The 55,607-nt window shown below is 66.3% G+C and carries 62 protein-coding genes (1 of these 62 running past the window's edge); 53 read left to right on the top strand and 9 right to left on the bottom strand.

What is annotated here, in order from left to right; translation table 11 throughout:
- Positions 1-1,552, top strand: the 3' portion of a protein-coding gene (gene ffh, locus AB0I43_RS33510; protein ID WP_356980168.1) for a signal recognition particle protein. It extends 17 nt beyond the left edge of the window; only the last 1,552 of its 1,569 coding nucleotides appear in the window; its start codon lies beyond the left edge, outside the window; it ends in the stop codon at positions 1,550-1,552.
- Between the two features lie 42 nt (positions 1,553-1,594).
- Here ffh and AB0I43_RS33505 read toward each other — a convergent pair whose 3' ends face one another.
- Complete coding sequence (locus AB0I43_RS33505; protein ID WP_357433337.1) at positions 1,595-1,798, bottom strand: hypothetical protein; 204 nt, start codon at positions 1,796-1,798, stop codon at positions 1,595-1,597.
- A gap of 72 nt (positions 1,799-1,870) precedes the next feature.
- On the opposite strand from AB0I43_RS33505, the gene AB0I43_RS33500 reads away from it, so the two are divergent.
- The 4 genes from AB0I43_RS33500 to AB0I43_RS33485 all read left to right on the top strand — a co-directional run bounded on the left by AB0I43_RS33500 (position 1,871) and on the right by AB0I43_RS33485 (position 5,766).
- Positions 1,871-2,794: a LysR family transcriptional regulator gene (locus AB0I43_RS33500; protein ID WP_356980170.1), complete on the top strand. Its 924-nt coding sequence runs from the start codon at positions 1,871-1,873 to the stop codon at positions 2,792-2,794.
- Between the two features lie 59 nt (positions 2,795-2,853).
- Positions 2,854-3,954: an amidohydrolase family protein gene (locus tag AB0I43_RS33495; RefSeq protein WP_357433335.1), complete on the top strand. Its 1,101-nt coding sequence runs from the start codon at positions 2,854-2,856 to the stop codon at positions 3,952-3,954.
- A gap of 61 nt (positions 3,955-4,015) precedes the next feature.
- Positions 4,016-4,999 carry an LLM class F420-dependent oxidoreductase gene (locus tag AB0I43_RS33490; RefSeq protein ID WP_357433333.1) on the top strand — a complete coding sequence of 328 codons (984 nt, stop codon included), beginning with the start codon at positions 4,016-4,018 and terminating at the stop codon, positions 4,997-4,999.
- A gap of 212 nt (positions 5,000-5,211) precedes the next feature.
- Positions 5,212-5,766 carry a dihydrofolate reductase family protein gene (locus tag AB0I43_RS33485; RefSeq protein ID WP_357433331.1) on the top strand — a complete coding sequence of 185 codons (555 nt, stop codon included), beginning with the start codon at positions 5,212-5,214 and terminating at the stop codon, positions 5,764-5,766.
- Here the strand turns inward: AB0I43_RS33485 and AB0I43_RS33480 are convergent, their stop codons facing one another.
- The gene (locus AB0I43_RS33480; RefSeq protein WP_357433329.1) at positions 5,767-5,925 is read right to left on the bottom strand and encodes a hypothetical protein; all 159 of its coding nucleotides are present in this window, start codon (positions 5,923-5,925) and stop codon (positions 5,767-5,769) included.
- A 261-nt stretch (positions 5,926-6,186) separates the two neighbouring features.
- Between AB0I43_RS33480 and rpsP the strand changes: the two genes are divergently transcribed.
- The 31 genes from rpsP (at position 6,187) to AB0I43_RS33325 (ending at position 33,150) form a co-directional block, all read left to right on the top strand.
- Complete coding sequence (rpsP, locus tag AB0I43_RS33475; protein WP_356980176.1) at positions 6,187-6,624, top strand: 30S ribosomal protein S16; 438 nt, start codon at positions 6,187-6,189, stop codon at positions 6,622-6,624.
- Positions 6,624-6,866, top strand: a complete 243-nt coding sequence (locus AB0I43_RS33470) for an RNA-binding protein (protein WP_163822793.1) — start codon at positions 6,624-6,626, stop codon at positions 6,864-6,866. Before rpsP ends, AB0I43_RS33470 begins: the two co-directional genes overlap by 1 nt.
- Positions 6,867-7,391, top strand: coding sequence for a ribosome maturation factor RimM (rimM, locus tag AB0I43_RS33465; RefSeq protein WP_357433327.1), 525 nt, complete (start codon positions 6,867-6,869; stop codon positions 7,389-7,391).
- Between the two features lie 22 nt (positions 7,392-7,413).
- On the top strand, positions 7,414-8,097 hold the full coding sequence (gene trmD, locus AB0I43_RS33460) for a tRNA (guanosine(37)-N1)-methyltransferase TrmD (protein WP_356980180.1): 684 nt from the start codon (positions 7,414-7,416) through the stop codon (positions 8,095-8,097).
- 95 nt (positions 8,098-8,192) lie between these two features.
- Positions 8,193-9,836, top strand: a complete 1,644-nt coding sequence (locus AB0I43_RS33455; RefSeq protein ID WP_357433325.1) for an AMP-binding protein — start codon at positions 8,193-8,195, stop codon at positions 9,834-9,836.
- A 132-nt stretch (positions 9,837-9,968) separates the two neighbouring features.
- On the top strand, positions 9,969-12,302 hold the full coding sequence (locus AB0I43_RS33450) for a Tex family protein (protein WP_357433357.1): 2,334 nt from the start codon (positions 9,969-9,971) through the stop codon (positions 12,300-12,302).
- Between the two features lie 32 nt (positions 12,303-12,334).
- Positions 12,335-13,222, top strand: a complete 888-nt coding sequence (locus AB0I43_RS33445) for a hypothetical protein (RefSeq protein WP_356980184.1) — start codon at positions 12,335-12,337, stop codon at positions 13,220-13,222.
- 175 nt (positions 13,223-13,397) lie between these two features.
- Entirely contained in the window at positions 13,398-13,739 is a 342-nt protein-coding gene (rplS, locus tag AB0I43_RS33440) for a 50S ribosomal protein L19 (RefSeq protein ID WP_356980186.1), read from the top strand.
- Positions 13,740-13,822: 83 nt separating this feature from the next.
- Complete coding sequence (gene lepB / locus AB0I43_RS33435; RefSeq protein WP_356980188.1) at positions 13,823-14,614, top strand: signal peptidase I; 792 nt, start codon at positions 13,823-13,825, stop codon at positions 14,612-14,614.
- Positions 14,615-14,655: 41 nt separating this feature from the next.
- Positions 14,656-15,420 (top strand): ribonuclease HII, encoded by a 765-nt coding sequence (locus AB0I43_RS33430; RefSeq protein ID WP_356980189.1) that lies wholly within the window; start codon positions 14,656-14,658, stop codon positions 15,418-15,420.
- A gap of 67 nt (positions 15,421-15,487) precedes the next feature.
- Positions 15,488-15,793, top strand: a complete 306-nt coding sequence (locus AB0I43_RS33425) for a DUF2469 domain-containing protein (RefSeq protein ID WP_011210678.1) — start codon at positions 15,488-15,490, stop codon at positions 15,791-15,793.
- A 99-nt stretch (positions 15,794-15,892) separates the two neighbouring features.
- Complete coding sequence (locus AB0I43_RS33420; RefSeq protein WP_356980191.1) at positions 15,893-16,249, top strand: YraN family protein; 357 nt, start codon at positions 15,893-15,895, stop codon at positions 16,247-16,249.
- Entirely contained in the window at positions 16,249-17,679 is a 1,431-nt protein-coding gene (locus tag AB0I43_RS33415) for a YifB family Mg chelatase-like AAA ATPase (RefSeq protein WP_357433323.1), read from the top strand. Before AB0I43_RS33420 ends, AB0I43_RS33415 begins: the two co-directional genes overlap by 1 nt.
- 542 nt (positions 17,680-18,221) lie before the next feature.
- Positions 18,222-19,184 (top strand): HNH endonuclease, encoded by a 963-nt coding sequence (locus AB0I43_RS33410; RefSeq protein ID WP_357433321.1) that lies wholly within the window; start codon positions 18,222-18,224, stop codon positions 19,182-19,184.
- A gap of 222 nt (positions 19,185-19,406) precedes the next feature.
- Positions 19,407-20,837 (top strand): recombinase family protein, encoded by a 1,431-nt coding sequence (locus AB0I43_RS33405; protein ID WP_357433319.1) that lies wholly within the window; start codon positions 19,407-19,409, stop codon positions 20,835-20,837.
- Between the two features lie 811 nt (positions 20,838-21,648).
- Positions 21,649-21,849, top strand: a complete 201-nt coding sequence (locus AB0I43_RS33400; protein WP_357433317.1) for a hypothetical protein — start codon at positions 21,649-21,651, stop codon at positions 21,847-21,849.
- 113 nt (positions 21,850-21,962) lie between these two features.
- Positions 21,963-22,634: a GntR family transcriptional regulator gene (locus AB0I43_RS33395; protein ID WP_357433315.1), complete on the top strand. Its 672-nt coding sequence runs from the start codon at positions 21,963-21,965 to the stop codon at positions 22,632-22,634.
- 179 nt (positions 22,635-22,813) lie between these two features.
- A complete protein-coding gene (locus tag AB0I43_RS33390; RefSeq protein WP_357433313.1) occupies positions 22,814-23,029 on the top strand; it encodes a helix-turn-helix domain-containing protein in 216 nt (71 codons plus the stop codon).
- A gap of 285 nt (positions 23,030-23,314) precedes the next feature.
- The gene (locus tag AB0I43_RS33385; protein ID WP_357433311.1) at positions 23,315-23,605 is read left to right on the top strand and encodes a hypothetical protein; all 291 of its coding nucleotides are present in this window, start codon (positions 23,315-23,317) and stop codon (positions 23,603-23,605) included.
- Positions 23,602-24,012, top strand: a complete 411-nt coding sequence (locus AB0I43_RS33380; RefSeq protein ID WP_357433309.1) for an RRQRL motif-containing zinc-binding protein — start codon at positions 23,602-23,604, stop codon at positions 24,010-24,012. The genes AB0I43_RS33385 and AB0I43_RS33380 overlap by 4 nt, the downstream gene beginning before the upstream one ends.
- On the top strand, positions 24,009-24,821 hold the full coding sequence (locus AB0I43_RS33375) for a hypothetical protein (RefSeq protein WP_357433307.1): 813 nt from the start codon (positions 24,009-24,011) through the stop codon (positions 24,819-24,821). Before AB0I43_RS33380 ends, AB0I43_RS33375 begins: the two co-directional genes overlap by 4 nt.
- Positions 24,818-26,941: a hypothetical protein gene (locus AB0I43_RS33370; RefSeq protein ID WP_357433305.1), complete on the top strand. Its 2,124-nt coding sequence runs from the start codon at positions 24,818-24,820 to the stop codon at positions 26,939-26,941. The genes AB0I43_RS33375 and AB0I43_RS33370 overlap by 4 nt, the downstream gene beginning before the upstream one ends.
- A gap of 21 nt (positions 26,942-26,962) precedes the next feature.
- On the top strand, positions 26,963-27,475 hold the full coding sequence (locus AB0I43_RS33365; RefSeq protein ID WP_357433303.1) for a hypothetical protein: 513 nt from the start codon (positions 26,963-26,965) through the stop codon (positions 27,473-27,475).
- 28 nt (positions 27,476-27,503) lie between these two features.
- Positions 27,504-28,037: a hypothetical protein gene (locus AB0I43_RS33360; protein WP_357433301.1), complete on the top strand. Its 534-nt coding sequence runs from the start codon at positions 27,504-27,506 to the stop codon at positions 28,035-28,037.
- Between the two features lie 58 nt (positions 28,038-28,095).
- Positions 28,096-29,658, top strand: coding sequence for a hypothetical protein (locus AB0I43_RS33355; RefSeq protein ID WP_357433299.1), 1,563 nt, complete (start codon positions 28,096-28,098; stop codon positions 29,656-29,658).
- Positions 29,655-30,143 (top strand): hypothetical protein, encoded by a 489-nt coding sequence (locus tag AB0I43_RS33350; protein WP_357433297.1) that lies wholly within the window; start codon positions 29,655-29,657, stop codon positions 30,141-30,143. Before AB0I43_RS33355 ends, AB0I43_RS33350 begins: the two co-directional genes overlap by 4 nt.
- On the top strand, positions 30,140-30,709 hold the full coding sequence (locus AB0I43_RS33345) for a hypothetical protein (RefSeq protein WP_357433295.1): 570 nt from the start codon (positions 30,140-30,142) through the stop codon (positions 30,707-30,709). The genes AB0I43_RS33350 and AB0I43_RS33345 overlap by 4 nt, the downstream gene beginning before the upstream one ends.
- Entirely contained in the window at positions 30,706-31,362 is a 657-nt protein-coding gene (locus AB0I43_RS33340; protein WP_357433294.1) for a hypothetical protein, read from the top strand. The genes AB0I43_RS33345 and AB0I43_RS33340 overlap by 4 nt, the downstream gene beginning before the upstream one ends.
- Positions 31,359-31,871 carry a hypothetical protein gene (locus tag AB0I43_RS33335; RefSeq protein WP_357433292.1) on the top strand — a complete coding sequence of 171 codons (513 nt, stop codon included), beginning with the start codon at positions 31,359-31,361 and terminating at the stop codon, positions 31,869-31,871. Before AB0I43_RS33340 ends, AB0I43_RS33335 begins: the two co-directional genes overlap by 4 nt.
- Positions 31,868-32,698, top strand: a complete 831-nt coding sequence (locus AB0I43_RS33330) for a DUF2637 domain-containing protein (protein WP_357433290.1) — start codon at positions 31,868-31,870, stop codon at positions 32,696-32,698. Before AB0I43_RS33335 ends, AB0I43_RS33330 begins: the two co-directional genes overlap by 4 nt.
- Before the next feature lie 5 nt (positions 32,699-32,703).
- Positions 32,704-33,150, top strand: a complete 447-nt coding sequence (locus AB0I43_RS33325; RefSeq protein WP_357433288.1) for a hypothetical protein — start codon at positions 32,704-32,706, stop codon at positions 33,148-33,150.
- A 1,504-nt stretch (positions 33,151-34,654) separates the two neighbouring features.
- Here AB0I43_RS33325 and AB0I43_RS33320 read toward each other — a convergent pair.
- On the bottom strand, positions 34,655-34,930 hold the full coding sequence (locus AB0I43_RS33320; protein WP_357433286.1) for a CopG family transcriptional regulator: 276 nt from the start codon (positions 34,928-34,930) through the stop codon (positions 34,655-34,657).
- 399 nt (positions 34,931-35,329) lie between these two features.
- Here AB0I43_RS33320 and AB0I43_RS33315 point away from each other — a divergent pair, with 399 nt between their 5' ends.
- From AB0I43_RS33315 to AB0I43_RS33300, 4 genes are all read left to right on the top strand, one after another.
- Positions 35,330-35,494: a hypothetical protein gene (locus AB0I43_RS33315; protein WP_357433284.1), complete on the top strand. Its 165-nt coding sequence runs from the start codon at positions 35,330-35,332 to the stop codon at positions 35,492-35,494.
- Positions 35,495-35,496: 2 nt separating this feature from the next.
- Entirely contained in the window at positions 35,497-35,844 is a 348-nt protein-coding gene (locus tag AB0I43_RS33310) for a hypothetical protein (protein WP_357433282.1), read from the top strand.
- A gap of 83 nt (positions 35,845-35,927) precedes the next feature.
- Positions 35,928-36,851, top strand: a complete 924-nt coding sequence (locus AB0I43_RS33305; protein ID WP_357433280.1) for a hypothetical protein — start codon at positions 35,928-35,930, stop codon at positions 36,849-36,851.
- Between the two features lie 138 nt (positions 36,852-36,989).
- Positions 36,990-37,136: a hypothetical protein gene (locus AB0I43_RS33300; protein WP_357433278.1), complete on the top strand. Its 147-nt coding sequence runs from the start codon at positions 36,990-36,992 to the stop codon at positions 37,134-37,136.
- Positions 37,137-38,027: 891 nt separating this feature from the next.
- Here the strand turns inward: AB0I43_RS33300 and AB0I43_RS33295 are convergent.
- A complete protein-coding gene (locus AB0I43_RS33295) occupies positions 38,028-40,220 on the bottom strand; it encodes a hypothetical protein (RefSeq protein WP_357433276.1) in 2,193 nt (730 codons plus the stop codon).
- Positions 40,221-40,844: 624 nt separating this feature from the next.
- Between AB0I43_RS33295 and AB0I43_RS33290 the strand changes: the two genes are divergently transcribed.
- From AB0I43_RS33290 to dprA, 4 genes are all read left to right on the top strand, one after another.
- Positions 40,845-41,519: a hypothetical protein gene (locus AB0I43_RS33290; RefSeq protein WP_357433274.1), complete on the top strand. Its 675-nt coding sequence runs from the start codon at positions 40,845-40,847 to the stop codon at positions 41,517-41,519.
- A gap of 129 nt (positions 41,520-41,648) precedes the next feature.
- A complete protein-coding gene (locus AB0I43_RS33285) occupies positions 41,649-42,797 on the top strand; it encodes a hypothetical protein (protein ID WP_357433272.1) in 1,149 nt (382 codons plus the stop codon).
- A gap of 65 nt (positions 42,798-42,862) precedes the next feature.
- Positions 42,863-43,048 carry a hypothetical protein gene (locus AB0I43_RS33280; RefSeq protein WP_357433270.1) on the top strand — a complete coding sequence of 62 codons (186 nt, stop codon included), beginning with the start codon at positions 42,863-42,865 and terminating at the stop codon, positions 43,046-43,048.
- A gap of 606 nt (positions 43,049-43,654) precedes the next feature.
- The gene (dprA, locus tag AB0I43_RS33275; RefSeq protein WP_356980194.1) at positions 43,655-44,848 is read left to right on the top strand and encodes a DNA-processing protein DprA; all 1,194 of its coding nucleotides are present in this window, start codon (positions 43,655-43,657) and stop codon (positions 44,846-44,848) included.
- A 20-nt stretch (positions 44,849-44,868) separates the two neighbouring features.
- Here dprA and AB0I43_RS33270 read toward each other — a convergent pair whose 3' ends face one another.
- Positions 44,869-45,246 carry a nuclear transport factor 2 family protein gene (locus AB0I43_RS33270; RefSeq protein WP_356980196.1) on the bottom strand — a complete coding sequence of 126 codons (378 nt, stop codon included), beginning with the start codon at positions 45,244-45,246 and terminating at the stop codon, positions 44,869-44,871.
- A gap of 226 nt (positions 45,247-45,472) precedes the next feature.
- On the opposite strand from AB0I43_RS33270, the gene AB0I43_RS33265 reads away from it, so the two are divergent.
- From AB0I43_RS33265 to AB0I43_RS33230, 8 genes are all read left to right on the top strand, one after another.
- Positions 45,473-45,964 carry a hypothetical protein gene (locus AB0I43_RS33265; protein ID WP_356980197.1) on the top strand — a complete coding sequence of 164 codons (492 nt, stop codon included), beginning with the start codon at positions 45,473-45,475 and terminating at the stop codon, positions 45,962-45,964.
- A 5-nt stretch (positions 45,965-45,969) separates the two neighbouring features.
- Positions 45,970-46,893 (top strand): tyrosine recombinase XerC, encoded by a 924-nt coding sequence (locus AB0I43_RS33260; RefSeq protein WP_356980199.1) that lies wholly within the window; start codon positions 45,970-45,972, stop codon positions 46,891-46,893.
- A gap of 113 nt (positions 46,894-47,006) precedes the next feature.
- On the top strand, positions 47,007-47,702 hold the full coding sequence (locus AB0I43_RS33255; RefSeq protein WP_356980222.1) for an acetoacetate decarboxylase family protein: 696 nt from the start codon (positions 47,007-47,009) through the stop codon (positions 47,700-47,702).
- 64 nt (positions 47,703-47,766) lie between these two features.
- Positions 47,767-48,114 (top strand): DUF202 domain-containing protein, encoded by a 348-nt coding sequence (locus AB0I43_RS33250; RefSeq protein WP_356980200.1) that lies wholly within the window; start codon positions 47,767-47,769, stop codon positions 48,112-48,114.
- On the top strand, positions 48,111-48,425 hold the full coding sequence (locus tag AB0I43_RS33245) for a DUF202 domain-containing protein (RefSeq protein WP_356980201.1): 315 nt from the start codon (positions 48,111-48,113) through the stop codon (positions 48,423-48,425). The genes AB0I43_RS33250 and AB0I43_RS33245 overlap by 4 nt, the downstream gene beginning before the upstream one ends.
- Before the next feature lie 222 nt (positions 48,426-48,647).
- A complete protein-coding gene (locus tag AB0I43_RS33240) occupies positions 48,648-49,364 on the top strand; it encodes a GAF and ANTAR domain-containing protein (RefSeq protein ID WP_356980203.1) in 717 nt (238 codons plus the stop codon).
- A 107-nt stretch (positions 49,365-49,471) separates the two neighbouring features.
- The gene (locus tag AB0I43_RS33235) at positions 49,472-50,188 is read left to right on the top strand and encodes a GAF and ANTAR domain-containing protein (protein ID WP_356980205.1); all 717 of its coding nucleotides are present in this window, start codon (positions 49,472-49,474) and stop codon (positions 50,186-50,188) included.
- 170 nt (positions 50,189-50,358) lie between these two features.
- Entirely contained in the window at positions 50,359-50,961 is a 603-nt protein-coding gene (locus AB0I43_RS33230; RefSeq protein ID WP_356980206.1) for a sigma-70 family RNA polymerase sigma factor, read from the top strand.
- A 325-nt stretch (positions 50,962-51,286) separates the two neighbouring features.
- Here the strand turns inward: AB0I43_RS33230 and AB0I43_RS33225 are convergent, their stop codons facing one another.
- From AB0I43_RS33225 to AB0I43_RS33210, 4 genes are all read right to left on the bottom strand, one after another.
- On the bottom strand, positions 51,287-51,412 hold the full coding sequence (locus tag AB0I43_RS33225; protein ID WP_356980208.1) for a methyltransferase domain-containing protein: 126 nt from the start codon (positions 51,410-51,412) through the stop codon (positions 51,287-51,289).
- A 268-nt stretch (positions 51,413-51,680) separates the two neighbouring features.
- The gene (locus tag AB0I43_RS33220) at positions 51,681-52,196 is read right to left on the bottom strand and encodes a DUF1990 domain-containing protein (protein ID WP_356980209.1); all 516 of its coding nucleotides are present in this window, start codon (positions 52,194-52,196) and stop codon (positions 51,681-51,683) included.
- 48 nt (positions 52,197-52,244) lie between these two features.
- Positions 52,245-52,727: a M23 family metallopeptidase gene (locus tag AB0I43_RS33215; protein ID WP_356980224.1), complete on the bottom strand. Its 483-nt coding sequence runs from the start codon at positions 52,725-52,727 to the stop codon at positions 52,245-52,247.
- A 371-nt stretch (positions 52,728-53,098) separates the two neighbouring features.
- Entirely contained in the window at positions 53,099-54,316 is a 1,218-nt protein-coding gene (locus AB0I43_RS33210; protein WP_357433268.1) for a hypothetical protein, read from the bottom strand.
- A 326-nt stretch (positions 54,317-54,642) separates the two neighbouring features.
- On the opposite strand from AB0I43_RS33210, the gene rpsB reads away from it, so the two are divergent.
- The gene (gene rpsB, locus AB0I43_RS33205) at positions 54,643-55,482 is read left to right on the top strand and encodes a 30S ribosomal protein S2 (protein WP_357433266.1); all 840 of its coding nucleotides are present in this window, start codon (positions 54,643-54,645) and stop codon (positions 55,480-55,482) included.
- The last annotated feature ends 125 nt before the right edge of the window (positions 55,483-55,607 follow it).

The following is a 55,607-nucleotide window of genomic DNA, read 5'->3' as shown; positions in this document are numbered from 1 at the left end:
CGACCGGCTAACCGGTGCCCTCAAGGATCTGCGCGGTAAGGGGCGTCTGTCACCGGCCGACATCGACGCCACCTGTCGCGAGATCCGGCTCGCACTGCTGGAAGCCGACGTCGCGCTGCCCGTGGTGCGCGGTTTCATCGCCAAGATCAAAGAGCGCGCCAAGGGCGCGGAGGTCTCCGCGGCGCTGAATCCGGCGCAGCAGGTCGTCAAGATCGTCAACGAGGAACTCGTCGGCATCCTCGGCGGCGAAACCAGGCGCATCACCTTCGCCAAGACCCCGCCGACGGTCGTCATGCTGGCCGGTCTGCAGGGTTCCGGTAAGACCACCCTGGCCGGCAAGCTCGCGAAATGGCTGAAGGGCCAGGGGCATACGCCGTTGCTGGTGGCCTGTGACTTGCAGCGCCCGGGCGCGGTCACGCAGCTGCAGGTCGTCGGCGAGCGCGCGGGCGTCACCGTGTTCGCGCCGCATCCCGGCACCTCCGTCGGCGGCGGCGAGAACCCGCTCGGCATCTCCGCGGCCGATCCGGTCGAGGTCGCGCGCGCCGGTGTCGAAGAGGCGCGGGCCAAGCAGTTCGACGTCGTCATCGTCGACACCGCCGGTCGCCTCGGCATCGACGCCGAACTGATGGCGCAGGCCGCGGGCATCCGCGACGCCGTGCAGCCCGACGAGACCTTGTTCGTGCTCGACGCCATGATCGGCCAGGACGCGGTGCACACCGCCGAGGCGTTCCGCGACGGCGTCGGCTTCACCGGCGTGGTGCTCACCAAGCTCGACGGCGACGCCCGCGGTGGCGCCGCGCTGTCGGTGCGCGAGATCACCGGCGCGCCCATCATGTTCGCGTCCTCGGGCGAGAAGCTCGAGGATTTCGACGTCTTCCATCCCGACCGGATGGCGTCCCGCATTCTCGGCATGGGCGACGTGCTGTCGCTGATCGAGCAGGCCGAACAGGTCTACGACGCCCAGCAGGCCGAGGAGGCCGCGCGCAAGATCGGCAGCGGCGAGCTCACCCTCGAGGACTTCCTCGACCAGATGCTGGCCATCCGCAAGATGGGCCCGATCGGCAACCTGCTCGGCATGCTCCCCGGCGCAGGCCAGATGAAAGACGTGCTGGCCCAGGTCGACGACAAGCAGCTCGACCGCGTCCAGGCCATCATTCGTGGCATGACGCCCGCCGAGCGGGATAACCCCAAGATCATCAACGCCTCCCGCCGCCTGCGCATCGCCAACGGCTCCGGCGTCCAGGTCTCCGAGGTCAACCAGCTCGTCGACCGCTTCTTCGAGGCGAAGAAGATGATGACGATGATGGGCCGGCAGATGGGCCTGCCCGGCGGCAACCGGCGCAACAACAAAAAGGGCGGCAAGAAGGGAAAGAAGGGCGGCCGCGGGCCGACCCCGCCCAAGATGCGCGGCGGGTTCCCGGGCATGCCCGGCCTGCCCGGCGGCATGCCCGCGGGGATGCCGGATCTCTCCGACATGCCGCCCGGGCTGGATCAGTTGCCGCCGGGGCTGGAGGGTTTCGATATCTCGAAGCTGAAGTTCCCGAAGAAGTAGGTCTCCCGCGTGCCCGGCCGAGCGGCCGGGCACGCGGTGTTCTCAGCGGTGCAGTACCTCGGCGGGGCCGATCGCGGTCGGCCGCAGCCAGATCTGGGCCATGCCGCAGGTGCAGCGGGAGTAGCGGATCGTGCCTTCGGAAGTGCGGTGGCAGGAGACCGAGGGGTCGGGTTGCTCGACCACGCGGCCGCAGCGGCGGCATCGCGTGGGCGTCGTGTCGGCGGAGCCGTGGTTGAGCGGGGGCATGACTGAAGTATTCGACGTCGGGATATGCGAATCCATCAAAAGATTTCGCACTGAATCGTGTTGAATGACTACATGATCGACCCGCGGCTGCACACCCTGCGGATGCTGCGCGAACACGGCACGGTGACCGCCGCGGCGACGGCCTTGCACCTCACGCCCTCGACGGTGTCGCAGCAATTGCGCCAGCTCGCCCACGATCTCGATGTCGTGCTGCTCGAACAGCTCGGCCGCCGGGTCCAATTGACCCCCGCCGCCCACACTCTGCTGCGCCACGCCGACGAACTCTTCGCGCACGCCGAGCGGGCCCGCGCCGAACTGGCCACCGAGCGCGGTGACCTTACCGGCGTGCTGCGCATCAGCGCGATGCCCACGGCGATGGTGGCCTTGGTCGCGCCCGCCGCGGCCCGCCTGCGCGCCGACCATCCGCGCCTCGCCCTGGAGATCAACGAGGACGAGAGCCGCCACTGCTTCGATCTGCTGCTCGCGGGCGACACCGACATCGGTGTCGTCATCCCCGCCGCGGACGGTCCGTCCCCGGCCGACCCGCGCTTCGAGCAGCATCCCCTGGCCGACGAACCCCAGGACCTGCTCGTTCCCGCCGGCCACCGGCTGGCCGGCCGCACCGGCATCGAACTCCTGGAGGCCGCCGAGGAGGACTGGATCGGCGCGCCCGACCGCGTCGCGCACTGCCAGCTCCAGCTGAGTGCCTGCGCCGCAGCCGGTTTCACGCCGCGCGTCGTTCATCGCGGCATGGACTGGATCGGCATCTCCGCTCTGGTCACCCGCGGCTTCGGCGTCAGCCTGATTCCGCGCCTGGCCTACCTCCCCAGCGAACACGCCGTTGTCCGCATCCCCCTGCACGGCCCCTCCGCCCCCACCCGCCGCCACGTCGCCTTCGTCCGCCGCGGCAGCAGCGCGCACCCCGCCATCACCGCCGGATTGACCGCCATCCGCGCCATCTGCCGCGCCCGCACCGACATCACGGCAATACCCTGACCGCACCTCCGCCGCGCCGCGGGGCCGGTAGGTTGGAGGTCGCCGACGACGTCTTGGAGGTGGCTGTGCATCTGCGTGGTGTGGTTCTTCCCGAAGGCGAGGTGCGTGACCTGTGGGTGCGCGACGGCATCGTGTCGTTCGAACCCGGGGCGGGGGACGAAACCCTGTGCGGCGCAGGCTGGATCGTGCCGGGTCTGGTGGACGCGCACTGCCATGTCGGGATTCGCTACGGCGGCGGTGACGAGGACCGCGACGGCGCGATCGCCCAGGCCGAGACCGAACGGGACGCGGGGGCGCTGCTGCTGCGCGACGCGGGATCGCCGATCGATACGCGCTTCATCGACGAGCACGCGGAACTGCCGAAGATCATCCGCGCGGGCCGCCACATCGCCCGGCCCAAACGCTACATCCGCGAACTCGGCATCGAGTTGGACGACGAACGCGACCTGCCCGACATCGTGGCCGAGCAGGCGCGTTTCGGGGACGGCTGGGTGAAGATCGTCGGCGACTGGATCGACCGTTCGGTCGGCGACCTGCGCCCGCTGTGGAGCGACGCGATCCTGAAGGAGGCGATCGACGCCGCCCACGCCAACGGCGCCCGCGTCACCGCGCACGTCTTCGGCGAGGACGCCCTGCCCGGCCTGATCACCGCGGGCATCGACTGCCTCGAACACGGCACCGGCCTCACCGACGACACCGTCGAGCTCATGGTGCGGCACGGCACCGCCCTGGTCCCCACCTTGATCAATATCGACACCTTCCCCGAGATCGCCGATTCCGCGGGCAAGTTCCCCACCTACGCCGCCCACATGCGCGACCTGCACCGTCGCGTCCGCGGCACCGTCGCCAACGCCCACGACGCGGGCGTCCCGATCTACGCGGGCACCGACGCCGGGGGTTCCATCCGGCACGGCCGCATCGCCGACGAGATCACCGCCCTGGCCGGTGCCGGTCTGTCTCCGCACGACGCCCTCGGCGCGGCTTCCTGGAATGCCCGCACCTGGCTGGGCCGCCCGTCGATCGAAGCCGGCGCGCCCGCCGATTTCGTTGTGTACGAACAAGACCCACGCACCGACCCGGCGATCCTCACCAACCCGCAATGGGTGGTCCTGCGCGGGCGCGTGGTCAAGTCCCCGAACCCGGTCACCGGCCACCGCTGACGCACACTGTTCACAAAAGATCACCCGCGCGGGTGCGCCCACGGCGCGTACCGTCGAGGAGGTGGCTATCCGACTTGGTTATCAGATGCCCAACTTCAGCTATGGGCAGCCGGTTCGTGAGTTGTTCCCGACTGTGGTGGCACAGGCCCGGGAAGCCGAAGCCGCGGGCTTCGACACCGTCTTCGTGATGGATCACTTCTACCAGCTACCGGGTATCGGTACGCCCGATGACCCGATGCTGGAGAGCTACACCACCCTGGGCGGGCTGGCCGCGGCGACGGAGCGTATCCAGCTCTCGGCGTTGGTCACCGGCAACACCTATCGCAACCCCGCCTTGCTGGCCAAGACCGTCACCACTTTGGATGTGGTGAGCGGCGGCCGCGCCGTGCTGGGGATCGGCGCGGGCTGGTTCGAGCTCGAGCACAAGTCCTACGGTTTCGAGTTCGGCACCTTCGGTGACCGCTTCCGGCGCCTGGACGAGGCGTTGCAGATCATCCACCCGATGCTGCGCGGCGAGCACTCCACCTTCTCCGGCGAGTGGTACCACACCGACGACGCGATGAACGAGCCCCGCGTCCGCGACGATCTGCCGATTCTGCTGGGCGGCGGTGGCGAGAAGAAGACCTTCGCCCTGGCGGCCCGCTACGCCGACCACCTCAACATCATCTGCAACGCCACCGATCTGCCGCGCAAGATGGACGCGCTGCACCAGCGCTGCGCGGAGATCGGCCGGGATCCGAAAACGCTGGAGGTCAGCTACCTCGCCTTCCTGATCCTCGACGAGGACGGCGAGCGCGCCCGCAAGCAGCAACAGGATCTGTTCAGCGCCAACGGCGTCGATCTCGCCGCACTCAGCGCCGAGCAGCGCCGGCAATCACCCGCCGATCGCCAATTCGCCGGCGCCCCCGACGAAGTCGTCGACCAGCTGCGCTCCCGCGTGCTCGCGCACGGCGTCCAGGGCTTGATCGTGAACATGGTGACCAACGGCCACGAACCGGGCGCCGTCGATCTCGCCGGCCGCACCCTGGCGCCCCTGGTGCGCTGAGCTACGTTCGTCCGATCATCGACCAGCCGCCCGCTGAGGAACCAGGTGCGCGCCTGATCGAAGATCGATGACGGCCGACCGCCATGACACCGACTTCGGTGATCCGCATGCGACCCCCGCACGGTAAAGCGCTGTCACCAGCGCAACGATGAATTCCGCTGTCCCGCCACGTCATCAATCGAAAGGCAGTTTCCGACTCGAAGGGGAAACCGATGCGAGATCTCGTGGTTACCGAGAACATCACCGTGGACGGCGTGATCGACGCGGCCGCGGGCTGGTTCACCGTCGGCAACGACGCCGCCGCCGACCAATCCGACATCCTGGCCGAGCTCGCCGCGCACACCGCCGCCTGCGACGCGGTGTTGTTCGGACGGGTGACGTTCGAGGAGATGCGCGGCTACTGGCCGCACCAGGACGACGACGAAACCGGTATCACCGACGATCTGAATCAGATCCAGAAGTACGTGGTCTCCGGGTCGATGACCGATCCGCAGTGGCAGAACTCCACGATCCTGCGCGACCTCGACGGCGTGCGCGCGCTCAAGCAACAGCCGGGTGCGGACATCGTGTGCACGGGCAGCATCCAGCTGGTGCACGCGATGATCGCCGCGGGGCTGGTCGACGAGTATCGGCTGTTCGTCTACCCGGTGGTGCTGGGCCGCGGGGCCCGGCTCTTCGCCGACGGCGTGGACCTGCCGAAACTGCGCCTTACCGAAAGCAAGCAGTTCCGGTCGGGTGTGATGCTGCTGCGCTACCGCCTGGCGTAGCTAGTTCAGGGCGTTGAGCAGCCCGCGCACCGCGCCGCCCACCATTCGGAACACCCACGGCAGTGCCTCGCCCGCGGCGAGCGCGGCCTCACCGACGCCGTGATCGATCGCGCTGCCGCGGCCGGAACGGCGCTTGTTCTTGCGACGGAAGATCCCCATGCCTATTTCTACGTTCGCCGCCGCCATCCGGTTTCCGGTATGGCGCAGATCACGGCATGCTGCGCCCGCTCGGCGACCGATTTCCGGCTCGGTGAACCGGTCTGGCAGAATGAACCCTCGTCCTTCGAAGGACAAGTGTCAGCCCGTCTCCGGTTACGTACCGCGCGGCGGTCACACACTCCAAGCGTGAAACCGGGCTCGCAGACCGTGCGGGTCGCTGAATTGCGCCGTGACCAACCTACTGAAAGAGGCAGATCAGCCATGGCTGTGAAGATCAAGCTGACCCGTATGGGCAAGATCCGCAACCCGCAGTACCGCGTCGTCGTCGCCGACGCGCGTACCCGTCGTGACGGCCGCGCCATCGAGTCCATCGGCAAGTACCACCCGAAGGAAGAGCCCTCCTTCATCGAGATCGATTCCGAGCGCGCGCAGTACTGGCTGGGCGTCGGCGCGCAGCCGACCGAGTCGGTGCAGCGTCTGCTGGAGATCACCGGCGACTGGCAGAAGTTCAAGGGCCTTCCGGGCGCCGAGGGCACCCTGAAGGTGAAGGCCCCGAAGCCGTCCAAGCTGGACCTGTTCAACGCCGCCCTGGCCGCCGCCGACAACGAGCCGGTCGCCGAGGCTGTCACCGCCAAGAAGAAGAAGTCCAAGGAGACCGAGGCCGCCGCCGAGGCGCCCGCCACCGAAGCCGCCGAGTAATGTCGGCCGTCGTGGCCGATGCCGTCGAACATCTCGTGCGCGGCATCGTCGCCAACCCCGATGACGTCCGTGTCGAGCTGATCACCGGCCGGCGCGGGCGCACCGTCGAGGTGCACGTGCACCCCGAGGATCTGGGCAAGGTCATCGGCCGCGGTGGCCGCACCGCGACCGCGCTGCGCACCCTCGTCGCCGGTATCGGCGGCCGGGGCATCCGCGTCGACGTGGTCGACACCGACGCCTAGATGGAACTCGTCGTAGGGCGGGTCGCCAAGTCGCACGGTGTGCGCGGCGAACTCGTCGTCGAGGTCCGCACCGACGAGCCGGAGGCCCGGTTCGCCGTCGGCAACACCCTGCGGGGCCGGTTGCCGCGGGACAAGCAGGTTCGCGACTTCACCATCGAGTCGGCCCGGGAGCACTCGGGCCGGCTTCTGGTGTTCGTGGCGGGCGTGAGGGATCGCACCGCCGCCGACGCGCTGCGCGGGCTGCTGTTCTTCGTGAACAGCGAGGACCTGCCGCCGTCGGCGGATCCCGACGAGTACTACGACCACGAGCTGGAGGGCCTGACCGTCCAGCTCACCGACGGCACGCTCGTCGGCACGGTCCGGGAAGTGCTGCATTCCGCGGCGGGGGAACTGCTGTCGGTGCAGGCGGCCGAGGACAAGCGGGAGATCCTGATCCCGTTCGTCACCGCCATCGTGCCGACGGTGTCGATCGCCGACCGGCTGGTGGTCATCGATCCGCCCGAGGGTCTGCTCGATCCCGAGTAGCGGAACTCGAACTGGAGGCCCGATGAAACTCGACGTGGTCACGATCTTCCCGGAGTATCTCGAACCGCTGCGCACCGCGCTGCTCGGCAAGGCGATCGACAAGGGCCTGCTCTCGGTCGACGTGCACGATCTGCGCCGCTGGACCCACGACGTGCACAAGTCGGTCGACGATGCCCCGTACGGCGGCGGCCCGGGCATGGTCATGAAGCCGACCGTCTGGGGCGACGCCCTGGACGAGGTCTGCCCGGACGACGCGCTGCTCGTGGTTCCCACCCCGGCGGGCGTCCCGTTCACCCAGCGCACCGCCGAACGCTGGGCCACCGAATCGCACATCGTCTTCGCGTGCGGCCGCTATGAGGGCATCGATCAGCGCGTCTTCGACGACGCCGCCCGCCGGGTCCGCGTCGAAGAGGTCAGCATCGGGGATTACGTCCTGATCGGCGGGGAGGCGGCCGTGCTGGTGATGACCGAGGCGTTCGTCCGGCTCATTCCCGGCGTGCTGGGCAATCAGCAGTCGCACCAAGAGGATTCGTTCTCCGACGGCCTGCTGGAAGGCCCCAGCTACACCCGCCCGGTGTCCTGGCGCGGCCTGGAGGTGCCGCCCATCCTGTTGTCGGGCGATCACGCGAAGGTCGATGCCTGGCGGCACGAGCAGTCGCTGCACCGCACCCGCGAACGCCGCCCGGATCTGCTCCCGCCGGACTGAGCCCGGCCGCCCACCCCCATTCAGGGGTGGTGCCGCGACGCTGTGACCCACATCATGTTGGGGACACAGCGACAGTCGCGGAGGAGATCGATTTCATGCCAGTCCTACCTGGACTACCCAGCTACGCGTCCGGTACCTCGGACGCGCCCCTGCTCGGCGACACGATCGGCGGCAATCTCGATCGCGCGGTGGCCGCGTATCCGAACCGGGAAGCCCTGATCGACGTGCCCTCCGGCCGGCGCTGGACCTATCGCGAACTCGCCGTCACCGTCGATTCCCTGGCCACCGGCCTGACCGCGCTCGGCATCGACAAGGGCGACCGGGTCGGCATCTGGGCGCCGAACTGCGCGGAATGGTTCCTGGTGCAGTACGCGACCGCGAAGATCGGCGCGATCCTGGTCAACATCAATCCGGCCTACCGCACCAGCGAACTGGAATACGTGCTGCGGCAGGCGGGGGTGCGACTGCTGATCGCCGCGCCCGAATTCAAGACCTCGAACTACGTCACCATGATCGAGCAGGTGCGGCCGCACTGTCCCGGGCTGGAACAGGTGCTGATCCTGGGTACCGTCGCCTGGGATGTGCTGGCGCGCTACGAGATCGACGCCCCCCGACTGGCCGATATCGCCGCGACGCTGTCCGCCGACGATCCGATCAACATCCAATACACCTCCGGCACAACCGGGTTTCCGAAGGGCGCGACGCTCAGCCACCACAACATCCTGAACAACGGCTATTTCGTCGGCGAACTGTGCGGATACACCGAGCAGGACCGAATCTGCCTGCCTGTGCCCTTTTACCACTGCTTCGGGATGGTGATGGGCAATCTCGCCGCCACCAGTCATGGCGCGGCCGTGGTGATTCCGGCCCCCGCCTTCGATCCGGCGGCCACCCTGGCGGCGGTCACCACCGAGCGCTGCACCTCGCTCTACGGCGTGCCGACGATGTTCATCGCCATGCTCGGCGAGCTCGACGTCGGTGCCGCGCCGGACCTTTCGAGCCTGCGCACCGGCATCATGGCGGGCTCGCCGTGTCCGGTCGAGGTGATGAAGCGCGTCATCGACCGGCTCGGCATGACCGAGGTCTGCATCTGCTACGGCATGACCGAGACCTCGCCGGTCTCCACCCAGACCCGCCGTGACGACGGCCTGGACCGCCGCACCGAGACGGTCGGCCGGGTGCTTCCGCATCTCGAGGTCAAGATCGTCGACCCCGCAACGGGTTTGACGGTGCCGCGCGGCGAGCCGGGGGAGCTGTGCACCCGCGGCTATTCGGTCATGCTCGGCTACTGGGACCAGCCGGACAAGACCGCCGAGGCGATCGACGCCGCCCGCTGGATGCACACCGGCGACATCGGCGTGATGGACGAGGCCGGTTATCTGGCGGTCACCGGCCGGATCAAGGACATGGTCATTCGCGGCGGCGAGAACATCTACCCGCGCGAGATCGAGGAGTTCCTCTACACCCACCCCGACATTCTGGACGCTCAGGTCATCGGCGTGCCGGACGCGAAATACGGTGAGGAACTGATGGCTTGGGTGCGGATGCGCGAGGGCGCCGCCCCGGTGGACGCGGACGCGATCCGGGCGTTCTGCGCGGGCAAGCTGGCGCACTTCAAGATTCCGCGCTATGTCCACATCGTGGACGAATTCCCGATGACGGTCACCGGGAAAGTGCGCAAGGCCGAGATGCGGGAACTGGCGAAGGCGCTGGTCCCGGCCCCGGGAGCGGGTGCGTAAGGGCAAGGGTTCACCCAGGGGTCGGCGGCATGTCGGTCGGCGGCGGTAGTGTTGGCGGCCGTGACGACAGCGCCCGAGATCGCCAGTTCAGCGACGAACAGCACCGAGACGACCGCCGCGAGCACCGCCCCCCTGGCCAGCGTGGGCCGCCGCATCGCCGACGAACTAGGGGTGCGCGAGACCCAGGTCCGGGCCGCCGTGGAGCTGCTCGACGCCGGCTCGACCGTGCCGTTCATCGCGCGCTACCGCAAGGAGGTCACCGGCGGTCTCGACGACGCGCAGCTGCGGCAGCTCGACGAGCGCCTGGGCTACCTGCGCGAACTGGACGAGCGCCGCGGCGCGATCATCGAATCCATCAAGGGCCAGGGCAAACTCGACAACGCGCTGCTCGGGCAGTTGATGACGGCCGAGACGAAGGCCCGCCTGGAAGACATCTACCTCCCGTTCAAGCCCAAGCGCCGCACCAAGGCCCAGATCGCCCGCGAGGCGGGCCACGAGCCGGTCGCCGACGCTCTGATCACCGACCCGGAGACCGATCCGGCGCAGTACACCGCCGAGCAGCTCGACGGTGCCCGCGCCATCCTGGTCGAGCGGTTCGCCGAGGACGCCGACCTGGTCGGCGAGTTGCGCGAGCTGATGTGGAACCGCGGCCAGATCAAGTCGGCCGTGCGCCCGGGCAAGGAGGAGGCGGGCGCGAAGTTCGCCGATTACTTCGAGTTCAGCGAGCCGTTCACCAAGCTGCCCTCGCACCGCATCCTGGCGCTGCTGCGCGGGGAGAAGGAGGAGGTGCTCAGCGTCCAACTCGATTCCGAGACAGAGGAATTGGAGCCCGGCACGCGCTCGGTCTACGAGGGCCGGATCGCGGTCAAGTTCGGCGTGGCCGACCAGGGCCGTCCTGCCGACAGCTGGCTGCTGGACACGGTCCGCTGGGCCTGGCGCACCAAACTTCAGGTCAGCCTGGGAATCGACACCCGCATGCGGCTGCGACAGGCCGCCGAGAAAGACGCGGTCGACGTCTTCGCCAACAACCTGCGTGATCTGCTGCTCGCGGCGCCGGCCGGCACCCGCACCACCATGGGCTTGGATCCGGGCTACCGCACCGGCGTGAAGGTCGCGGTCGTCGACGCCACCGGCAAGGCCGTGGCCACCGAGGTCATCTACCCGCACAAGCCGCAGGGCCAGACCGAGAAGTCGCTGGCCGTGCTCGGTGCGCTGGTGGCCCGGTTCAACGTGGAGCTCATCGCCATCGGCAACGGCACCGCCTCGCGCGAGACCGACGCCCTCGCCACCGAGCTGATCTCGCGGATTCCGGAGAACAAGCCCACCAAGATCGTGGTGTCGGAGGCGGGCGCCTCGGTGTATTCGGCCTCGGCTTACGCCTCCCAGGAACTGCCCGATATGGACGTCTCGCTGCGCGGCGCGGTGTCCATCGCGCGCCGCCTGCAGGATCCGCTCGCCGAACTGGTGAAGATCGATCCGAAGTCGATCGGCGTCGGCCAGTACCAGCACGACGTGTCCGAGACGCTGCTGGCCCGCTCGCTGGGCGCGGTGGTGGAAGACGCGGTGAACGCGGTCGGTGTCGATGTGAACACCGCCTCGGTGCCGCTGCTCTCGCGCGTGTCCGGCATCACCGGGTCGGTCGCGGAATCGATTGTGGCCCATCGTGATCAGCACGGGTCCTACCGCAGCCGCCAAGCGCTGCTGGAGGTGCCGCGCCTGGGCCCCAAGGCTTTCGAGCAGTGCGCGGGCTTCCTGCGGATCCGCGGCGGCGACGACCCGCTGGACACCTCCGCGGTGCACCCCGAGGCCTACCCGGTGGTGCGGCGCATCCTGGAGCAGACGGGCAGCGGCGTCACCGAATTGATCGGCAACACCGGCGTGCTGCGCTCGCTGCGCGCCGACAAGTTCACCGACGAGAAGTTCGGCGTCCCCACCGTCACCGACATCATCGCCGAGCTCGAGAAGCCCGGCCGGGACCCGCGCCCGGAGTTCAAGACCGCCGAATTCGCCGCGGGCGTGGAGAAGGTCGCCGATCTGCAGCCCGGCATGGTGCTCGAGGGCGTCGTCACCAATGTGGCCGCCTTCGGCGCGTTCGTCGACGTCGGCGTGCACCAGGACGGCCTGGTGCACGTGTCGGCGATGTCGCACAACTTCGTCAAGGATCCGCGCGAGGTCGTGAAGTCCGGTGACGTGGTCAAGGTCAAGGTGCTCGAGGTCGACGTGGCCCGCCAGCGCATCGGGCTCTCGCTGCGCCTGGACGACGAACCGGGCGGCGCCGCCAAGCCCGAGCGCGGCGGCGGAAATCGCGGCGGCGGTCCGCGTGGCCAGTCCGGCCAGGACAACCGGCAGCGGCAGAATGGTCAGGGCAAGCAGCAGGGCCGCAACCAGGGCAATCAGCGGCGCAACGCCCCCGCACCCAGCGGTTCCATGGCGGACGCGCTGCGCCGGGCGGGTTTCGGCCAGTAGGGCGATAACAGTCAGGAGGTTGGTGGGCGGCCATGCGCAGATGGCTCGAGAACGATGTGATCGCGCAGGGTCGCCTGCCGCTGCTGTGCTTCCTGCTCGGGTTCATCGTCGGATTCCTGTTCATCCGGGTCAGCGTCCGCCTGATCCGGGCGCAGGTGCGCTGGTGGCCCGGCAATCTGCGGGCCGGTGACACCCACATCCACCACATGGTGATCGGGGTGGTGCTGGTCCTGGGGTCCGGGCTGGGCTTGATCGCGGTCTACGAGAGCGCCTCCGAACCGGTCGGCGCGCTGTTCGCGGCGAGCTTCGGCGTGGGCGCGGCGCTCGTGCTCGACGAGTTCGCGCTCATCTATTACCTGCGCGACGTGTACTGGGAGAAGCAGGGCCGCACCTCGGTGGACGCGGTCTTCGTCGCGCTCGCGGTGACGGGTCTGCTGCTGCTCGGGTTCCATCCGCTCTCGTTCCTGGAGATCGGCGACGTGCGCAGTTCTATCGGGCCCGACGCCAAGGCCGTCGCCGCGGTGTTCTCCCTGTTCAACCTGGCCCTGGCCGCGATCGTCATCGCCAAGGGCAAGATCTGGACCGGCCTGTTCGGCATGTTCTTCCCGCCGCTGCTGTGGATCGGCGCGCTGCGGCTGAGCCGGCCGGGTGCGCCGTGGGCACGCTGGCGCTACAGCGAGCGTCGCCGCCTGATGTACCGGGCCATCGTGCGGGAACGCCGCTATCGGCGGCCGGTGATCCGGGCCAAGATCTTCATTCAGGACCTGATCGCGGGCAAGCCCGACGTCGAGCACGTCCGCACGGCCGCCGAGGCGGAGCTGGCCCGTAAGGTGGTGCCGGCGCCGCCCTCGCCGCATCCGCACCCGCTGTTCTCCCCGGAGCACTCGCTGTTCGCGCCGGAGCACAAATCCGAGCGTTGACCGGGCCGATTTTTCCGGCCGCCCGGGGGTCTGGCACAATACACGGGTTGCCCTGGGGAGATCTCTGTCCCGGGAGCACCCCTTATTCGGAGCATGAACCGGTCGCGCGCCCTCGTCCACACGCAGGGAATGCCGCCAGGGTCCTCTGTTCGCGCAAACATCACAAAGGATGAAAATGAACACCCTCGACTTCCTCGACGAAAAGTCGCTGCGCAGCGACGTCCCGGATTTCCGCCCGGGCGATACGCTGAACGTGCACGTGAAGGTCATCGAAGGCTCGAAGGAGCGCGTCCAGGTCTTCAAGGGCGTGGTCATCCGCCGCCAGGGCGGCGGCATCCGCGAGACCTTCACCGTTCGTAAGATCTCCTTCGGCGTCGGCGTCGAGCGCACCTTCCCGGTGCACAGCCCCAACATCGACCACATCGATGTCGTGACCCGCGGTGACGTCCGTCGCGCCAAGCTGTACTACCTGCGCGACCTGCGCGGTAAGGCCGCCAAGATCAAGGAAAAGCGCTGATCTTGTAGCGACTCGTTCGCCACAACAGAACTTCGTAGCCCGGTACCCGCCGTCACACAGGGTGCCGGGCTACTCTGTTCGGCGTGGCAGACGAAAGTGGGTCGGTGTCGGTGTCGGGTGCGGATGATGATGGTGTAGAGCGGGCTCCGAGGTCCAGGCGCGCCAAGAAGACCAAGAAGCAGCGGCCGTTCTGGCAGGAACTGCCCATCCTCATCGTGATCGCGGCCGTCATCGCGGCGCTGATGGTCACCTTCGTCGGCCGCCCGTACGTGATCCCCTCCCAGTCGATGGAGCCGACGCTGCACGGCTGCCCGGGTTGCGTGGGCGACCGCATCTACGTCGAGAAGATCAGCTACTACTTCGGCGATCCGAAGCCGGGCGATGTCGTGGTCTTCGTCGGCCCGCCGTCCTGGAACACCCGTTACCAGTCGATCCGCTCGGAGAACACCGCCGTTCGCGGCGTGCAGAACTTCTTCTCCTTCTTCGGTCTGGTGCCGCCGGACGAGAACGATCTGGTCAAGCGCGTCATCGCGATCGGCGGCCAGACCGTGCAGTGCTGCGACGCCGAGGGCCGCATCCTGGTCGACGGCAAGCCGCTGGACGAGCCGTACGTGAAGAACGACTACCCGTGGTTCGCCGGCAAGCAGAACGCCAGCTACCCGGCCGGTCGCGTCTTCGGCCCGATCAAGGTGCCCGAGGGCAACCTGTGGGTGATGGGCGACAACCGCGACCAGTCCGCGGACTCCCGCGCGCACGTCTCGGATTCGCTGCAGGGCACCGTCCCGGTCGACAACGTGCGTGGTAAAGCGGTGTTCAAGATCTGGCCGCCGAGCCGGATCGGACCGGTCAGTTCGGTCGATCCGCAGGTGAATTGACCCCCTGGCGAACTGAAAGCGTGCGGCGGCAGGATAATTGGATGGTGGGGTACAGCCGGAGCACGATATGGCCGCCGCGCGTGGTGATGCGCAAGGCGGGCGGTTTGCGCACCCTGGAGGCGGCGCTGATCCGCAGCGGCCTCGGCCCGGTGGCCGGGGTCGACGAGGCCGGCCGCGGCCCCTGTGCGGGGCCGCTGGTGGTGGCCGCGTGCCTGCTCGCGCCGAAGGCCTACGACCGGCTCGGCGGGCTCGACGATTCCAAGAAACTCACCGAGGCCACCCGCGAGGAGCTCTTCCCGATCATCCAGCGGCTGGCGCTGGCCTACGAGGTCGTGGTCATCCCGGCCTGGGAGATCGATTCCATCGGCATCCACGTCGCCAACATCGAGGGCATGCGCCGCGCGGTCGCCGGGCTCGGGCAGACGCCGGGCTACGTGCTCACCGACGGCTTCCGGGTGCCCGGCATCCCCGCACCGTCGCTGCCGGTGATCGGGGGCGACGCCGCGGCGGCCTGCATCGCCGCGGCCAGCATCCTGGCCAAGGTCACCCGGGACCGGATGATGGTCGATCTCGACCGGCGCTTGCCCGGTTACGGTTTCGCCGCGCACAAGGGCTACAACACGCCCGAGCACACCGAGGCTTTGCAACGGCTGGGGCCCAGCAGCGAGCACCGGCGCTCTTGGCGCAATGTGCGCGAAATGGCGGGGCTCGTGCCCGTCGATCCGGCGCTGGAGCTGGCCGACGCGGTGCTCGCCGAGGATCCCCAGCAAGGCCGAGTGGCTAGCGGCACGGTCCATGCGAGATGATGTGCTCGAACGACGCCGCCCGGGCAGTGTCTACTTTTGGACCGCGAATTAGGAGGACTTCCACCCGATGAGTGCCGAGGACCTCGAGAAGTACGAAACCGAGATGGAACTCTCGCTGTATCGCGAGTACAAGGACATCGTCGGCCAGTTCTCGTACGTGGTGGAGACAGAGCGTCGCTTCTACCTGGCCAATTCCGTTGAGCTGCGGCCGCAGAACGCCGACGGCGAGGTGTACTTCGAAGTGCGGATGAGCGATGCCTGGGTGTGGGATATGTACCGCCCGGCGCGCTTCGTCAAACACGTCCGCGTGATCACGTTCAAGGACGTCAATATCGAAGAGCTGGAGAAGCCCGACCTGCGGCTGCCCGAGTAGCCACGGTGAGTTGTCCACAGCCGCACGGTTGTCCCCAGGTTTTCTGTTTCCGCAGGTCGCCTCGACGGGCATGATCCCGCGCACCCGCACGCTGAGGGGGTGACGGACAACAAGGCGCTCGGCGCACACGGAGAAGAGCTGGCGGCGCGGTATCTGCAGTCGGCCGGGTGGGAGATCGTCGGCCGGAACTGGCGGTGCCGCTACGGCGAACTGGATCTGATCGCCCGCGATGCGCGGGTCACCGCGTTCATCGAGGTGAAGACCAGGCGCGGCGTGGGTTTCGGCATCCCCGCGGAGTCGGTCACCTATCAGAAGCGCCGCCGCATCCGCACCCTGGCGCTGCTGTGGCTCAAGGAGCACGACACCGCGTATCGCTGGGTCCGGTTCGATGTCATCTCGGTGCTCCTGCTGCCCGGCCGCAAGTCCGAGATCGACCATCTCGAGGCGGTGTTCTGATGCCGCTCGGTCGCGCGCACTCCGTCGCCGTCACCGGCGTAGACGGGCAATTGGTCGAGATCGAAGCCGATATCGGTCAGGGCCTGCCCTCGGTGCACCTGGTCGGCCTGCCCGACACCGCGCTGCAGGAATCCCGCAACCGGGTGCGCTCGGCGGTGGCGAACTCCGGGGAGAAGTGGCCGGACGGGCGGGTCGTGCTGGCCCTGTCGCCCGCCACCCTGCCGAAGGTCGGCAGCGTTTACGATCTCGCGCTGGCGGTTTCGGTGCTGGACGCCGCCGGAGCGGTGCCCTCCGAGCGCCTGGCCAAGGCCGTGGTGCTCGGTGAGCTCGCGCTGGACGGGCGGCTGCGGCGCGTGCGCGGCATCCTGCCCGCGGTGATCGCCGCGCGCAACGCCGGGTGGCCCACGGTCGTGGTGCCCGCACCGGCGCTGGCCGAGGCCGGGCTGGTCGACGGGATCGAAGTGCTCGGCGCGGCGAGCCTGCGCTCGGTGGTCCTGTGGTTGCGTGGTGAAGGCCCGCTGCTCGAGCCCGGCGGCGCCTTACCGGTCGCCGCGCCGGTCGGCGGCGATCTGAGCGAGGTCGTGGGCCAGGAGGAGGCCAGGTGGGCCCTGGAGGTGGCCGCCGCGGGCGGGCACCACCTGCTGCTCACTGGGCCGCCGGGAATCGGGAAAACCATGCTGGCGCAGCGTCTTCCGGGCCTACTGCCGCCGCTGTCGGAATCCGAGGCGCTCGAGGTCACCGCGATCCACTCGATGGCGGGCCTGCTCACCGACGCGCACCCGCTGATCACCATGCCGCCCTTCGTCGCCCCGCACCACTCCACCTCCGCGACGGCCATGGTCGGCGGCGGGTCCGGGCTGGCCCGGCCCGGCGCGGTGAGCTGCGCCCACCGCGGCGTCCTGTTCCTCGACGAAGCCCCGGAGGTGGGCAGCAAGATCCTGGAGGCCATGCGCACCCCGCTGGAGGAGGGCGAGGTGCGCATCGCGCGCCGTGACGGCGTCGCCCGGTATCCCGCCCGCTTCCAGCTCGTCCTCGCCGCCAACCCGTGCCCCTGCGCGCCCGCGCGCGACATCGATTGCATCTGCCCGCCCATGGCCCGCCGCCGCTACCTCGGCAGGCTGTCCGGCCCCCTGATGGACCGCATCGACATCTGGGTCCAGATGCGCGGCCACGCCGGCGCCTCCCTCACCGCCGACACAGCGGAAACCAGCGCCGTCGTCCGAGCCCGCGTCGCCGAGGCCCGCGCCCGCGCCAAACACCGCTGGCACCAGGTCGGTTGGACCACCAACGCCGAGGTCCCCGGCCACCTCCTCCGCCAGCGCTTCCCCCTCCCACCCGAAGCCCTCGCCCCCGTCGAATCCGGCCTCCGCCTGGGCCGCCTCTCCGCCCGCGGCGCCGACCGCGCCATCCGAGTCGCCTGGACGTCATAGACGCACTTCTAATGTGACGGACGTATCTGACATATCGGCGGATCGGACGCCAGGAAGTATTTCGCGCCGAATCCATTGGCACAGAACGCTTTTGGTAAGCCTATGGGGTCGGCCGACTGTCATGAGAGCGCGACGAATGCGTGGCGGTGATGTTTGATCGGCCGCGCGCTTGGGGTCAGTCGGCTGATCTGGCCGCGCCGAGGGAAGAGTACGTGGAGGCGGAGCGGATTCGGCGTGAGTTGGTGCTGCTTGACGTGGCTGACAGGTGGGCAATCGGTATGCAGCAGAGTGCGTCGAGGCCCTGATAGTGAGCGGCATGGCCCGCACCAGGCTGCCTAGCTGGAGCGGGCCTTGCCTTGCGCGACTGCGGCTGTCGTGAGTTCGGCCCGCGCGGCAGTGGCGGGCGCTACAAAGCCCATCTGTAGACGGACGATCATTGTCAGAGGGTTCATGTACGGTCCCCGCAACGTCGGCACACACCTTCGAGCTCGGAGTAGCAGATGCAGCTTGCAGCGTTGACGAGAAGTTCAGTGGATAGGGCGATGGCACTGTTCCGTAAGGAGGGGCGCGACAATTTTCTGGCGGACCGTGGTTTCACGCGGGCACGAGACTACTTCGTCCTGCACGACGGCCGGGCCTACGACTCCAAGGCAATTGCCGGCGTCGCATACGGCCTAGAAACTGGGATTGAACGCCGGTCGGCCGATTTCACTGGGGGTGCCGGTGTGGCTGACCGACTCCGCGCATTGGGGTTCGAGGTGGTCCAGACCCGGGATTGGCAGCTTGAAGAGACCATCCTGGCCTGTGATTTGCTCTACCAGAACCGATGGCTGACCATCCCAGAGAGCGACTCTAGAATCGCCGAGCTGTCGCGGCTTTTACGCACGCAGTGGGATTTTGCCCCCTATCTAGAAGAGCTCAGGAGCATCAACAGTGTTCACCACAAGCTAGAAGACCTTCGCACCGCCCATCCAGGGCACCCAGGAAAACCCAAGCGCGGTGGCCAACTCACCTTCGCTGTCGCCTCGGCGTTCGATTCACGGCCTACAACGATGCACGCGCTGGCGGAGGCGCTCCGTGCCGCTGGTCGACTTAGCGGTGCCGACCAAGATGATTCCGACGAAATCGCCTTGAACGGCGGTGGATCCAGTGCCGATTTTGCTTCGGCGGCTGAGGGCAAGGTTGTACGTCGGCTGGTCAAGGTGCGGGAGCGCAACCCCAAGCTTCGCCGGGAAAAGATCGCGCTGGCACGACGCAACCGAGGCGACATTTCGTGCGAGATATGCGGTTTCGACTTCGAAAAGTCCTACCCCGGTCTCGGCGACGGGTACGTGCAGGTCCATCACGTCGTTCCGCTCCACTTCTCCGGCGAGATCGAGAGCACACTCGATGACCTCGTCCTGGTTTGTGCGAACTGCCACCAAATGCTTCATCGTGGGCGACCTGACTGGCTGACCCCCGACCAGCTCCGCGATGCCATCAGCCTGCGGGCTGGAGTTAGCTAGCCCCAGCGGGTGAAGCTTCGTCACCGAGCAGGCGGGCCACCGTAGTTGTCGGCCCACCAGACGATGCGATCAACTACCCCTAGATCCTCGCGCCACTCAAACGTGGTTGCGACCGCTGTGACACTTGGCGGCATGCCAGGTGTGCGATCGGGTCGCGCTTCGGTGTCGTTGCTCTAAGTAGCACAGGTATCTAAAAGTCACATGGACGCTAAACTAGCTCTTATGCGCGCCGCCGTATACCTGCGCCAATCCCAAGATCGGGAGGGCGATGAGCTCGGCATAGATCGCCAGCGTCAGGACGTGATGCGGCTGATTACGCAGCGTGGATGGATAGTGCATGCCGAGTACGTCGACAACGACACCAGCGCCTCAAACCGCAAGCGGCGTAAGCACTTCGAGGCAATGCTGGAAGCCGTTGAGCGCGGAGAAGTAGACGTGATCGTCGCTCGCCATGTCGACCGCCTGCTGCGTCGACTATCTGAACTAGAACGACTGCTCGACCTCTGCGATACGCACGGCGCGTACGTCCTCACAGCGTCCGATGGCGTGGACACGTCCACGGATGGCGGTCGGCTCGTTGCTCGCATCCTCGCAGCGGTCGGCCAGGGTGAGGTCGAACGGAAAGGCGCCCGGCAGCGATCGGCTGCGCAACAGGCAGCAGCCCGCGGCAGGTGGATTGGCGGCCGCCGTGCGTTCGGATACGAATCGGACGGCGTAACAGTTCGAGACAGCGAGGCACAGCTGGTCAGGGAGGGCTATGACGACGTCCTAGCCGGCGCTTCGGCCGGTTTTGTAGCCCGCAAATGGAACGCGCAAGGCAGCACTACGCCACAAGGGCGCCGGGATGGTTCCCCCAAACCGTGGAATCACCAGAACGTTCGCACGGTGCTGGTGAACCCGCGGTACGCAGGACTGCGCAGGCATCGCACAGCGCAGCAGCGGCCGGACACCCGCAAGAACCCAACGCTGGGTATCACGGGAGCCGCAGAGTGGCCTGGGCTTGTCTCAGAAGAAAAATGGCGGGCTGCTGTCGATGTACTCTGCGATCCGTCGCGGCTAAAGGCTCCCTCCGGTCCACGCCTCTTGCTGTCAGGCATCGCGGAATGCGGCGTCTGCAGCGACAAAGTGCACGCAGGTGCTCGAGCGAGGAAGATGCCAACCTACCGCTGTCGGAGCGGAAAGCACGTGTCTCGTCGCGCTGAACCAATCGAACAGTTCGTAGAGGAAGTTGTTCTCGCTCGCCTCCAGCAGCCCGACGCCCTCGAAGTCTTCGCCCCCATCGTGCATGAAGACGTCGCGCCAGTTGTTGCTGAGGCTCATGCTGTACGGGAGCGCCTCGGCTCAATCGCTGACGAGTTCGCCGATGGGGCTATTACTGCCGATCAGATCCGGCGGATGACCGAGCGGCTGAGAGACAAGCTCGCCACGCTGGAAGCGGAGATAGCTGAAGCAGGACGGGCCGATGTGATCGCACCAATTGTGAACTCGGTCGACATCGCTGCGACCTGGAAGGCTCTCGACACGCACCGTAAGCGAGGGATCATCGAAGTGCTCATGGCCGTGACGATCGAGCCTGTGGGCAGAGGGCGACGTACGGACGGCAGTTACTTCGCAGCTGGAGGCGTTCGGATCGATTGGCGTGGCCAGGTATGAGAAACCGAGAGTTCCGTCAAAGTTCGGCGGGCGGTTGCTCTCTCGAAGAGGGGACGGCGGGAGCCGCGGGTACGGGGATGAAGCGCTCGAAGTCGGAACGGACTTCGGCTGCCGATCTAAGCGTCTGCATGGCGATCTTCCGCGATGGCCCTCTGGGAGAGAGGCATCCGGGGACAATCGACAGATGACTGGACTTGCATTGACGACAGATCGCCGGAACGAGCTGGCCGCGATGCTGGAGAACGAGGCTCAGTTTCGGGCCGACCATCCGACTGTGGCCGACTACCTTGATGTCGCCCCTCGGTTGGCTGGCACCGACGACCCACAGGCGGATGCTGCCTTTGATCTACGGTTCCTGCACTACATGACAGGAGGGCAATCGGAATCCGGAAATCCATACTGGGACATCGTCGGTCAGTCCGTGAGCGAGAGCGGCGGGCGCCGACTGGTCGATGGTGGTCGGCCTCGGGGAAGCGCTCGACTGGGATACGCCCAGACAATTCTTCAGTCTGCATATGCCTATGCCGTGCCGTCACCTGAGACACTCCAATGGATTTTGACGCAATGCGGGACTCGGCCAATCGTGGAACTTGGTGCGGGACGCGGATATTGGGCTGCGCTCCTTGCCGGCGCGGGCTGCGACATCCGGGCGTTTGACTCCGCACCCCCAGGGGCTAGCAGCAACGACTCATTCCCGACCGTAGCTGGTCAGCCTGATACATGGATTGAGGTTCACCCTCTGGACGTTCGTCCTGATTGGGGTGGGGGTGCGGTCCTCTTCATATGCTGGCCACCCGGTTGGGGTAATGCCATGGCTTCGACAACCCTGGCGGAGTACTCCACCAGCGGTGGGGACCGATTGATCTACGTGGGAGAGCCGCGGGGGGGCAAAACCGGTGACGAAGCATTTTTCGATGCGTTGGAGCGTGATTGGGAGTTGGTTGACCAAGATGGCCAGTTCGTGTCCTGGTGGAACCTTCACGATGCTGCGCAGTGCTGGCAGCGCAAGTAGGCGCGACGCAACAGCACGTCTTGGCCGGTAGACGAAGAGGCGGACCAATGGCGTAGGCTGTGTATACGCAGATACTGCGCCGTTATGGCTGACCTTGGGAAGGGGTCTAGGTAATGCCTGAACCGCGATACGTTCAAATTGCAAACAAATATGCGCGTGAAATCCGCAGTGGAGTAATTCCGCCAAATACCTGGCTGCCCAGTTACGCCGAAATTGCTCGCCAACACGAAGTTTCGGAAATCGTTGTACGAAAAGCGGTCGACCAGTTGGGACGTTCGGGCCTGGTTCGGAAGGTTGAACGTCGGGGAACGTTCGTGATGGAGCGACCGAACCTTACGCGTCTGGCGCCAGAGCGGCAGATGGAAAGTCCGGAGACAACCTATGGCAGTGAGTCGGAACAATCGATAAGCGTCCAGCGGGAGATCGAACGTGTGGCAGCGGCTGAGGACCAGGCCGCCGCTTTTGGTATCGAGCCTGGCGAGGAACTGGTCCACGTGGTGACCCGGGCGACTGAGGGGGGGCGGCCGGTGTCGATCTCCGATACTTACCACCTGTCAGGTCAGGAGAACCCTGATGCGACATACCTTGAGGAGACGCTTGCCGAGCGTGTGCCGGCGAGTTCTCATACAGCCTGGCTGGAGATACCACCAGGTGAGCCTGCGATGACCGTCCACCAACGCTTTCTGGATTCCGAAGATCGGCCGCTGATGGTTTCGGATGTGTCGTACCCGCGCGGGCGGTATCAAGCATTCTCTTTCAGGATGGTCGTAGCCGAGAGCGGCTAGCTTCAAAGGCTCGCATAGCTGCGGGTTACAAGTACGGCCGTAAAAGGGCCTGATCAGTACGCTGATCAGGCCCTTTTGGCGCGCACAGCACTGCGTATACGCAGGTCTTGTGAGTATACGCAGGTGCGTATACGCTGCTTGTGTATACGCAAGATGCAAGCGCTGAAGGAGCGGCATACATGAGCAAACGTCACGGTCCGTCGACTGAACGGACAAATTTGATCAGCCTGCGCCATGCTGCGGAGCTGGCCGGGGGAGTCCATCCCGGCACGGTTCGACGCTGGGTCGAAGCAGGTCTGCTGGAAGGGTTTCAGGTTGGCCCACGGCTGATAAAGGTCGACCGGAATGAGGTTCTCGCCCTAGTCAGACCGCTTGGCACTGGTGGTGCGGTATGAGTGAGACTGTTCGCCGCAAAACATCGCGACAAGACTCGTGCGGAATTTGCGATCCGTATTCGGTCGCGAAACACATCGAGGAGATCGTCGCAAAAGCGCCCCCGCTGTCTCCGGCTACCCGAGTGAAACTGGGATCGCTTCTTGGCGATAGGAATTCGGGGAGGGCAGCCTAATGCGTGCCCGCACTTTTGGTTTCGTGATATGCGTAGTATCAGTCGGTTTCTTGGTTCTCGTTGCCCCGGAGATCTTCGGATTCACGGTAATGGTGACCGTGGCCCTCGGGCTGTGGGTGTCGACACGCCGGTGGGGGGTGCGGCGGTGATCGGCCCGGTTGTGAGGACCGACGCCGCAACCGCACGTGCCGGCGGACAGCTTCTCGGTGCGCTGCCTCCACCGATCCAGATGGCACTGCTCATGCTGGGGCTGCTGGCCGGGATGATCGGGTGCTCGGCGGCCTGGATCGACTACCAGAACTACACCCCGAGCCCAAACATTTGCCGCGCCGATCAGGTGCAACGAGCGGCGCAGCTGGGTTGTGTTCCGTCACAGCAGGTTCCGACGGGGTGGCAGCGATGACCGAGGCCATCCCTATCTATCGATGGCGTTGTGCCCCGACGCATTTGAAGACCCAGCGTCAGCTCGCCGCGCTCGGGTTGCGCCCGAACGGCCAGGACATCGCCGGTGTGCTCCCGCTGCCGAAGCAGGGTGATCGGGTCGCCTACCTCTTCGACGTCAATCTTGCCGCGCCCAAACGGACACCGAGCCCCGCGCAGGAGCAGGCGCTGGCGAAAGCCACCCTCGCACACCAGATCAAGGCCGCAGAGCGCCGCGGAATCACCCGCGAAGAACTCGACGCCATCGGTGACCCCGGCCCGGCCTGGACAGATCCAGCCCCGGTGTCGGCACCGGTCAACGCCTTCGCCGACGTCACGCACGTCAACGCATTCGGCGCGGGCCTGGAGCAGGAAGGAGTGGAACGATGACGAGGCGATTGGGTCCCGTGGACATGATCGGTCTGACCATCGTGGCCGAGCACTACGGCATCCGCATGGATGACCTGGCCGAGATGTTCGCGATCAGCCGCCGTTCGGCCTACCGACGAGCACAGCGCTGGCGCGAGGCAGGAATGGTCGCGGCCATCGGAGTGCGCCCGGTTCCCGGCCCGACCTGGGTGTTCATCCGCAAGTCCGCCGCCGAGGCCCTTCTCGGCTTCCCGGTCCACTCCTGGGCGCCGACACCGAAGATGGCCGACCACGTACGCACCGTGCTGCGAGTCCGTCTGGCGCTGGTCGGGATGGATCTGGACCGCTGGGTGTCCGAGCGAGTGCTGCGGTCGGAAGTCGGTCGAGTCAAGGCCGGCGAATCCCGCCCCCACATCCACGACGGCCGCTGGCTCGACAGCGAGGGCCGCTGGTGGGCGGTCGAGGTCGAACTCACCGCCAAGAACCTGGCCGCCGCGAAGACCGCGGTCTACAAGGCAGCGCACACCGCCAAAGCCGCCGAGCTGGACGGACTCATCTACTACTGCCGCACGGAATGGATCAACACCGACGGCACCACGCGCCGCAGCGACCAAATCCACACCGTGGTCAGGGAAGCCGCTGGCTACGCCATGGACCAGATCGACGGGCTCAGTTTCCGCGTCGCGAAGCTCGAAGAGGTCCTGACCACCAACAACAAGGACGAGAACGCCCATGCACGGCCCGGTTTGCGGGTGATCGAGGGCGGAGCCTCTGATCACGGCAACCAGGACGGAACCCGTGGCGATACCGGAAAGGCGGCGTCGTCATGACCTGCAAACCCCTCATCACCCCCCAGGACTGCGACCAGTACCCGACCGCGGTCTGGCCGACCCCGACCCCGACCCCTTCCCCGGCACCGGTGCCGGCGGGGGAACCCACTAACGAGCCCGGCCCGCCGAAGCTGTTCGAGGACAGCCCGGTTCTGGGCAAGATCCTGCCCGCGGACCTCAGTTGGTCCGATGTCGGGCACGTGGCGACCGTGGCCGGTGCCAGCGCCGGCGCGGTGCTGCTGCTGACCATCGGATTCACCCTGGCCTCCACCTACCTCGGCTGGCGACCGCGCAAGGCGTTGAACTGGATGAGCGCGGCGCTGATCGGGTTGCCCGGCTGGTCGATCTTGTCGAACACCGACTGGTCCGCCCCGCTCGATCAGTTCCACAGCGGCGCGACCGAATATCTCGCGGGCCGCTACGTCCACGGCGTCGCGATCATGGCGGTACTGCTGGTTCCGATCGCGTGGCTGATCTCCACGATGCTGATCACGAATCGGCGGGTGCAGTTGGTGACCCACGGGTTCCAGTCCCCGGCCGCGACCGAGCGGGCGCTGTGGTTGCAGGCCCAGCGCGAGCAGCGTGCCGCGGCCCGGTTGACCCGCTACCGGCTGCCTTTCACCTCCGGGCACTTCAACCCGCATCCGGTACTCGGTCGCATGTCGCTCGAAGACACCGCCGCCCCGCCCAAGGGCCGGTTGCGGATGCTGTTGACCCGCAACGAAACCCGCCTGATTCTCTCCTGGATCAAGACCCGGGAACACATGGTCGCGGTCGCCAGTTCCGGCAAGGGCAAAACCACGCTGATGATCCGGCTGCTGCTGTCCTGGTACGTCAGCGCCTGGTTGCGGCATCGGCAGTGGTGGCGCCTGGACCGGCCCGGCCGGCCGCTGGCGATGGTCATCGACTGCAACGGCGGCCCCGAGTCCCTGCGCGCCGCGGCACGATTGAAGACCTGGTTCCTCGGGCTCGGCGCACCCGAACAGCGGATCGGGATCCTGACCGCAGCCCCAGCGAACGGGCAGGTCGAAGGCTTGCCCCAGCGGGTGAAGCTGAACATGTGGGGCATCCCCTCGCGTGATGATCTGCGCAGCGTCTTGAGCGCGATGGTGTCCGGGGGAGCGGTACCGACCACGGCAACCGAGAAGTACTTCCACGAGATCCGCGAGAACCTCATCCACCTGATCGTGGACGCGCCCGCCGCGGTCGAGAACGGTGTGCCCAGCGGTGAGAACCTCCCGCGCAGCTGGCTGGAGTTCCTGTCGCGGTTCGACAAGGACAAGCTGGCCCGGCTGTGGGGTGGAGTGTTCGACCCGAAGGTGCCGTGGCAGGGCGTGCCGGGCGCGGATCTGAAGATCGCCGCGACGATGGAAGGCAAGCAGCCGGTGCTCTCGTCCACGCTGGCGGAGTTCCACAACCTCTACCGCCTGCTCGGTGACGTCTTCGACGGTGACGCGGAGCTGACCGATTTCGACCTGCTCTACGTCGTTCTGGACGGGGTGAAGGCACCCGATCGCGCCCGCTCCCAGTTCGCCGCCCTGGGGTGCATGCTCGAACAGCTCGCCGATCGTGACCACGGCCGCGAAACCCTGCTCGCGGTAGACGAATTCAGTGCCGTCAGTGACGGCAAGACCCGCGCGGACAAGTGGGTGGAACGGCTGCGCAAGGCCCGGATCGGCACGATCTGGTTCGCCCAGCATTGGAACGGGCTCGGCCACGACGACGAACAACGCACCTCGCTGGTCGCCGCGGGCTCCGGTGGTGCGCTGCTGGGCGGCCAGGAAGACGGCGAGCAGCTGGCCAAGACCTTCGGTACCACACGACGGTTCGAGTTGTCGCGCAAGCTCATCGGCGGCGCCGCCGCCGGCGATGAGGGCAACGTCCAAGCCCACGACGGCTGGCTGATCGACCCGAACAAACTCCGCCGCCTCGGCAAGGGCGACATCGTCCACGTCACCGGCGGGCGGGCCCGCTGGGGCCGCGTTGCCGCCCTGGACGACGCGACGTTGAAGAACCTTCGTCCGCTGCCCGGCCTGGCCGCCTTCGCCACCCCGGCCACCGAGCCCGAGGCCGGCGAACTCGCTCCGGTCATCGATCTGCCCAAACGCCCCAACCCCTGACCACCTGAGAGGACCCCTGTCATGCCGAACCCGAATATCAACCCCGACAACCACGGTGAGGAAATCACCGGCCTCACCGCCGAGCAACGCGCCCGCGAGGTCGAGCGTCTCAACGCCCTGGCCGACATCGGCACCGCCGCCGAGAAACTGGCCGCGCAACTGGGTGAACCGGTGATCCCCGACGGCGGGAACCTGGGCCGCACGATCGCCCCGCACATCAGCCGCGCGGCGAAAGTCCTTGACGGACTGCGAGTGTGGGCACCCGCGCTGCTGGCCACGATCGCCTTCCTGGTCGTGGTGTTCACCGCGCCGGTGCCCGGCCCGCTGGCCGTCTACGGGCTCGGGCTGGTCGGGTTCGCCTGGTGGATGGCCGCCGGGCGCCCGACGCTGCCGGACGCGATCCGCATGACCGGCTACGCCGCAGTCGATTTCGGGCGGTTCATCAAGCGCGTGGTCACCCGGCTGGCCGTGCGCCGCGCCGCCCACGAAACCCGCCGCACCACCGCTGACGCAACCCGCCGCACCCAGTCCTGACTGACCACACCCGAAGGAGCGCAACACCATGGACATCTTCGCCATCCGCAACCGACTCAACAGTGTCCTGATCGAAAAGCTGCGGGCCGAATACGGCGACACCGCCGTCACGAAAGAACCGATCATCTCCGAACTCACCGGCCACAACTTCGGTGACCGGGAGGTTCCGGCCGACCGGCTGCAAGCGGTCAAGCAGGCCAACCGGATCGCCGGCGCCGCGCGCGCGATGGTCAACGAACAGGCCACCGAAGCCCGCCGCCACGGGCGCAGCTGGGCCGAGATCGCCGACGCGTTGAGCATCACCGCCGATACCGATGACGACCCGGCGGTCCAGGCGTATCGCCGCGTGGTCGGTCCGGATTGGCGCGACACCGTCAGCTGGCGGTGCGCCTGCTGCGAGCAGCGCGTCATCGACCACGGCCCCTACGACGCCCACCCCTCCAACGCCGAGTTCGGTCACGCCGAGGACTGCGAACGCCACCACCGCGAGATCGAAGCCCTCGCGCGAGGCAGGGACCGCGAGGAGCTCGGCCGCGACGACGACACCGATTGGGGGTACTGACCACCCCTCCCGAGAACCAGCCACAAACCCCGAACCTCTACATCAAGGAGAACTAATCATGTCCGAACGCAGCGTCGAAGACGAAATCTACGACGAGACACGCAAATTCAGTCAGTCCATGCAGAACGCGATGCGCCGCTACGCCCAAGCCTCGAACTGGCTGGAGCGCCGGCGCGCCCGCCGCGAGATCAGCCTCATCACCCGGCAGGAGGCCCGCGAGCAGGCCCAGGCCCGCCAGAACGACCTGGTCTGGACGAGCCAGGCCGTGGACCGCTACCGCGTCCACTCCCAAGCGGTGCTGGCTCGCGCCAACGACCCGAATGTCGATCACGAACGCCGCGCACGTGACGCTCGGGCGTTGCGCGAGCACCGCGACGACCTGGCAGCACGGTTCCTCGACAATCATCGGCTGACCAGCATCGAGCAGGGCATCGCCCTGGACGGGCTGGACGCGGCCACGGTGTTCCCGGAGTTCGAGACCGGCAACCTCTACCACCGGGCCCACAAGGTCAAGGGAATCGAGGCCCTGCGCTACCGCGCTCACGTCGCCCGAGAGACCGCCGCCCAGCATGACCGGTGGCGGGTCGCGATGGAGTCCGCCCAGCGCGCCAATATCGAACGTGACCAGATCGCGAAGCTGGAATCCGCCGCGCCGCAACAGGATCGGTATAAGGCTGCTGTGGAGTGGTCCAGCGCGCTGAAGCCGGGTGTCGTCGAGGGGCTTCACCGCAGTTTCCCGAGCGAGCGGGCCGCGGCGTCGTGGCTGGGCCGCGAGATCGACCACACGCTGACCTTCGACGGCGACAAGGTCGAGGTGAAGATCTGGGATGCCGCCGGCGCCGAGGACCCGATCTATCACGATGCGGGCAGACCCGATCACGTCGCGGGCTGGCTGCGCGGCCACGAGAGCCAGTTGCGTGCACAGCTGCTCAGCCCCCGGCGCGAGACCACCGCGAACACGGCGACGCCGGGGCAGCGGTCGGCCAGCGACAGCCGCCGTGCGGGCGAGCAGCGAGGCCGAGCGCTCGGAAACGCCTACAACGTGAAGCTCGCGGAGGCGGCTCAGGAGCCGCGCCGTGAGCCGGACTCGCTGACACAGCGGCTGCGTCTGTCGATCGAGCACAACAGCGAGCTCGCCGACCAGAACGCGCGCCTGAGCAAGCAGGTGATCGCGTTGACCGCTGAGCGCGACCAGGCGGTTACCGACCGTGACGCCGCGGTTCGCAAGGTCGTGGAGCGGACCCCGGCCGCCCAGCGCTACGGCAGTCCTGAGCGTCGCGCGGAGGAGGAACGCCGCAAGGCCGCAGCCACTACCCACACCACACCGCGGGAAGCCCTGAAAGCGACCGCGGCCCGGGTCGCCGAGCACGAACTGGACCTGGCCGAGCAAGACGAGAACGACGAGTTGCAGGACCTCTCGCGGGGCGGGCTTTCCTCGCATGCCGCCGTTCGTGCCTACGAGGAACGCCAGCAGCAGCGGGCCAGACAGCAGGCGAATACCGCCACGAATCGCGAGCACGCCCAGGCAACCAGCCAGAGCAACGGGCACGCGTTCGCGGACCTGACCGGCAATGCTTTCGCCGCCGCGACCAGCGCCGACCGGGAAGGCGTGGACCGATGAACACCGAAACCCACGTTCCCGCAACCGGTTCGGATAATCCGTTCCTCGCGCACTACGCCACGAAAGTCGTCTACGGCAACGAGGTGATGATGCGCGCGGACTTCGCCCGCAGCCAGGAACTGCGCGGTTCGGTCGCGCGAGCCGCCTCCTGCGACGACTACGACCGCATCATCACCGCCGCCGAGGCGATCGAGCGGCGCTGGCGCGAGCACGAGGTCTACGGCCAGGCCTGGCAGTACCTGACCGACACCCATACCGACTGGGTGCGTGATCCCGAGGTGATGGACCGCTTCCACACCGGCATCGTTATCGACCGCGCCCGCGGTGTGGATCCGTTGACGCCGATGCAGTGGCGTAGCCAGCTCCAGGCGCGGGAGATGACCGGCAACGGCTACTGGATGGATTCGACCGGCCAGCACGCGTTCGACGGCTTGACCGCAGGCGCGTTCGCCGCCGGCACCGACCGGGAAGGAATCGAGCGATGAGCACCAGCCGTGACTGTATGGGTTGCGACGGAGCCGGTTACGCAGTCTCCGACGACGGGACCCATGAGCCGCAAGTGCATGTGTATCCCTGCTCAGTCTGTGACGGGTCAGGTATCGAGCCCCCGGCTGCGGTCAAGGCCGAAGCGCAGGCCGCGATCGAGAAGAACGAGGCCACCATGCGCCTCGATTTCTGGAAGGTCACCCGGCTGCGCACCGAAAGCCGGCAAGCGCACCCGCAGTGGTCCGCCGAACTCACCGAACAGGCCGACCTTATCGAATCCGCCTGGCGGGCAAGCGATCACGCCGAGCACTGGAACTACCTGAACGCAGCCTATGTGGAGTGGCGGGAGTTCCCCGACACCATGGGGTCGCTGTTCGAGCACCTGCACACCGCCCGCGCCGAGTGTGGGGTCTACCCGTTGTCTGAGACCCAGTGGCGCAGCCAGGAACAAGCCCGCGATCTCACCGGCCACAGACAGCAGTGGGAGCAGCAACAGCAGGTCAACGCCTTCACCCACACAACCCAGCACGCATTCACGACTCACCGAGAAGGGATCGACCGATGAATCTCATCGACCTGCAAATCGGGTTCAACAAGTGGAACGCCGCCGTTGAGCGGATCGCGCACGCCGAGAACGATGCCGAGCGCGAGCAGCTGCAGTCGACCGCGGACAAACTGGCACAACCGTGGGCCTCGGAGTATCCGCAGGACTGGCAGTACCTGGGGCAACTGCGCGAGCAGTGGCGCACCGACCCTGACGGAGTACGTGCGGACATCCAGACCCATACCCGCGCCCGGCACGCTCAGCCAGAGATCTTCGACGGCGACTCTCTGGATGCCCGCAAACACCACCACATGTCCTACACCCAGTTCTTCTACGACCCGATCGAACAGGAACGACGGGACTGGTACGACATGCACAACCGTCGCGCCGAACTCAACGGCGAACTGGCGGCCGCGCGCAGCGACGCCGAGATCGACGCCATCCAGGCCCGCATCGCCGAGATGAACGACCAAACCCACTGGCCCCAGAGCTGGAAAGACCGCGAAGCCGAAGTCGCCGAAGACCTCGAGTTCTGGCACGAGCAGTCCGAGCGGGCCAGCGAGCACTACTCCGAGATCCTCAAGACCCGCGCTGCTGGCGAATCGCATGTCTTCAAAGGACTGTCCGGACACGCCTTCGCGGCCGGCACCGACCGAGAAGGAATCGACCGATGAGCACTACCCACCCTCCGGGCATCGAGGCCACCATGCCCGCCACCACCGACACCGACAGCGCCGGATTCACCCCGCTCCGGCCCTACGGCCACACCGATTCCGGCCTCAACCACACACCGCTCGGTGACTACCTGCGCTCGCACCCGACGACACTCGGCGACGTTGTCCGCGCGGCAGGACCGTTGGGCGGCAGCGAGAAAGCCGCCGAAGTCTTGCAGAGCCGATCAGAGCCGCCGGCCGAGACTGCGAACCGATTGATCCAGGCGAACCAGCGCGCGGCGTGGCTGGCCGAGCAGTTGGCCGAGACCACCGCCAAACTCGATGCCGCCGAGCATCGAGCCGCGGATCTGGAAGACCGTAACCGCGAGCTTGCCAGCGATCTCGACAACGCTCTGGATCAGCTCCAGGGCCATGCCCTGCACGCCGAACAGGAACGCCTGTTCCATGCCTCGCGGTACTCGGTGAACGCGTTCACGAACCTGGATGCGGGTGCGGAGTGGGAACGATGAACGCCTCGACGCCGACGCCTGTCGCAGCGGTGTCGTCTCCGGCGACAGGGCGGTGGGACTTCGCCGAAATCGTCGCCTTGGCGATGACACTCGTGATCGGCGCCGGGGCGTTCGTGTGGTCCTTCGACGCGCTGACCGGGCTGGCGGGCATGGCCGGTATCCGCCATCAGATCGCCTGGATCGGCCCGGTCTTTGTCGACGGCGCCATCATTCAGTCCGCTGTCGCCCTTGTCGCCCTGCACCGCAGGGAGCGAGCGCTGAAGGAAATGGGCCAGCACGCCGAGAAGATCCCGACCGCGACATGGGTGTTCTTCTGGGGCGAACTCGCCTTGGCGGAGTTGGTGTCGGTGGTCGGGAACGGCCTGCACGCAGCGGAATCCGGCCACCGAGTGCTGCCCGCACTGGTCGCGGCCAGTGTGGCCGGCGCGGCACCGGTCCTCGGATTGGTCGCGACTCACGGGCTGACCGCGCTACTGGAAGTCCCGCGACCGCCCCAATTCGTACCGACCGCAGGCGACAGCCGAACGACACCACCCGACAGCACGGCGACAGCAAGCGACGCCGAAGCGACACCGCAGCACGGAGCCGAAGACACCGGCGACAGCGAGGCGACACCTGACCGCGACGCCGAGATCCTGCGCCTGTCACAGACCGGTCTGTCCACCCGCAAGATCGGTGATCAGGTCGGGCTGCACCACGGCACCGTCGCCAAGATCCTGACTCGCCTTCGCGCCAGCGACACCGGGCAGCAGCTCGCGTTGCCCGCGGCCAACAACTTCCGGCTGATCGCCGGGGGCACATCCGAAATCGAATTCACTAAGGAGTAACCGACATGACCATCACCGATCTGGACCGCATCAACGCCGAGCTGATGGGCGCCGGCGCCCGCAACCCCTTCGGCGCCGACATACAGCCCGGCGCGGAGGTCTCCGGCGAGATCATCTCCGTCGTGCGCCGCCACCGCCACAACCGCGACGGCCAGCCCTTGTATTGGGTCAACCGCAAACCGGTGCCCGGCCGGGAAGGACAGGGCCAGCCCGTCATCGACTCCCAGCTGATCCTCGACACCGACCAGCGCGAGGATGAGCAGGACGACGGCCTGCGCGTGGTCACCCTGGACCGCGACGTACTGCGCGCCATCAACGCAGGAGTCCGCCGCGCCCGCGCCGCGGGCATCGACATCGGCGGGCGCCTGGACGGGCTGATGTTCGCTGGCCTGGACCCGAGCAACAACAACCGGGTCTACGACCTGAAGGGATACACCCCACCAGCTGCGTAAATACTCGCTCGACTGGCCATAACCCCTGACCCGCACTGGGTCAGGGGTTATGGCCAGTCGAGCGCGGCTACGCGATTCGCTCGTTCCGAGGCAGCTCTCATCGGCTGTGCCGTCAGCACTGGTGACGGCAGACATGCATTTCACATGCATTTCGTAGGTTCAGTGGAAGTTTTGATACACACAAACAGATGTATCGAACTGGGGATCCGCTGGTCACTGCGCCAGCCCGGTTTCCAGCCCGTGACCTGGTGGACATGCACTTCACATGCTTTTCAGGTTCGGTGTACGTACAATACACACGTGCATATGCATCGAAGAGGGTCTCTGGACCCGGGGCAACGGGGCCAGAGACCGCGGTGGGCTACAGCCCGCCACTCTCCTGGATAGCGCGAACAACCCGGTAGGCAGCCTTAGCAGCGTTTACCAGCGAAGCCACGGCGGTGAGTACCACCGCCGTGGCTTTTGCTTTTGCCACAAGTTGTCGACGCGTGATCAGTCCCATAGACATCAACCTCCATCTAGGATCCCGGATCCCGTAGTAAGGCATCCGGGCGGATGTCGTATCCCGAGTAAGGATTCCGACGACACCCAAGACGGAGGTTGAGTCCGATCGAACTGGCCTGCGACAGCGCCGGATTCGATCCTACATAGAGCGGGGCTGTTGCTCGAACGAACTTCCGAACCAATCGGCCGGTGTAAACAGAGGGTGGGCGTGGTCGACCGGGGATCGCGGCCTACATGGCGCCGGGCGCTACGCGAGGGGAGTCCGCTTCGGCGTAACCCGGCGATGGTGTCCAGTCCGGCCTTAGTCAGCCCGGCATGCTTGAGCTGCTGACGATCCTGTACGGAGTGTTCTCGATTGCAAACCGCGCCGGTATCGGAGTCGATCGCTACCCGCTAGGGACCAAAGAAAACCGACCAATAGGTCTTTCATGCAAATGCAATATTGCGTACCCGCAAGTAACAAGCATACTCCCTGCGTAGAGGGTGAATCTTGTTGCGAAGATTTGGTTCTCGGGCGAACGACAGGGCCATGAGGGTCGCCGTATGCAGGGTCGGGTGCGATCTCGTTCAGCTCAATGGTGAATTGGCTCTTCCGAATCCGGAGTTAGCGGGTAGACTCCGTGACGAGTTTTGCGAACATCCGACGCGCTGCGATCCAAGATCGAATAGCCGCTTTGGCGGCAGAGCTCATGCGAGATCGCTTGGCTGCTCGATGGGTAAAGAACTGGCCCTGAGCTGGCGTAACACGTCATGTTGACGTCAGCAAGGGGCAGCGTTCGTTGTCAACATCAACTGTGAACGAGAGCTTGCAAAGATGCGAACCTGCTTCACTCCCGGCAAACTTCCTGCCGCACAACGCTGGTCACGGCCGTACTCATGCGGGCGCGCGGCGCGTGAGTCGGGGGGCGCTGAGGGGATTTGCGAAGGCGGTGTCAAAAGAGAAGCAGGCGCCCGCCGAAGTAGCCGGCGAGCGCCTGTGGGTGTTGGTGGGATCGGCCGATCAGTCGATCAGCACTACCTCTCGGATCCTCTGGTTCGGTCTGCCCGAATTCTCAATGATCGCGATGGTGTTGCCGTTGGCCTTCTCTGTCTCGATAAAGTTCCAAATAGCGATGGCTCGACGTACCGCCTCGGTCACGCTGATGTGCTTAGCCTCTGCCCAGCGTCGAAGTACCGCAGCGACGTCGGCCGCCAGGTTGATCGAAAGACGTACTACACCATCGGTATTCGTGGTGCCGCCGACGTTCGACCCCTGAGCTCGATCTTGAGCTGACATGCTGCTCCTTGGTTGTTGCCCGCGTGCTACCGAGATGCGATTGAACGCCATGCGCGAGCATCTCCCAGGCCGCCCGACCGGGAGGCTGTTTCCTCCTCTGCGAAGTTTCACTTCAGGCGTCTCGGCAGCATGTTGCGTCGCTGCCCAATGCCCCTGCGCCCACCTCGGTAGCAAAACTTGGATGCGAGGCCACCCTAACGAGGGGGTGGCGTGTGTTGCAACTGAAGTGCGCACAATTCGCAGTAACGGTACGGTCACGCTACGCAATCTTTGCGTACTGGACACGCATGTTCTACGTACATCAATTCCGCACATACGTGCTAGGGTTCTCCGCTGGTGGCGGCGGAGTCGGCGCCCCAGGGCACAGGACCAACATCGTTCGGGGTCGGGGAAGCACTCATGATGAAGCGGAAAGACCTCTCGGGTGAAGCCATCACCGAGGACCTCCAGCCGGCGTCCGGCGTGGACAACGTCATCGAAAAGCTCTACGGCCGAACCTGTCCCGAGTGTGGCTTCGAGGTTCATTGCGCCTGCGCATGCCCTGAGCGGATCGAAGGAGAGTAGGGGTGGGCGATTCAAGCGAAACCGGCAATCCTGAATCGGACGAAACGATTAGTGAGCTGGGGTCGACGTCTCAGCGTGGCGACATTATCGAAGACATCGATCCTGCGACGTCGGTGCGAGCGGTTTTGGAGGACCGTAATCGACCGCTGTCCACGCATCGATTCGTCCTCGCGGCATTCTTGCTTGGTGTCGTTGCCGTGGTTGCCGTCGGTATCGGGGTGATGTTCCTAGTCCTGCCCGCCGACCGAACCAACGGAATCATCACCTTCGCTGGCATTGTTTTCAGTCCACTGGTCTCTGTTCTCGCCACCAGCTTCGCATGGTATTTCGCTAGTCAACGTCGAAACTGACCATGCTCCAACGGCAGGCAGCGTCTGTCGGTCAACCGTTCAAGAAAGGTCGCTCCGCCGCAGAAGTAGGCGGATCATTGCAGATGACAGACATTGAGTGGCAACAGCAGATCCCGGATTTCCTCTGGTGCGATCCTGAAGTCATCGGTCAAAGCTACACGTCCGCACTTGCAGGAGAAGAGATAACCGTACATCTTCCTGGAGAACCAGCGGTAGCGGATGGTGCGTATTTGACGCAGCCAGCACCCATTCTCGGCAAGGTGCACCACGAAGACCAGGCAATTTGGGGGATTCTCCGCCGAGACTCGGTTGAACCGGAGCTCGTTGCGATCGTCAGACGCATTGCGTTCACGGCAGCCGTCGCGGATCCTGATGTCGTCGGGAGGGAGATGGACAAGTGGGAGCAGCGGCTAACGTCTTGGCTGGATATCTTGACCGGCCAACATTTAACCGCTGTAGGGCATAGGCCGCCGCGGCAGTTCGAAAACCGAACTTCGATGTTCGAGCGCCGTGCTGACGGGACCGTCAAACCCCGATTCACCCCGCGAAGTTTCGGCTCGATATACAGTTTGAAACAGGGGCTGGCGACACAAGAGATACTCGGTAAAGCGTTCGAGCTGGCTGGCAGTGGGACTTCAGTTCCATTGCCATGGCTGCTCATCCGAGATGCTCGTGCATTACATCGAGTGACTCATACGCGCCGTGCTGTAATCGAATGCGGAAGTGCAGCGGAAATGGCTATCGTGAAACTTCTGAAGGCCGACAAGATCCCGATCCCATCTCTCCCTACACTGGGAAAGACCTTTTCACTATTAACGAAGCACCGCCGCGGGATCGTTTCTTCCGGCAATCGAAATGAATTTGTGAAAGTGAGAAATAGGGAAGTTCACATGACTGCCGGGAGCGGGTACGTTAGTGAAGCGGAGTCATCGCGGATTCTGGATATCGCAAGTCTGCTTGTTGAAGAAGCATTTCCGATGCCCAGCGGGTTGAAAAAATTGTGGTGAAGCTGATTACTGCGTTCATTTCGTCGTGAGTGAGCGGGAGCCCGGCCAGGTGTTCGAGTAGGCGGCGGGCGAGGACACCCAGCGGCGAGTCACATCGCCGCCGGAACCACGGCCGGCCTATCGCGCGTCAGAGCCGGTATGGACGACGATTCGATCGACCGTCAAGCACTGCTCGATGCCGGGCTGGATCCCGACGACCCCGCGGTGTGGGACGGGCAGTACTGGATCCGCGATCTTCTGATCTGCCACGGCATGTGGCTACACGGATGGTCCGGTCAATCGTGATCGCAACCAGCCAGGGCAAGTACTCGATGATCTTAGGTCCGACCAAATTCTCTCCGCCCCTTCCTCCTGAAGGCCCTTCCCCTCGCCGATGCCCTGGTTGCTCAAGGGTGGCCGCAGGCCATCGCGTAGCGACCGAGCCGCCAGGCGAGGCCCTTGAACAGTCAGGGCATCGGTAGGACACTCTCCGGCCGAGGAAGGGGTTCCCTTCCGGTACGACCGTGTACCGGATGTCGATCTTGTGCCTGATCGAAGTGGCAAAACCGTGTCACTCTGCTGGCAAACCGAGCCACAAGTTGTGACGTAGTTCCGCCACCAACGAACCACCCCCGCATCCCTCTCCTACCCGGGGCAACGCCTTCGGCGTTGCGATTGATCCCCACCCCACCCAGTCCCACATCTCATAACCACTTCGTGCTCATGAGATGTGGGACTGGGTGGGGTGGGGATCAATCAAAGATCAAGTAAGTAAGTAGGAGAGGGATGCGGGGGTGGTTGAGAAAGAAGTGGTGGTTGCGTTAGGTGGGTTGTCGGAAAGTTTGCGAGGTGGCTGGGTTGGCATATGGGTCGTCGCGCTTCGCTGCCTCCGTGGTGGTCAGTCAGGTGTGTATGCGGTGGTCTACTGATCCGCAAGTTGGCGCGTAGGCATCAATGCAAAGCGGCGTGCATCGGGCGGTAGGCCGCACGGTTGATACCTAGGCCTCAACGCTTAGCGACCCATGTCGGCAAGTGTGGGGTAGATGCTTAGATATCAACCGCGACCATGCGGAAATCGGTCACCGATCGATGGCACTTGATGCGTAGGCACCAAACGAATACGGATCCCGGCGATCCCGCAAGCTCCGTACACCGTTTCGTCTGATACGGCACCAATCTCGCGGGATAGCAGGCGGACTATCCTTTGCGGAGTAGTCCGGTGACACCGGCGAGGAGGATGACGGTGAGGATCCAGCCTAGGATGCGCAAGATAGGGATGATGAGGGTGACGAAGGTTGGGGCGGTGGAGCTAAGAGCCCAGTCGGCTTTGGTCACTCCTGTTGCGGCCGGGATCGTGCCGGCGAGGGCGTAATTGAATGGGTTGAAGCATGGATAGTCAGGGTAACGGGTGCATGACTCAGCGGCAGTGATCGGTTGAGGTGGGGGCGTGCGGGTTTCGGTGGCGTAAGCGGTTGCGGACTTGTTTGCGGCGGCCCGGTCGGTGGGGATGAAATGTTCGGTGTTGTGATCGGTAATGAAGACCCCGAGTACCAGCACTCCGGCAAGCCAGAAGGCAGTCAGAAGCGGATGATAGCCGTACCCGGCAAACAGTAGATACACCCAGCGCAATGGTTTCGCCGACCGGGGGCCGTGCCTAGTGGTTTCTCTCGCGGCGGTGAATCGAAGACGGCGCGCATCGGTGGGTTGTCCGTTGCGGTCGTATGCCGCTGCCAACGCATGCCACGGCTGAGCAGTAAACCCGCCGGAAGGATCGGTTTTCAGCCATTCCGTCGCGGCGCGGCTGTCATCGCGGATAAGCCCGTGTATATCTGTGATTTGCCATCCGGTGGCAACCAGCCGCCCAGGCGGTAGCGCGTTCGGCGGTGTCCGCAGGTCGGCAATCGTGGCCTGGATCAGGCTAATCGTCCCATCGGCGCGAACCGGTGTTAGCCTTAGCGTGGCAATATTACTGGATTCGAGGTTCAGGGCTTTGCCGTCAGGGTTGGACAGACTGGCATTTTTCAGATCGAACGGGCCGCCGACCATCGCGCTCACAGCACGGATTTCCCCAGTAGCAGTGAACTCGTTGCGAACGAACAAGGCACCAGCGATCGTTGTGCGTTCGAGGTTCAAGGCAACGCCGTCGGGCTTGGAGAGCTCGGCACCATCCAGTTCGAGTGAGCCGTTGATCTTCGCCCCAAGGGCACGGAATTCGCCAGTAACAGTGAACTTGGCGCGGGCTAGTACGGCGCCGGTGATCATTGCGCGTTCGAGGTTCAAGGCAACGCCGTCGGGGTTGGAGAGGATGGCACCGCGTAGTACGAGCGAGCCTTCGATCTTCGCCCCTAGAGCACGGATTTCGCCGATCACGCGACTATCGCGAGCGTGCACGCTGCCGGCGATAGCCGCACCGTTGAGGTCCAGGGCAATGCTGCCCGGGTTGGAGAGTTCGGCACCATCCAGTTCGAGTGAGCCGCCGATCTTTGCCCCCACAGCATGGATTTCCCCGGTGGCAGCGAACTTGAGGCCGGCGAACAGGGTGCTGGCGATAGTTACGTTCTCGATGTTCAGGGCCATGCCGTCGGGGTTGGAAAGACTAGAACCATTCAGTTCGAGCGAGCCGCCGATCTTTGCCCCCAGAACACGTACCTCCCCGATCACGACACTTCCGCGGGCGAACAAGGCACCGACGACAGTCGTGTATTCGAGGGCCAAGGCGAAGCCACTTGAGTTGGAGAGACTGGCATCATCGAGTTCGAGTGAGCCACCGATCTTTGCTGCCAGAATGCGGATCCCACCCGTGGCCGTGAACCCGTAGCGGGCGAGGAAAGCACCGGCGATAGTCACGCCGTCGAGGTTCAAAGCCACGCCGTCGGGGTTGGAAAGACTCGCAGAATCCAGTTGGAGCAAGCCGCCGATCTTCGCCCCGACAGCACGAAAACCCTCGGTGGCGCTGAACCTCTCACTGGCCAACAGGTCGCCTAGAATTGTTGCGCCATCAAGATCGATGGATGTGATATGAGAACCGCTGAGTTTCAATTCTTTCAATTTCGAACCGGTCAGATTGATGTGACACTCCACATGGCAAGCCGTGAGGTGTACAGCGTGTTCGAACGTGATGCTCTCCAGATCAACCGGACCGATGATCCGAGCGCCGTTGATCCGGATGCCGTGGGGATCGACAACAAGGTCGCGGTTGGTCAAGACTGCGCGCAGCGAAGCGGCCGGTATCTGTCGCGTGAGGCCCCACTCGTCGCCATCGGCCGGTTCCCGGGCCGGCGAGTCAGCAGCTAGCCCATCCGCCAGGTCGAGCAGCTCACCTCGCTCAGCGGCCGCTGTCAGGCGTTCCACCCACCGAACAACAGCGTCAGCTTCCGTTTGTGCAGTCACGATAGTGATCGTTCCGTACGGATCAGGTTGACGCCCCGATCTTCGAGATACTTGCCTCAACTACGTCAACTCCAAAGCCACACTAAGGGTTCGGCGAAGGCGGGGGGAAAAACGTGGAATTACGCTCCGGACGAGTTCCATGCACGAGAGGGCTGCGCAGCCTTCGGCCGCGTGGCTCTGGGTGGGCTGGCCTGCATTGTGTTCCCGCGCTCCTCACGCCTCAAGGGCGCCTGCGGCGTCGGCTGCGCCGATGGCCTACGGCCACCCTTGACCCGCGAGCCTCTGCGCGGAAAGGCAGGCCCTTAACGGGCAGGCGCAGCCTGCCCGCCTTTCCGTGCAGGCCAGCCCACCCAGAGCCAAAAGACCTACGCCGGCGGCAGTTCCAGCCATCAAATTCCCGGCCGATCGGCGCTGTCACGGGCGTGACTCGTGCCGGGCAAAAGCCCGTCCCTGAACACGGTAGTAACCGCTGCTCAGCGTGGGTTCTGATACGTCCTAGACAGATGGTCGTGAATTGTGTTGGTGTACAGCGCTTTTGATGTCCATTTCTCGTGAAGCTGCTGCTCAGGGGTGTGATCAGTCGGTAGAATTGAGCGTAGGAATCAACCTGCGGGAGGCGCTAATATGAGCACAGTCGCTGGGACAGTCGTGACTGCGATCGAATCCGTGTGGGCACATCTGCGCATCGTTCATCCCGACGTGCCCGACGTGGTGGTCGCGATGGCCGGAGGATCGGCCGGGCGCCGCGGAGTGCGACTCGGGCAATTCGGACCCGACCGGTGGCAGCGGGGTGAGGAATGGATGCCTGAGCTGTTCATCGGCGGGGAAGGATTCGCTTTCGGCGCCCGGGAAGTCCTGGCCACCTTGCTCCACGAAGCCGCCCACGGGCTGGCCCGAGCGCGCGGGATCAGCGATACCAGCCGCGCCGGCGCCTACCACAATGGCAAATACCGCCAGCTCGCCGAAGAACTCGGCCTACGCGTCGAACGTCAACCCTCCACCGGATGGTCGATCACCCACCTCGCCGACGACACCGCCGAGAAATACCGCACCCAGATCGAGAACCTCGCCGCGGCGTTGACCGCACACCGCCGTTCTGAGCACACCGGGACCGAAGACCCGGATCCCGCCGGCGAGGACGCCGAGTCGAGGGAGTCCGACGACGAGGAGCATCCTCCACGTAACGGGCGCGCCTTGACTTGCGGTTGCACGCCTCCGCGCCGGGTCCGGGCGCATCAGCGCAGTATCGACCCGGGCCCGATCCTGTGCGGGGTGTGCGAGCACCCTTTCGCGGCCTGACCCTTTGACCCGTATTGATGCGTAGGTATCAACGAAAGGTGTTGGCGCATAAGCATCAACACGCCGATTCCTGTCGGTGGCCTCGGTTACCGTTGACATGTTGATGTACCGCACGACGGGGGTCGGGCCTTGGGCGAGTCGAACACAGACGACGAGTGCTTTGCCTCGGCCATGAACGCGGCCCTGGGCCGCTACAACGAGTTCATCGACGTCCGCGACCCCGAAGTCTTCGCCACCTGGCACCACACGCCCGGCCTACGCTGCCTGGTTTGCAAGCACCCGGTCACGGCGTACAGATCGAGGTCTCACAACCCGTTTGTCCGGCATGGCAAAGGCGCAGCAGCGCAACGTAGCTCGGCCGCCGCCAGATCCGCTCACGAAACCTTTCTGCACTACCGCCTCAAATACTGGGTCCGCGACCAGCTGCGCGCCTGCGGCAGTACCGATGCTGAGGTAGAAGTCTCGATAGGGGATCGCCGTCCGGACGTTTTCGGGAACATCGCCGGTCGCGGCTACGCGGTAGAGATCCAGTGGTCACCCCTGGACTACCTCGAAGCTCGAACCCGCACCCACGAGCTGAAGGCAGCGGGCGCCGAGAACGTGCTCTGGCTGACCCGCTCATGCAATTGGGTCGAACTCCTCCCCGCGCTGGGCATCAAGAACTTCGATCCACCCCGAAACCACTACCGCGCTCACACCGGCTACCTGGCCCGGGGCCGCCGCGGCGGGCTCTACGTCACCGAGATTTCAGTACAGGACGTGCTGGCGCAGTGGGCGGCCGGCGACGTGGCGTGGGCATACCGAGATCACTACAAGGCAGGGTGGGCAACAGTGAGCGACTGGGAACAGCACACCAAACAACAGGCCGCCGTCATTGCCGACCAGAACCGCAAGCTCGAGGCCGCCACCACCCTGATCAGCGATCAGGCGCACGAACTCGAAACTGCCAAGCAGCAGAAGCAGCGGCTGGAAGACCAGCGTGACGAACTACTCGATGACAAGAGCCTCACACAACGCCGAATCGAGACTCTGCGTCAGAGTCAGGTCCAGGCATCTCGCACACATACCCGCGAGCTGGAAGCAGCGAGCAAGCGCGCTCAGGAGCTGGTAGGGCAGGGAGAGCAGCTTCAGGCCAAATACCGCGCGGCGCTTGGCCAGATCAAAATGCTCCGCGACGAACTCGCCTCCCTGAAACGCGCGCTCGCTCTGCTACGCCCCGCCGCGGTCCTTCTGGTCATCTCCTGTTTGGTGCTGGGCGTGTTCGCGTGGTTGACCTGATGTTGATGCGTATGCCTCAACCGTCAGGAAGCCACGGCTATCCGACTGTCTAGATAGGAGTCGCCATGCAGCGCAACCAATTTGGAAGTCTGTGCATCGAATGCCATCGTGGCGTAGGAGCAAACCACGGCTACATCTACGACCCGGGCGGCCGGAACATGGTCGTCTGCGACGAATGCATCTACGGCATTTACGGCCAGGTGAAGGGCTTTCTGGCGCCCATCCAGCCGGAAACTGGGACTACTGGCTAGGGAGCTAAGAAGCTAGTGAGGCGAGGGCCTCGGACCTCAGTGCCGACTGCCCGCCTTCCTGCACGGGCCAACCCACCCTGAGCAATACCCGTGTCGGTGGGCGGTTCCGGCGTTCTCAAGTTGATTCAGGGTTCGGTTTGCGCACATAGCGCTCGCTGTGGCGGCAGCTAAAGTGCGAGATTGCTGTCCATGTAGTCGCCTGGAGCATCTGCGACCTGCGCGGCGCAGACAAACCCAGCGCTCGAGACGTGATGCAGGCGTTGAACTTCCGGCAGCGGGGTGCGAGTTGAGCACGCCGGTGCTGCCGGGCACCGGAGCCGACGGGGATCCGCCGATGGTCGTGAGGTGCGACGCGAGTCGGATGGTGCCGGCGGCGGTGGGGTCGGCCAGTTGTGGCGTCGGGAGAGGTGGGCTGGGTGCGAGCGATTTGTGCTTGTGGCGGTGGAGTCGGCTGGTCGTGGTGAGGTGCGACGTGAGGCGGATGGTGCTGGCGGTGGTGAGGTCGGCTGGTCGTCGCGTCATGGGCGGTGGGCCGAATGATGTGGGCGGTCTGTGCTTGTGGCGGTGGGGTCGGCTGGGTGTGGCGAAATGGGGGTGGATCGGGTGATGCGGGTGATCGATCTCGAGACGGGCGAGGTGGTGGTGTCCGGGGTGGCGGATGAGCGGCGGTTGGCGTGGGCGTATTTGTCGCGGGTGGTGGAAGGGCCCTGTGCGGCGTTGTCGGCGTTGATCGACTCGGTGGGGGTCGTGGAGGCGGCGCGGGCCGTGCGGGAGTGTGAGTTGCCGGAGGCGTTGCGGGGCGCGACCGAGAAGCGGCGGGGGACAGACTGTGCGGAGCGGGATTTGGAGATGGTCGAGCGGGTTGGTGGACGGTTGGTGACGCCGGATGATCCGGAGTGGCCGGCCTGGCGGATGCTCGGGCTCGGTCAGTTGGCGGGCGGGCGCGATCAGGATGGGGCCGTGCCGCTGGCGCTGTGGGTGCGGGGGCCGCGATCCCTGCTCGAAGCTTGTGAGCGCGCGTTGGCGGTAGTTGGGGCGCGTAGCAGTACGCCTTACGGCGAGCAGGTGACGGCGGATATCGTGAGTGAGCTTGCGGCTCAGGCTTGGACGGTCGTGTCCGGGGCGGCCTATGGCATAGATGCGGTGGCCCATCGCGCCGCCCTGGCCACGGGCGCGCCGACCATCGCGGTGCTGGCCTGCGGCGTGGACCGGCCGTATCCGGCCGAGCACGACCGTCTCCTGTCGGCGATCGCCGAGACGGGGCTGATCATCAGTGAGTACCCGCCGGGCACTCCTGCTCGCAAACACCAGTTTCTGGCCCGCAACCGGCTCATCGCGGCTCTCGCGGACGGCGTCCTAGTCGTCGAGGCAGGGCTGCGCAGCGGGGCGCGCAATACCGTGAAATGGGCTCGGCGCCTGGGCCGCCCGGCGCTGGCCGTCCCGGGCTCGGTCAACTCGGCCTCTTCAGTCGGCTGTCACCGGATGATCCGCGACGGCGAAGCTCTGCTCGTCACCAGCTACGAGGAGGTCATCGACGAAGCGGGGCCGCTCCGTCTCTCTCTGCCCGATCCGCGCGGAGCGACGCCTGCGGAAGACGCACTGACCGGCGACGAGGCCGCGGTGTTCGCCGCGCTGCCGAAAATTGGCTCCCGCGTCCCGACCGAGTTGGCCAGAGCTACCGACCTACCGCTGCCCACCGTGCGAGCGGCCTTGAGCGCCTTGGAATTGGCCGCGCGAGTCGGCGTAGGCGAGGACGGCTGGTACCGGCTGGCCACTACCCGAAGGAGGTCTGGTCGATAGGTGCTCGGCAGAGCTACCGGTCAGATGTCCTGGATATCTTCAGGAGACCAATACGCCTTCATGGACGTGATGAGTCCCGCGTCGTTCACGGTGAAGATGTTCACGACGCGCACCCGTTTCGGCCCGCCCAATGCTTCGAGTCGAAGCTCGAATTCGAACGGAGCGGCGGCGGCATTGCCATGCGAGCCTCGGATCGGACCGCTCTGGATGACACGGATCCCGCCCGCCGCTGACGCATACCGCTGGTGCAGCACGGTCTTGTCCGACAGCGGTTCGCTGCCGACGGGGTCCTCCCAGGTGAACTCGTCGGCGAAAAGGTCCACCACCCGCTGGGGATCGTCGCCGTCGATCGCCTTCAAGTAGGCTTCCGCCGCTGTGACGGCCTTGCCGTAGTTCATTGCAGAGTCCTTCCGTTCGCCGACTTCGAGACCGTACCTTCCGGTCGGGCATAGCTGGGTGCTCGACTTGCGGGTTCTGCAAGGAAGCCGGCCGAACGACCAGCGGGGCCCCGGGTCTCCACAGAAGCGGGACCGGCAACTCGCGAGTCAGGTGCCGCGGCGAGTGTGCGCGGTCCCGAAGCGCTTAACACCGCTGGTGAGTGCTGTTGCGCAGTATGATTCGAGCGTGAATTTGTTCGGGTGGGCGCGGCGGCGCGGGGGTCGGTTGCCGGAGAAATTGCGCGAGGAACTCGGCGGGGCACGTGTGCTGGTGGAGCAGTTGGCGGGGACGCTGACATTGCGGGACTACCGGGCACCCCGGCGCTACACATCCTGGAGCAAGGAGACGATCGCCGGAGCGGTAGCGGTGACCGAGGACCGCCTGGTGGTCTGGGCGCAGGGGCGAAGCGTGCTCGACGTGCCGCGCACCGGAGCGGAGCGGGACGAGATCGAAGTACTGCTGGAGGATTCGGAGACGGTGTGTTTCGGCTTCGAGGTGGGGCGGTTCCACGAGGGTCGCTCGGGCCGGGGAGCTCCGGTTCCGGACCGAGCAGGCGAGCCGTATCGCCGAAGCGCTCAGTGTGCCCGCGTAGGTGGGACCGGCGCGGGATGCCAGGGTAAGAGGTACCGCCGCGCGGCGCGGGAACTTGCCAGCGGGCCGGGTGGCGCGCCACGGTAGTCGGTATGCACGAACTGCCAGAGGATCTGGAAGCGCTGGTCGCGGAGTACGGACGGTATCTGCGGCTCGGCCAGAACCGCTCGGCGCACACGGTGCGGGCCTACGTCGGCGACGCTCGTTCCCTGCTGGCACACCTGTGTGACCGCGCACCGGATTCGGCTGTGCGGGAACTGGATCTGGCACTGCTGCGCTCGTGGCTGGCGGCCCAGTCGGCGCGGGGCGCGGCGCGCAGCACGATGGCCCGGCGGGCGTCCTCGGCGCGCACCTTCACCGCGTGGCTGACGAAGAACGGGCACCTGGCCGTCGATCCAGGACTGCGTCTGGGCGCGCCGAAGGCGCAGCGCACCCTGCCCGCGGTGCTGGGCAAGCAGCAGGCCGTCCAGGCCATGGAGGCGGCGGAATCAGGTGCGGCACAGCAGGATCCGCTCGCGTTGCGAGACCGTCTGATCGTCGAGCTGCTCTACGCCACCGGCATCCGGGTGAGCGAACTGTGCGGGCTGGACCTGGACGATATCGATCGCGAACGCCGCTTGGTTCGCGTGCTCGGCAAAGGCAACAAGGAGCGCTCGGTACCTTTCGGCGGCCCCGCCGATCAGGCCATCGAGCGATGGCTGCGGCACGGGAGACCGGCCCTGGTGAACTCGGAGTCCGGGCGCGCGCTGCTGCTCGGCCGCCGTGGCCGCCGCCTGGATCAGCGGCAAGCCAGAGATGTAGTGCACGAAGTCGTTTCGGCGATCCCCGGCGCGCCGGACATGGGCCCGCACGGCCTGCGCCACAGCGCCGCCACCCATCTGCTGGAGGGCGGCGCCGACCTGCGGGTGGTGCAGGAATTGCTGGGCCACGCCAGCATGGCCACCACCCAGCTCTACACCCACGTGTCCATCGAACGGTTGAAGAAGGTGCACGACCAGGCCCATCCGCGGGCTTGACCGAAAGTCGGTGTTCGCGACCACGAAGCCCTATTCTGAAACGAGTTCTAGTTTTGGGAGGCTGCGTGAACGACGCCGGCGCCGTGCACACCGTGCTCGGCAAACAGGTCAGGATGCCGGTCCGGATCCGGCAGGCCCGTGCCTTCATGGCGTCCTACACGGTCGCCGCCGACGCCGCGCAGCGCGCCGTCGACTATTCGGGCCTGCAGGTCATCCGGGTGCCGGGCAACCGCGCGCTGTGCACGCTGGTCTTCGTCCAGTACGTCGACGGCGATCTCGGCCCCTATCACGAATTCGGTGTGTCGTTCATGGTCCGCCACCACACCGCGGCGGACACCGGCGGTCTGGCCGACGTCCGCGCGCTGGCCGGCGGGAAGGCGGGCGTCTTCATCCACCGGCTGCCCGTCGACGGCGAATTCACCCTGGCCGCCGGGCGCGGAATCTGGGGCTTCCCCAAGGAGATCGCCGACTTCCGGATGGACTACGAGGGCACGGTCCGCCGCGGCGCCCTGCACCACAACGGGGAACTCGTGGTCGACTTGCGGGTTCGCCCCGGTTTCGCGACCCCCGCCAAGCGCGGCGCGGGCACCTCCTTCGACGCCTATTCGCATATCGACGGCGTCACGCGCTGCACGCAGTGGGAGATGGAACCGGCCGGCATGCACGCTCGCCCGGGCGGGGCCGACCTGATCCTGGGCGAGCATCCGTGGGCGCGCGAGCTGGCCGCGCTCGGCCTGCCCAAACGCGCCTCGATGAGTTCCACCATCGCGCGACTGCGCATGACCTTCCAGGACGCCACTCCGGTGTGATCCGCAGGTGTTCGCGATCCGGCCGCTAGGGTGAAATTCCCCGGCCGGAATGCAGAGGTGAGGTGTGAATCCCGAGTCGCCCCAGGAAGCCGAGCTCGACTACCGCTTCGACCTCGCCAACGAACGCACCTTCCTGGCCTGGATGCGCACCTCGCTCGGTCTGCTCGCCGGCGGCGTCGCCGTGCACACACTGGTGCAGCCCTTCAAGACCTCCGGGTTCCGCCGCGCGCTCGCGATGAGCTGCATTCTGCTGGCGGTGATCGTGGCGGTCGGAGCGTACGGGCACTGGCGCCGGGTCGGCCTGGCCATGCGCCGGGGAGATCCGTTGCCGCGCACCGTCATGGTGCCGATCCTGTCCGCGGGCATCGCCATCATCTCGGTGCTGGCCTGTGTCGCGGTGCTGGTGCAGTGAGCGGACGCGACGCCGGGCTCGCGGCCGAGCGCACCGCGCTGGCCTGGCGCCGCACCGCCGTCTCGGCGATGGTCTGCGCCGCCCTGTTCCTCAACCACGCCGTCGGCAACGCCTGGCGGCCGGCCCAGTTCGCCCCGCTCTGCGCCGCCGCCACCCTCGCCGCGCTCGCGGTCCTCTGCTTCCATCGCAACCGCACTCTGCGCGAGCGCCGCTACGGCCACGTTCGCACCGCCACAGCTATTACCACTCTCGCGGTAATAGCTGTCGCCAGCGTCGCCTTGGGGCTCGCGGCGACCATGCCCGACCCCTGATTCGTACGCCGGGACCCACCGCGCTCGACGAACCGCCTGCGGCACAGCGAATTCCCGCGAGAAGCAGGTGGGTGATCCGCTGCTTCGTTCGCGGGAGTACGTGCGCATCCCCGAACCTTCTGCGGCTCAGCGGTTTCCCGCGGCGCTTTTTGCAGGACGAGAATCGGATAATTTCGGCTATCCTGACGCTGCCGGTCAAGCGCAACCAGTTCGTAGGATGGCGTGGCACAGATCGATCAATTGACCGAGCGGTTCAGCTCGGCACTGCGACTCGGTGGGGGCGATATCTCCGCCGCGTGCCAGGCGTGCGTGCAGATCCTGCCCGTCCAGGACGCGGCGATCCTCATCGGCGAACGCCATCTCGGCCTGTGGCCCTGGTCCGTGACCAGCGCCGACGCCGCGCGGATCGAGGGTCTCCAAGCCGTCGCGGGTGCGGGCCCCGCCGTCTACGCGTTCGCCACCGGTGTGCCGGTGCCGCTGCCTGATCTCACCACGCCCTGCCCGCGCTGGCCGGAATTCGCCGCCGCCATGACCAGGGAGTCGATTCGGGGGGCGATGGTCGCGGTGCCGCTGCGGCTGGGCATGGCGCGGCTCGGCACCCTCGATCTGTTCGACCCGGACCCCGGAATGGCCGCGCCGGAGACCATCGCGGCGGCCGGACGGATCGCGGAACTGCTCACCGCGCAGCTGGTTTCGGCGCAGGCCGAGCGCGCGTCCGGCTGGCTCACGCCCCCGCGCGGCAGCGTCCTGATCCATCAGGCGGCCGGCATGGTGATCGCGCACCTGCACGTCGACGCCGGTGAAGCCTATACGCGACTGCGGGGACTGGCTGCCCGCCACAACCTTTCGTTGTCCGAGGTCGCCGAGCGCATTATCGAGCGGCGGCTGCCGATCGCCGCCGCCTTGGACACCGAGTCGCCGAATACCTACGGCAGCTGAAGGTTTCGCCGAGCCCCCATTGGTCCATACCATGGTGAGTTGGGCAGGGTGCGGCGCAGGATCTTTGTGGCGACCACCAAAGGTTCGCCGGTACAGGGGTGTTTCGGATGTCTGACAGCGAGCTGCTGGTGTCGGCGCTGGCAAAGCTCGCACGTCTGCTCGCCGCCGAGGACACCGCCGCGGTCTTCGAGCATGTGATCAACAGTGCCACCGATCTTTTGGTGCTCACCGGCGCCTGCGTGCTGCGGGTGTGGGACGGGCTGGAATCGGCGGACGGTCACCCCGCGGCCATCACCGGCTCGGCCGATCGGCTGGTGGAGCTGGAACGTAGCCAGCTCTTCGCGGCCCGCGGCCCGGCGCTGGAGGCCATGCGCCGCGGTGAGTCCGTCACCGTCACCGAGATCGGCAAGTATCTCGACGTGTGGCCCGAGTACGCGAGTGCTGCCGAGCAGCAGGCGATTTCGTCGGTGGCCAGCATTCCGCTGCGGCAGGGCGAGGTCAGTGTCGGCGTCGTCTCGATCTATTCCGCCGATCGCCGGGAATGGTCCGTCTCGGACCTCTCCGTGGGCGAACTGCTCGCCCAGCTGACCGCCGGCCATCTCGTCACCGCGGACCGCCTCCGTGAGAAACAACAACTCGCCGACCAGCTTCAGCACGCGCTCGACGCGCGCATCGTCATCGAGCAGGCCAAGGGTGTGATCGCCAACGCGCGCAACGTCGCGCCCGACGCCGCCTACAAGTTGATCCGCGCACACGCGCGCCGCAATCGGATCAGCGTGCAGGCCGTCGCGACCGGAATCGTCGAGTTGCGTCTGCGGATCTGATCGCGCAACGGATCGTGCAAATGCGCTCGCAGGCGTCCGCCGCTCGGTAATCTGACTGATGGCGGATTTCGAAACCCCTGCCCCCGGAGCGGGATCCGTGCGCCGACGATGAGCATCCCTGCCTCCCGATGGGTCGGCTCCCACGCCGTTCTCGCAGCCATGGGGGCATCATGGTCTCGCACGTTCGTTCCACCTGTCACCGGCGCCATTCCGTTTCCCGGGCCGACGCCGCCACGCTCGCCCAGCTCATGCGCCGCACCGGCGCCGGCGACCGTGACGCTTACGCACAGCTCTACGACAGCACCCGCAACCTGGTCTTTCAGCGGGTCCTGGCCATTGTTCGCGATCCCGGTTATGCCGAGGAAACCTGTCACGAGGTCTATTTGCAGGTGTGGCGCAGCGCCGCCAGCTACGACGACCGCCGCGGATCGGTGGTGACCTGGCTGTGGACGTTGGCGCATCGCCAAGCGGTGGACCGTGTCCGCCACGAGCGGGCCGCCGTCGCCCACGACTTGGCCTGGGCGGTAGGCGATTACGGTCCGCCCGTCGACACCGTCGCCGAGGAAGTGCTGCGCCGCCACGAATACCGCAGCGTCCGCCGCGGTCTCGTCGCGCTCACCCCGCTCCAGCGCGAGTCCGTCGTCCTCGCCTACTACCACGGACTCAGCTACCCGCAGGTTGCCGCCGAACTCGGCATCGGGCTCGCCACCGTCAAATCCCGCATCCGCGCGGGCCTCGCGCAACTCGAATCGGCGCTCTCCAGCGCCGCCTGAGCTCGCACACCCGTGCTGCCCGCTGCCACACGCGCGGGTGTGCGAGCTTCTGGCGACAAGCGGATAGGCGGCCGAATTGTCGGTCGCGCTGCGATGGTGGGCGTCGTGATCTGGTTGCACGTCGGGGTTCTCGGCAGGCTGTTCCAGCGATGCGGCCATCGGGACGGTGGCGTAACTACCGTCGAGCCCGTGCTGGTCTTGCCCAGCTGGCCGCCATCATGAGCAGAGGACGCACAGGCACCCGAACACTTTCGCACGCAGCCGAACACTTCCGCACGCACCCGAATACTTCCGCACGCACCCGAACATTTTCCGCCGGATGCGTTCACCGGGTCGGCCTCGGCGTGCATTCAATCACCACGCAGACGGTGCCGCCGGGCCTGGTGACCCGGCGGAATTCGTGCAGCGCGGCCACCGGATCGGGGACGTGGTACAGCATGCGCCGGGACAACGCCCTCGTTGACGCCGCGGACGCCGGGAATGATGTCAGGGGCTGCGACCATGGCTGCGGAGGTGTCGACGCCGATCAGCGGGCCGTGGTGACCGAGTTCCGGTGGGTCGGCGATCCGCTGTGTGCAGTTTCCTTGGCACTGTGGGGGATTGGGGGCTGCCCTCTCAGCTCGATAGGGCGGTGGTGGGCTCTGCGGTCGCCGATGGTGTTCGTGCATGGTCCCGTGGCGTTGCACGAGCTACGCCGGTTTCGCAAAGGGGCGTGCGGATCAGGCGGAGCGGAGGGTGGCGATGTAGCGGCCGGCGACGAGCCGCTGGATTATGCGCACCACGGGGCCGCCGAGGCGCGTGTACCAGGTGGCGGGTTGGGAGAAGGCGATGACGACGCCGTAGACGGTGTCGTCGGTGGGGTCGTATTCCACCGCGAAGAGTTCTTCGCCTGATTCGGGGTGGCCGGGGAGGGTGCCGTAGGCGAAGCCGCGACGGTTCGGTTCGTCGAGGACGTAGACGACGCGACACGGTGCGGTGATGCCGATCGGGCCGACGCCCAGCAGGACCGTGATCGTTGTATCGACCTGGGCGGTGGGTGTGCTCGCGGACCGGAAGATGTGGGTGCCCTTCTGCATGCGGTACGCGAGGATCGCGTCACCGGCACGTTCGAAGAACGCTCGCCCCTGCCCGACGGGCCGCCGCAGCTCGAATTGGTCGTACTCCGCCGGCATAACACCGCGCGTCGCACCGAGTTCGGCGTAGGTGTAGGGCTGGTCCTGGAGCGGCTCGTTCATGTGCTGATCCTCGCAGTACGGGGTGGGAGGCGGAAGGAGCCGGTGCGGTCATGGGCGGACAGGTTTCAGCCGAATGATCGAGAGGCGAAGCAGGGCAAGCGGATCCACATACTCCCGCCTGCTGGTCGCCCCACCTGCGCGCCGCGCACCCCAGTGCAGGCAGGCGGCAGCACCGCACCCTTCGTGCCCAGCCTGCAAAATCCCGAGCACCGTGCCCCGAGTCACCCGCCGACCAACCTGCACCTCGGCCTCGACCGGTTCATATGTCGTCCGCAACCCGCCGGAGTGCTCGATCGAAACTACCGGCTTCCCCGCCACCACCCCGGCGAACACCACCTCTCCATCCCCCGCCGCCAGCACCTGCTGCCCAGGCACCCCCGCCAGATCGACCCCACGATGCCCAGGCAGCCAGTCCTGCGCGGGCTTGTCGAACCGCCGCTCGATCACCGGCCGAGGCCGCAACGGCCACCCGAACACCCCACCCGGGGCTGCCGCCGCAGGCACCACATCCCACCCTGAGCACGCTGCCAACCCAACCAAAGCCACCACCAGCAACCGAGCCGCCAGCTGACCCCGACCTCTCGAAGACCTCGGATCCGCCAGTCGCCTTCGCGCTGTCTGTTCCCGCCGAGCATCAATGCCCCATCGAGTTGCCGAAAGCCGTTGAGCGGGCTGGCACGAAATGAATAGCAGGTGCCGTCGAGTTGCCGTGAGCCAACGTGCCAGCTGGAGCTGTCGATTCGTCAGGTGTCGAAGAGCTTGAGCTTCCGGGTGGCTTCGAGCGGGCTGGTTCCACTGGGCTGCCGGCAGGTGCCGAGTCGTCAGGTGTCGCCGAGCGGTGGAGAGGTACTGCGTTGTCGGTCGGCGACCCTGGCGGCGTCGGAAAAGCGAGCTTGCCACTTTCAGCGAGCTCCCCAGGTCAGGGTGATCAGCACGCATACGGTCGGGCCATCGCAGTCGGCGGCCGCGTCGGGAGCGGTGCTCAGGGAATCGTCCTTTTCCGTGCAGGATTCAGCGTGGCTCGACGCCGGGCCGTCGCTGGTCGTAGAGCAAGGCTGGGCAGTTTGTGCCGGAATCGCCTCGGCGTTCGGGGTGCATCGAGCCGCGGGAGAAGCGGCGGTTTCGTTCGGCGGCGGGCAGATATTCGTGGCTGGGGGAGGAGACTGCGGGCAGTCAGCGTTCGGGTCCACGGGCTGTGTGGCGTCTGCCGCGAGGCATCGCGTGCCGGGGACGGCGGTCGGTGCGGGGGCATTCGTGGTGCATCGGGTGGGTTCGTGGCTCTGTTTGCGGCGTGCGCCGCCCTCCGGTGCGCAGGCGGGCGCGTTCTGCGGCTGGGAGCTGTCTCGGGAGAGGCGGAGCAGCAGGGATGTCGAACGCTGCGGCTTCGGAATGGCGTTCGTCTGCGGATCGTGGCCCGCGCCTTCCTGAACCGCAGCCGAAACTCCCGGCTGCTCCGCACGCTGCGGATCTGCGGACGACAGCACCTGTCCGAGTGACTCCAGTGCGAACCGGATCAAACCACCCACGACCGGACCGAGGCTGACCGCCACGCGCTCCAGCTCCGCTGGTGCGAATCCGAGTTCGGTTGCGACACGGGCGATTTCGATGAAGCTCTTGACCGCGTCGGTGGTGAGGGGTGCGAGGCCGGTGAGGATCGGGCCGAGTTCGGCGGCGAGACGGTGCAGGGCGGCGGTGATGTCGGGCAGTGGGGGTGGGGTCAGCAGGCGCGCGGCCGCGCCTGCCGCAAGCGGGACCGCCTCGGCGGTGACCGTGCCCAGGTCGGCGGTGAGGCGGTCGAGTTTCGCGGCGAACGGCTGCCACTCGGCGGGCGGAACGCCCACCTGCCGGGCGAGCTGATCGAGCGGTGTGACGGCCGTGGGACGCAGGCCGTGTTCGGCGGCGAGCGCCGAGAGACCGGCGGCCAGGGAGCCGAGGGCATCGGGCGGCGCCTCCGGCGCGAGCCGCTCCAGCCCGGCCTGGAGCGATTCGATCCGCCGCGGGGCCTGGCACACCGAGCCGGTGCAGGGCCCCGCGTCGGCCCGGGCCGGCGGCGCGGCGACCACGGCCGCGGCGAAGGCGAGGGGCAGGAGCATGGTGAAGGTGATCGACAATCGGTTCATGCCGTCGAGATTTCTCCGGCCGACGGGCGCGCCGTAACCCCTGCTTCGGCGAGTGTGGACAACTTCGGCGGGTGTGGATATCCGCCATTTCTCCTGGTCAGGGGATCGGGGCCGGGGCGATTTAGAGCGCGGGCCTGAACGCCGTAGACTGATCGAGCGGTCTGTGCCTGACATGGACCGACTTCGCGCGCCATCCGTGCTTGAAAACAGTGAATCGTCGGCTGGTCCCGAGCCTGCAAGGTCTGGGTCCGACGGTTCGGAGGCGCCAGGGCTGCGAATCACCGATTCGTGGCGGCAACCGGCAACGAAAGAGAGATACGAGAGCAATGGCTGTCGTAACTATGAAGCAGCTGCTCGACAGCGGCGCGCACTTCGGGCACCAGACTCGTCGGTGGAACCCGAAGATGAAGCGGTTCATCTTCACCGACCGCAACGGCATCTACATCATCGACCTGCAGCAGACGCTGACCTACATCGACAAGGCCTACGAGTTCGTCAAGGAGACCGTCGCCCACGGCGGCACCGTTCTCTTCGTCGGCACCAAGAAGCAGGCCCAGGAGTCGATCGCGGCCGAGGCGACTCGCGTCGGGATGCCCTACGTCAACCAGCGCTGGCTGGGTGGCATGCTCACCAACTTCTCCACCGTGCACAAGCGCCTGCAGCGCCTCAAGGAGCTCGAGGCCATGGAGCAGACCGGTGGCTTCGAGGGTCGCACCAAGAAGGAAATCCTCATGCTCACGCGTGAGATGAACAAGCTGGAGCGCACCCTCGGCGGTATCCGCGACATGGCCAAGGTGCCCTCGGCCATCTGGGTCGTCGACACCAACAAGGAGCACATCGCCGTCGGCGAGGCGCGCAAGCTGAACATCCCGGTCATCGCGATCCTGGATACCAACTGCGACCCCGACCTGGTCGATTACCCGATCCCGGGCAACGACGACGCGATCCGTTCCGCCGCCCTGCTGACCAAGGTCGTCGCCTCCGCGGTGGCCGAGGGCGTGCAGGCCCGCGCGGGCCAGTCCGCTTCGGACGACAAGCCGGAAGCCGGCCAGGGCGAGCCCCTCGCCGAGTGGGAGCAGGAGCTGCTCGCGCAGGCCGCCCCCGCTGCCGAGGCTCCGGCCGCCGAGGCCGCCCCGGCCGCCGCCGAGACCCCGGCCGAGGCCTGAGTCTCGTAACCAGCTGTATCAGCGGTGGTGGCCGGGGCCTGGCCACCTGGCCCGCGCTGGCCCGGAACCGCTACATTTCCAGGAGGGGCGCCCCCGATGGGGGACGAGCCCCCGGGCGAGGGGGA

It is taken from the genome of Nocardia sp. NPDC050435 (genome assembly GCF_040655395.1).
Taxonomy (GTDB): Bacteria; Actinomycetota; Actinomycetes; order Mycobacteriales; family Mycobacteriaceae; genus Nocardia.
The sequence above is the reverse complement of the archived record's forward strand: the minus strand, read 5'-3'. Positions and strand labels throughout refer to the sequence as shown.

Bases quoted from the DNA above. Each gene is read 5' to 3' on its own strand.
- AB0I43_RS33480 (WP_357433329.1), bottom strand. From the start codon at position 5,925: ATGGGGATCTTCCGTCGCAAGAACAAGCGCCGTTCCGGCCGCGGCAGC.
- AB0I43_RS33290 (WP_357433274.1), top strand. From the start codon at position 40,845: ATGAGCACAGTCGCTGGGACAGTCGTGACTGCGATCGAATCCGTGTGG.
- AB0I43_RS33415 (WP_357433323.1), top strand. From the start codon at position 16,249: ATGCCGCTCGGTCGCGCGCACTCCGTCGCCGTCACCGGCGTAGACGGG.
- rimM (WP_357433327.1), top strand. From the start codon at position 6,867: ATGGAACTCGTCGTAGGGCGGGTCGCCAAGTCGCACGGTGTGCGCGGC.
- AB0I43_RS33330 (WP_357433290.1), top strand. From the start codon at position 31,868: ATGAACGCCTCGACGCCGACGCCTGTCGCAGCGGTGTCGTCTCCGGCG.
- AB0I43_RS33485 (WP_357433331.1), top strand. From the start codon at position 5,212: ATGCGAGATCTCGTGGTTACCGAGAACATCACCGTGGACGGCGTGATC.
- AB0I43_RS33335 (WP_357433292.1), top strand. From the start codon at position 31,359: ATGAGCACTACCCACCCTCCGGGCATCGAGGCCACCATGCCCGCCACC.
- AB0I43_RS33400 (WP_357433317.1), top strand. From the start codon at position 21,649: ATGGCTTCGACAACCCTGGCGGAGTACTCCACCAGCGGTGGGGACCGA.
- AB0I43_RS33280 (WP_357433270.1), top strand. From the start codon at position 42,863: ATGCAGCGCAACCAATTTGGAAGTCTGTGCATCGAATGCCATCGTGGC.
- rplS (WP_356980186.1), top strand. From the start codon at position 13,398: ATGAACACCCTCGACTTCCTCGACGAAAAGTCGCTGCGCAGCGACGTC.
- AB0I43_RS33365 (WP_357433303.1), top strand. From the start codon at position 26,963: ATGCCGAACCCGAATATCAACCCCGACAACCACGGTGAGGAAATCACC.
- AB0I43_RS33430 (WP_356980189.1), top strand. From the start codon at position 14,656: ATGGTGGGGTACAGCCGGAGCACGATATGGCCGCCGCGCGTGGTGATG.
- AB0I43_RS33405 (WP_357433319.1), top strand. From the start codon at position 19,407: ATGCGCGCCGCCGTATACCTGCGCCAATCCCAAGATCGGGAGGGCGAT.
- AB0I43_RS33230 (WP_356980206.1), top strand. From the start codon at position 50,359: ATGGTCTCGCACGTTCGTTCCACCTGTCACCGGCGCCATTCCGTTTCC.
- AB0I43_RS33470 (WP_163822793.1), top strand. From the start codon at position 6,624: ATGTCGGCCGTCGTGGCCGATGCCGTCGAACATCTCGTGCGCGGCATC.
- AB0I43_RS33370 (WP_357433305.1), top strand. From the start codon at position 24,818: ATGACCTGCAAACCCCTCATCACCCCCCAGGACTGCGACCAGTACCCG.
- AB0I43_RS33315 (WP_357433284.1), top strand. From the start codon at position 35,330: ATGATGAAGCGGAAAGACCTCTCGGGTGAAGCCATCACCGAGGACCTC.
- rpsP (WP_356980176.1), top strand. From the start codon at position 6,187: ATGGCTGTGAAGATCAAGCTGACCCGTATGGGCAAGATCCGCAACCCG.
- AB0I43_RS33390 (WP_357433313.1), top strand. From the start codon at position 22,814: ATGAGCAAACGTCACGGTCCGTCGACTGAACGGACAAATTTGATCAGC.
- AB0I43_RS33425 (WP_011210678.1), top strand. From the start codon at position 15,488: ATGAGTGCCGAGGACCTCGAGAAGTACGAAACCGAGATGGAACTCTCG.
- AB0I43_RS33300 (WP_357433278.1), top strand. From the start codon at position 36,990: ATGGACGACGATTCGATCGACCGTCAAGCACTGCTCGATGCCGGGCTG.
- AB0I43_RS33380 (WP_357433309.1), top strand. From the start codon at position 23,602: ATGACCGAGGCCATCCCTATCTATCGATGGCGTTGTGCCCCGACGCAT.
- AB0I43_RS33345 (WP_357433295.1), top strand. From the start codon at position 30,140: ATGAGCACCAGCCGTGACTGTATGGGTTGCGACGGAGCCGGTTACGCA.
- AB0I43_RS33360 (WP_357433301.1), top strand. From the start codon at position 27,504: ATGGACATCTTCGCCATCCGCAACCGACTCAACAGTGTCCTGATCGAA.
- AB0I43_RS33350 (WP_357433297.1), top strand. From the start codon at position 29,655: ATGAACACCGAAACCCACGTTCCCGCAACCGGTTCGGATAATCCGTTC.
- AB0I43_RS33500 (WP_356980170.1), top strand. From the start codon at position 1,871: ATGATCGACCCGCGGCTGCACACCCTGCGGATGCTGCGCGAACACGGC.
- AB0I43_RS33505 (WP_357433337.1), bottom strand. From the start codon at position 1,798: ATGCCCCCGCTCAACCACGGCTCCGCCGACACGACGCCCACGCGATGC.
- trmD (WP_356980180.1), top strand. From the start codon at position 7,414: ATGAAACTCGACGTGGTCACGATCTTCCCGGAGTATCTCGAACCGCTG.
- dprA (WP_356980194.1), top strand. From the start codon at position 43,655: ATGCGGGTGATCGATCTCGAGACGGGCGAGGTGGTGGTGTCCGGGGTG.
- AB0I43_RS33395 (WP_357433315.1), top strand. From the start codon at position 21,963: ATGCCTGAACCGCGATACGTTCAAATTGCAAACAAATATGCGCGTGAA.
- AB0I43_RS33255 (WP_356980222.1), top strand. From the start codon at position 47,007: ATGCCGGTCCGGATCCGGCAGGCCCGTGCCTTCATGGCGTCCTACACG.
- AB0I43_RS33305 (WP_357433280.1), top strand. From the start codon at position 35,928: ATGACAGACATTGAGTGGCAACAGCAGATCCCGGATTTCCTCTGGTGC.
- AB0I43_RS33340 (WP_357433294.1), top strand. From the start codon at position 30,706: ATGAATCTCATCGACCTGCAAATCGGGTTCAACAAGTGGAACGCCGCC.
- AB0I43_RS33325 (WP_357433288.1), top strand. From the start codon at position 32,704: ATGACCATCACCGATCTGGACCGCATCAACGCCGAGCTGATGGGCGCC.
- AB0I43_RS33210 (WP_357433268.1), bottom strand. From the start codon at position 54,316: ATGAACCGATTGTCGATCACCTTCACCATGCTCCTGCCCCTCGCCTTC.
- AB0I43_RS33455 (WP_357433325.1), top strand. From the start codon at position 8,193: ATGCCAGTCCTACCTGGACTACCCAGCTACGCGTCCGGTACCTCGGAC.
- AB0I43_RS33410 (WP_357433321.1), top strand. From the start codon at position 18,222: ATGGCACTGTTCCGTAAGGAGGGGCGCGACAATTTTCTGGCGGACCGT.
- AB0I43_RS33375 (WP_357433307.1), top strand. From the start codon at position 24,009: ATGACGAGGCGATTGGGTCCCGTGGACATGATCGGTCTGACCATCGTG.
- AB0I43_RS33320 (WP_357433286.1), bottom strand. From the start codon at position 34,930: ATGTCAGCTCAAGATCGAGCTCAGGGGTCGAACGTCGGCGGCACCACG.
- AB0I43_RS33220 (WP_356980209.1), bottom strand. From the start codon at position 52,196: ATGAACGAGCCGCTCCAGGACCAGCCCTACACCTACGCCGAACTCGGT.
- AB0I43_RS33260 (WP_356980199.1), top strand. From the start codon at position 45,970: ATGCACGAACTGCCAGAGGATCTGGAAGCGCTGGTCGCGGAGTACGGA.
- AB0I43_RS33355 (WP_357433299.1), top strand. From the start codon at position 28,096: ATGTCCGAACGCAGCGTCGAAGACGAAATCTACGACGAGACACGCAAA.
- AB0I43_RS33445 (WP_356980184.1), top strand. From the start codon at position 12,335: ATGCGCAGATGGCTCGAGAACGATGTGATCGCGCAGGGTCGCCTGCCG.
- AB0I43_RS33235 (WP_356980205.1), top strand. From the start codon at position 49,472: ATGTCTGACAGCGAGCTGCTGGTGTCGGCGCTGGCAAAGCTCGCACGT.
- AB0I43_RS33270 (WP_356980196.1), bottom strand. From the start codon at position 45,246: ATGAACTACGGCAAGGCCGTCACAGCGGCGGAAGCCTACTTGAAGGCG.
- rpsB (WP_357433266.1), top strand. From the start codon at position 54,643: ATGGCTGTCGTAACTATGAAGCAGCTGCTCGACAGCGGCGCGCACTTC.